Below are 54,892 nucleotides of genomic sequence, written 5' to 3' on the forward strand. Positions count from 1 at the left end.
CGGATCGGCTGGACAGGCCGATGCACAATGGCGGCCCCTTGTCGTCTGTCGACCATGAGCTTTGGGCCCGATTGCTCACCGGCGAACTCAATCCGAATATCAAGACGCTTGCCACGCGCCTGATCATCACACGCCTCCGCATCGACGTCGCGAACAACCCGGCCGTTCTGCCAAGGGCCGTCCAAGAGCTTCGGCGCTTTTTCGCCGACAACAAGTTCGCACACCGCGACCTCACTGCGATCACGGGATTCTGAACGATGAAGAACGCCTTTCTTTCGGTAGAGGACACGGTCGCGCTCATCGCGTCTCGTGCCATCCTGTTCGTATCGGGACCCGAGCGCCTGCTGCGATCGCTCCCGCGCGGCAACTGGGTCGGCGGGACAACATCCTATTTCATGACACCCGAAGGGGGCGCATCGCGGGAAGATCGGCTGTTTTGCACCATCTTCGACGATGCCGTGAATGCGCGAATGGCCATCCTGCCGCCGGACGGTTTGTCCGGGTTGACGGAGCACCGCTTCGCGCACGGTTTTACCTGCATCGTCACGCCGGCATTCAGTACGACACTGCAGCGCTACGCCATGGATGGGCCGTCCTTGCCGGGATTGTACAATCAGCCCGTATTCGGTTGGGTCGCGGGTGTTCATCTCGACCGCATCGGTCAGGATGTGCCGATGGTGTTCGACGGCGCGACCGGCGCGGCGTCGGTCGATGGACTGGCCGCTTTGTGGCTAGCGTTGCCGGAAAGCGCTGAGGTCGATCTCGACATCGTCAATTTGTTCGCTCCCGGTGAAGGCGAAAGCATCACGTTCCCGCAAGGCGGTTTCGATGTGACCGATTGCCTGATCGGCGGCGTTCCGACCAACCTTGCGCGCTACATCGTCGAACGCGGCATAGACACCACCTTGCCGCTCGTCGCCGATTATGCCGGCGCGATGATCAATGTTTCCTTCCAGACGGTCGATGCGAAAAGCGGCAGCGTCCGTTTCTATGCACCGGTCATTCCGGGCACGATCTATCGCCTGGCACGCACCGTGGAAGATTATGATGCGGCCTATGCCGAAGCCACGAGAGAAGGCAGCGCCGCGGACATGCTATCGTGCAATTGCATCCTGAATTACCGCCATGCCGGGCTGGAAGGGCGTCCGACCGGCGGTTTCGTCGGTCCGGTCACGTTCGGCGAATTCGCCTATATCCTGCTCAACCAGACGCTCTCGCGCTTGTCGGTCCGCCACGCCTAACCGCCTGATCGGGATGCGGCGTCAGGCGATGTGCTCGAAATGCCCCGACGCAGCATCGCTTGCGATCAGTTCGACGATCTTGTCCGCCACCATTTCGGGCGGTTTGACGCTGGCCGGATCCTCACCGGGATAGGCCCGCTCGCGCATCGCGGTGCGGGTAGCGCCGGGGTCGAGCAGGGCGACGCGGATGGCGCTGATTCCCTCGACTTCCTCGCCATAAGCCTGAACCAACGTCTCGAACGCCGCCTTGGACGCCCCGTACGCGCCCCAGAAGGCACGCGGCTTGCGTCCGACCTTAGACGTGATTCCGACCACGCGCGCGCGCGCCGATTTGCGCAGCGCCGCATCGAACGCGGCGATCAGCGCTTGTTGCGCGCTGACATTGAGCGTCATCACCTTGGCGAATTCCTTGGCATCGATCGCCTGAACCGCCGATAGTGAGCCCAATGTCGCGGCGTTGAGGACGAGGATGTCGAGCGTTCCCCAGCGTTCCGCCACAGCGCTCGCCAGCCGGGCGATGCTGTCGGTCTCGATCAGATCGAGCGGCGCGATCGTCGCGGTCCCGCCGGCGGCGTGGATAGCTTCCTCGACTTGCTCGAGCGCGCCGGCAGTGCGCGCGGTCAGGATCACGTGCGCGCCTTCCGCGGCGAGCGCCGTGGCGGTGGCGGCGCCGATCCCACGGCTCGCGCCGGTCACCAGCGCGAGCTGGCCCTCAAATCTCTTGGTCATGACGCTTATTCCGCGGCTTCGGGGTGAAGAGCGAGTTGCTCGTCCATATGGGCGTCGCTGTAATCGGTCAGCACGGTCGGATAATCGCCGGTGAAACAGGCGTCGCAATATTTGGGGGCGGGGCCGTTACGTCCGGCTTCGCCCAGCGCCTTGTACAGGCCGTCGATCGACACGAACGCCAGGCTGTCGGCATGGATGAAGTCGGTCATGCCGGGGACCGAATAGCGTGACGCGAGCAATTTCTCACGCTCGGGCGTGTCGACGCCGTAGAAACAGGAATGCGTGGTCGGCGGCGAGGCGATGCGCATATGCACTTCGCGCGCGCCGGCCTCACGCATCATCTCGACGATCTTCAGGCTGGTGGTGCCGCGGACGATCGAATCGTCGACCAGGATGACTGACTTGTCCTTGATCAGCGCGCGATTGGCGTTGTGCTTGAGCTTCACGCCGAGGCGGCGGACTTCGGCGCCCGGCTGGATGAAGGTGCGACCGACATAATGCGAGCGGATGATGCCGAGCTCGAACGGGATGCCCGATTGTTGGGCATAGCCGATCGCCGCGGGTACGCCCGAATCGGGGACGGGGATGACCAGATCGGCCTCTACCGGCGATTCGATCGCGAGCTGCGCACCGATCGCTTTCCTGACCGAATAGACCGACTGGTCGCCGGCGATCGAATCGGGGCGAGAGAAATAGACCCATTCGAAGATGCACGGCCGTGGCGCGGTCTGGCCGAACGGGCGCAGCGAGCGCAGTTTGCCGTCCTCGATGATGATCAGCTCGCCCGGATCGACCGAGCGGACGAATTCCGCCCCGACCACGTCGAGTGCGACGGTTTCGGACGCGAAGATGATCGACTCGCCCAATTTGCCCATCACGAGCGGACGGATGCCAAGCGGATCGCGGCACGCCATCATCCCGGTCGGGGTCAGCACGATCAGCGAATAGGCGCCCTCGACCCGGCGCAACGCGTCGACGAACTTGTCGAGCGGATCGCGATACGAGCTGGTCGCGACCAGGTGGATGATGACTTCGGTATCGCTGGTCGACTGGAAGATCGCGCCGCGCTGGACGAGATCGTTGCGCAGCCGGAAAGCGTTGGAAATGTTGCCATTATGCGCAACCGCGAACCCGCCGGTGGCAAGCTCGGCATAAAGCGGCTGGACGTTCCTGAGCGAGGTTTCGCCGGTGGTCGAATAGCGGACATGGCCGCAGGCGGTCTGCCCGCGCAGCCCGCCCATGATCTCGTCCTTGTCGAAATTGCCCGCAACATGGCCCATCGCACGGTGGCTATGGAAATGCTTGCCGTCCCAGCTAGTGATGCCGGCAGCTTCCTGCCCGCGATGCTGGAGCGCGTGGAGGCCGAGCGCGACGAGCGCGGCCGCGCCGTCCGCATCGGACACGCCGAAAATGCCGCACTCCTCGCGGAGCTTGTCGTCGTCGAAAGGATTCGTGGTCAGCATGGTGTCCGTACTCAGTGCGGACCCTAGGATCCGTGCTGCTGTGGCGCTCGGGCATATAGTGACGCCTGCCGGGTTTGTCGCGTATTTGTCATACGCCTTGTGCCGATTTTGTCGGATCGCGGCGCCGCGCTAGGGGAGGGCATGACCGACTCGCGCGAAACCGGGCTGACGCTCGATCCGAAATGGGGTGCCGATGGGCTGATCACCGCCGTGGTCACCAATGGCGATTCGGGCGAGGTGCTGATGCTGGCGCATATGAACGCGGAGGCGCTGGCGGCAACGATCGAGAGTGGCGAAGCGGTGTTCTGGTCGCGCAGCCGCGGCGAATTGTGGCGCAAGGGCGCGACGTCGGGGAACGTGATGCGGGTGCGCGACGTCCGGATCGACTGCGATCAGGATGCGGTGTGGCTGATCGTCGATCCTGCGGGGCCCGCTTGTCATACCGGCGAGCGGTCGTGCTTTTATCGGCGGGTTACGAAGACTGGGCTGGAACGGGTTGACTGAGGTGAGGCCGGAACGAGCTTCTTTTCGCTCATGCCTCCCCGGCGTGATAACTCGCCACCGCGGAATGATCTTGGCCCTGCTAGCCCTCGCAGCCTGCCACGGCAGCCAGCCTGCTCCACAGGCAACCGCAACCCCGACCAGCCTCGAAGCCGCCGCGATCGAGGCCGGGATCATCGCCGATCCTGCCAATGCCGATCCCACCGGCCTCTACACGCGCGATCGTGACCGCATCTGCGTGGTACCGAGCGCGACCGCGTTCCGCATCGGCATCTATGTCGATTATGGCGACACTTATTATTGCAGCGGGCAGGGCGAGGCGACCCGGGCCGGCGAGACGTTGCACGTCGACCTCGCCAATGCTCCCGGCTGCAATTTCGACGCGAGGTTCGAGGGCGATCGCATCCTCTTCCCCGGCCGCTTGCCCGATGCCTGCCAGAAAGCGTGCTCCTCCCGCGCCTCGCTGACGGGCCTCACCGTCGTACGGATGAGCGATTCGCCATCCGAGGCGGGCGCCCTACGCGATGGCAGGGGCAGAATGCTCTGCGCGCCCGGCAAATGACCGCACGACCCCTTTGACGTTAACGTCAAGCGAGCGTAAAAAGGGTCATGCCCTGGGTCCCTTCTTATGCCCCGATCGAGCCGCTCCACGACCGGCACAGCTTTACCATTTCCGATCTGTCCGCCGAATTCGGCGTCACCGCTCGCGCGCTGCGTTTCTATGAGGATGAAGGGCTGATCTCGCCCGAACGGCGCGGCACCCAGCGCATCTATTCGCATCGCGACCGCGCCCGGCTGGCCTGGATCCTGCGCGGCAAGCGGGTCGGCTTTTCGCTGACCGAGATCCGCGAACTGATCGATCTGTACGATGTCGGCGACGGCCGCCGCACTCAGCGCGAGCGCACGATCGACCGCTGCAGGGACCGTGTTGGCCTGCTCCACCAGCAAAAGCGCGACATCGACGCCGCCATCGCCGAACTCAACGATTTCATCGCATTGCTCGAGCAAGGCTCGCGCGCCGATCACCAGAAGGACTGACCATGCCGCAATACACGCCCCCGGTGCGCGATACGCGCTTCGTGCTCGATCACGTGCTCGGGATCGAGCGTTATGCCAACCTGCCCGGGTTTGAGAATGCGACGCCGGAAACGGTCGACGCGGTGCTCGAAGAAGGCGGTCGGTTCGTCGCCGAAGTGCTGTTCCCGCTCAACCAATCGGGTGACCTGGAGGGTTGCACGCGCCACGACGACGGCAGCGTGACGACGCCCAAGGGGTTCAAGGAAGCCTATCAACAGTTCGTCGAATCGGGCTGGGGCACGCTCAGCGCGCCGGCGGCGTTTGGCGGGCAGGAAATGCCGCATGTCGTGTCGACCGCTTTCCAGGAATTCATGATCTCGTCGAACATGGCGTTCGCCATGTATCCCGGCCTGACCCACGGCGCGATCGCTGCCCTCCTGACGAAGGGAAGCCCCGAACAGCAGCAGAAATATCTGCCCAAGATGGTGTCGGGAGAGTGGGGCGCCACGATGAACCTGACCGAGCCGCAATGCGGTACCGACCTCGGGCTGATCCGGACCAAGGCGGAACCGCAGGCCGACGGATCCTATGCGATCACCGGGACAAAGATCTTCATTTCGGGTGGCGAGCACGACCTGACCAGCAACATCATCCATCTGGTGCTGGCCAAGACGCCGGGCGCGCCCGACAGTTCGAAGGGCATTTCGCTGTTCGTCGTGCCGAAGATCTTCGTCAACGAGGATGGCTCGCTCGGCGAGCGCAACGCGGTGAGCTGCGGATCGATCGAACACAAGATGGGCATTCACGGCAATTCGACCTGCGTGATGAATTATGACGGCGCTAAGGGCTGGCTGGTCGGCGACGAGATGAAGGGCCTAGCGGCGATGTTCATCATGATGAACGCCGCCCGGCTCGGCGTTGGGTTGCAGGGCCTTGCCGTCGCAGAGACAGCCTATCAGAACGCCGTCCAATACGCGCACGACCGTCGCCAGGGCCGCGCTCTGACCGGTCCGGCCGAGCCCGGCGAAAAGGCCGATCCGTTGTTCGTCCATCCCGACGTTCGCCGCATGCTGATGGACGCCAAGGCGCTGACCGAGGGATTGCGCGCGCTCTGTTTGTGGGGCGCGCTCCAGGTCGACCTCGAACATGCCGCGTCGAGCGAGGAGGAACGGCTGCTCGCCGCCGATCTGGTCGGGCTGCTGACCCCGGTGATCAAAGGCTATGGCACCGACAAGGGCTATGACATCGCGACCAATGCCCAGCAGGTCTATGGCGGCCACGGCTATATACGCGAATGGGGCATGGAGCAGTACGTCCGCGATGCCCGCATTTCGATGATCTACGAAGGCACCAACGGCGTGCAGGCGATGGATCTGGTCGGCCGCAAGCTCGCTGCCAATGGCGGTCGCGCGGTGCAGACGCTGTTCAAGGTGGTCGGCGAGGAAGTCGCGGCGGCGAAGGGCGATCCGGCGACCGCCGATTTCGCCGCGCGGCTGGAAAAGGCCAATGGCGAACTCCAGGCTGCGACGATGTGGTTCCTGCAGAACGGCATGACCAATCCCAACAATGTCGGCGCCGGCGCGCACAGCTATATGCACTTGATGGGCATCGTCGCGGTCGGGCTGATGTGGCTGCGGATGGCCGCCGCCGCGGCGAAGCTCAAGGCGGCGGGCGAAGGCGATGCCGCGTTCCTCGACGCGAAGCTGACCACTGCACGCTATTACGCCGAGCGCATCATGCCCGATGCCGGCGCGCTGCGCCGCAAGATCGAAAGCGGGGCCGAAGCACTGATGGCTTTGCCGCCGGAGATGTTCGCCGCGGCTTGACTGGCCGCTCTGCGACGCGTCAGGCGGTTCGGTCCCATCGCAGCGTCAGCGCCGAATAGGGTGGGACCGTCGGCAGGAACGCACTGTTCGGCACGATCGGCTCGATCCGAATATGCACCTTGTCGTCGAGTGCAGGCGCCGACAGCAGGTGTCCGGAGCTCGGCGGGGTCGAGAGACCGAGCCTGTCCGCGAGCCGGATCGTCAGCGGTGTGCCGGACTTGTTGATGATCGCCAGCAGCCGCGTCCGGCCGTTGTCGGCTAGATAGGAAGTCGCATTTAGCGTTTCGGCGATCGGGCACACTCTGAGGCGAGTGCCGAGGAACAGCGCGAACGACGCCATGCCGTAATGTAATGGGCGCAGCACTTGGCCGGCGGGGCTCGACGCGATCGGTGTATAGAAACCTTCGCCGCCACCATGCAGATTGATGCCGAGATAGCCCGCGCTCGCGGTCTGTAGCGCGTAATCGAATCCCCACAATGCCGAGGCGAAGGCGTCGCTGACGCCTGCTTTGCCGCCGCCGAAACACGAATTGCCCTCGGTCATGCGGAACCGCATTCCTGTCCGCGTCGCGATCTCCTCCACCGCGGCCATCTCCTGCGCCAGCTTCTCATTGCCGTTCGCGAGCAGCTTTCGAGCGTCCATCCGCGGATCCGATGCCGGACCCATGCCGTAATAATGGCCGCTGCAGAACAGCGCATCGCCACGCGCACGCTCGGCGAACCGCGCCAGCCAATCGAGATTGATCGCCACGTCGGGGCCGGCGAATGGTGCCTTCGGAACCCGTGCACGGACCGCCCGGACAAAGGATCGATACTCGTCCCAATAAAGGTCGAAGGAATAATCCTTGCCGCGCAGGAGCGGGTTGCCGGCCCAGAAATCAGCCTCGTTGCCGAGCTGGAAACATAACAAGCGCGGGCCGAGAATGCGATGGACATAGTCGGCTTCGTCGACGGCGCGCGCGATCGTGCCGGAGCCGAAATTTAGGCCGTAGATGCACCGCCAACCGGTCGCATCGAGAAAGCCGCGCAGCGACCGCAACGCCTCGGGCGTGATCGCGCCGGCGATGGGGTGTGTCAGCGGCGGATCGAGCAGCTTCCACTCCCAATTGCGTTGCGTGGCGATCGCGCTTTCCTCTTTCACGCTCCCGAAATCCGCGCCTGGCCGCCGCCATCGGCTATAGGCGCTGAGCGATCCGCCGAAGCGCAGCACGCCATGCGGCGCGATCCCGCGAAACGCCTCGATCAGCTGCTGATTGTGAGGTGAGAAGAACGCGTGGTTGTAGAGTTGCGGCGTCTCGTAGCTCAGGCCCAGGAAATCTTCCGGAACCGTTACGCCGCCGGTTCCGGGCGCGCCGATGGTGATCGTCGATAGCGGCTCGGCCCACGCCCGGGCAGGGAGCGCTAACATTCCTGTCATTGCGATAAAGGATCGCCGATCGAATTTCGTCTGCACGAAGGTGTCCATGTTAGGTGGCGGGCGGGAGACGCGCCCAATGGCAGCATGATCGACGCGACTTGTCCAGCGATGGCTGCATTGCTTCCAAGCTCCTCTCCCGCTTGCGGGAGAGGTTGGGTGAGGGTCTTCTTTCTTCTTCCGCACGGCTAAAAACCAAGAAGAAGTAAGAAGACCCTCACCCCCCACCGCTTCGCGGCGGGCCCCTCCCACTCCCGCAAGCGGGAGAGGGTAATTCTCTCTAACGTATCCGCTGCTCGACCAGGATACCGGTGCGGAAATGCGGGCGCACCAGCAACAGCAGCCCTGGCGAGGGGCGGTCGAGATAGGTGATCTCTCGATAATCGGGATCGTGCGGGAATGGTGCCGAGCCGTTGAACATCGCGCTGCTGATCAGGCGGAAACGATAGTCTCCCACCGCCGGCTCGGCCGTGGTCAATTTGCCTGCCATGCCCAGCCGTGCGAGCGGATAGGATGCCCGCCCGACGACGTGATCCTCCGCGCTATATTGCCCGGGATGCGCCGCCATATAGGGCACGACCAGCTTCGCTTGCCAGCCTTGGTCGGGCGCGACGGCAATGGTGATGCTACCACCCAGCAGCACTAGGCCGAGTAATATCGATACGCGCCGCTTCAGCCTGGGGATCGCCAGCGCCGCGTCGAGATAGAGTGCGAAGCCGATCGTCGCGGCGGCGACGACGAACAGATAATAACGTGGCTGTGGTCTGAGCGTGAACACCCAGGTGACGGTCATATAGCTGGCGACCGCGAACAGCAGCAGCAACAGCGTCGATATTCTCGGCCGGGGAATCGTGCGATCGCGGAAGAATGGCAGCGCGCTCAGCGCCCATCCCAGGATGACGAAGCCGAACGCCGGATCGATCAGGAAATCGCCCAGCGGATTGATCGCCCAATGCAGGCGCGTCGGCCCCGCCGGGATCCACCGGCTGGCCAGATCGGGATTGAGGAAGGGGCTGCCGGCATAGGTTTTGCCGATCATATGATCGCTGGCGATGAGGACGTGATGCTTGTCGACGTGCAGGCGATAGAGCGGGTCGCCAGTCATCGCCCATAACCAGCCATTGTCCACCAACAGCGGCAAAGCGAAGCCGAGGCCGAGCAAGAGATAGGCCCTGCGCGGCATTGCCGGATCCCGCAGGAATGCCCAGCCGTAGAAAAGCAGCACAAAGGCCGCCGTCTCTCGCGTCAGCACTGCGCAGCCGAGCATCAGGCCTGAGAACAGCGACCAACCTATGCCGGCGCCACCGCTCGAGCGCCGGGCATTGAGGAACGCCCAGATCGACGTTGCGCCGAACGCGAGTTCGAGCATTTCGGGAAAGCAGCTGGTAGCCATTGCGTGGATCACGGGCGACAGGATGACCAGCACCAGCCAGAGCGCTGCTGCGCGACGCCCGCCCAGCCGCAGAATCGTCGCCACCGTCACGCCGACGAACAAGGCGTAGAACAGGCGCGGCACCAGCAGCAGCGAGTCGATCGACGGGCCGAACAGGTGGAAGATGGCGGTGATCGACAGGATCAACGGGTGGCGCAAAGCCCAATGCGACGTGCCGATCTGTGGGCCGTGCGCATACCAGCCCAGCGCTATGTCGAGATATTGCTGATCGTCGCTCGGACCGCCGGCGAACCCCGCCGGATGATAGAATAACGACAATTGGGCGAGGACGACGGAGAAAGCGATGAACAGGGCCGTGTGGCTTCGATCGGCTCGTACGTGCCGCACGCGCAACGACCCTATGTTCGACGTTAGATCATGCATTCCCAATGGGCCCTGACATAAGCAACTCGCGCCCACGGCGATGCCTGCTCCATCGCCGCGTCGTTCATGACGCCCCAAAAGGAATGACGTTGCAGATCGCGTCCAACATCATTCTCGCGATGAAATGACTGGAAAACGCCCGAGGTTCCAGGTGCGGAGCCGTCAGGGCCCGCGCAAATCGAACGGTTCGGACGGTTTCAGCCGTGCTCACCCATTGCTGCGCGAGGAGATCCCGACGCGCGGCGCAATGGCCGGCGCTGTTCGCGAGTGGATGACGGTTAGGGCCGCTCGGGAAGCGATGCGGTTGGGCGCGGTGCCGGCGTGGCGGCGGCCTTGGGCGCGGGAGCGGCATCGGCCGGTTTGCGGCGCACCCCATTGAGCCCGTCAGGCACGGTCGCCGCGGTCGGTTTCACCGAGAAGGTCATGGTCGACGGCGCCGCCCCAGGCTTGCCCGGTGTTGTGCCGGTCACCGGAGGCGGGGTGAGGGGGCGCGTGCCCGGCGCTGGCGTCGTCGTCTGGGGCAGGCCGAGCACCTGGAGCTTCATGCATTCGCCCTTGGACGCGCGCTTGAATTGCGCGCAGTTCCACAGCGCTTTTTCATAGCCATGCGCCTTGTCGCGCAGATAGCTGAACGACATCGTCGCGATCTGCGCCTGGCCAAGCGGCAAATTGGCCGGGGTGTGCGCCTTGTCGGTCCAGGCCATCAACTTGCAATAATCGCGCGCGCCGCACGCCTTGGTCGCCACCGTTGGGAACGAATCCGCACCGGTGCGGGCATCGAGCGTGACGAGGAAGCTGTTGGGATCGATCGACAAGGGCGAGCCGGCAGCTTCGCCTACGGTCGGGGCGCCGTTGATCTCGGCGGGACTAACGTTGGCGACGTCGACCTCGCCGATATGCGCGCTCGACAAACCGCCAAGAGCGGCGATGTTCGGCTCGGATCCCGAAACCCTCTTGAGGAAGGCGGCGGGCGTTCCCCACCAACCGGTCCAGCGGAAGAACAGATGCGTCTTTACTGCCGCGATCTTGTCGAGGCTCGCGCTCCAATAGGGCACCACCCAGTCAGTGTGGTAATGCGTCGCGTAGCCGACCTTGGCGTCGACCGAGCCGTTCAAGGCCGCGATCGCCACGTCACGCGCGCGCTTCCAGGCTGTAGGGCTGGGCCGCCAGCGCGTCAGCGCACCGTCGCACGAAAAACTGAACTGACACCCGGTGCTGCGGTCCGACCCCTGGAACACCACGCCGCACACCGATTTGGGGAAGGCCGGATGGCGGACGCGGTTGAGCACGACCTGTGCCACCGCTCGCTCACCGTCGGTATCGTCGCCCGCTTCGTAGAGTTGGGCAACGGCCAGACAGTCGATCGCGCGCAGCCGCGCATCGGTCGAGCCCGAAAAGATGAACGGACGGGCGGCGGGATTGGGCAGGGTCGAGAAGGGGACGTTGGCGTTGAAAGCCTTGGCGTCATTGGGATCGACCGACTGGAACTGGACGGGTTCGACCGGTGGCAATTCGGTCGGGGGGACGACGCGTTGCGGCAGGACAGTCACGCCTTTCGGAACCGGGCGCACGTGGGGCATCAACGTGATGATCGCGACAGGAACCGCGACCAGCAGGATCGCCACCACGCTCAGGATCAGGCGCAGCGCGAGCGAGGGGGAGCGGGTCGGCGAGTCGATCAAATTTCTACCTGTGGAGGAGGCGCGCACGCACCTGCGCGATATCGCGCGCGCGCAAGCCCTTAGCGCAAAGCGTCCGCTGCCAAAACCCCGAAGGCCGGATTTGTTCCCTCGAAACGGGTCTTTCCTATGCCGGACTGCTCAGCTTTCGGGCAGGAAGTCGGGCACTGACAGATAGCGTTCGCCGGTATCGTAATTGAATCCAAGCACGCGCGTGCCGGCAGGAAGGTCGGGGAGTTTTTGCAGAATCGCTGCGAGCGTCGCGCCCGAGCTGATCCCGATCAGCATGCCTTCCTCCCGCGCCGCGCGACGCGCCATGTCCTTGGCGACCCCGGCGTCGACCTTGATCACGCCGTCGAGTGCCTGAGTGTGGAGATTGGCCGGAATGAAGCCCGCGCCGATGCCCTGGATCGGGTGCGGACCTGGCTGGCCGCCCGAAATGACCGGCGAGGCGTCGGGCTCGACCGCATAGACTTTGAGGTTCGGCCAGCTCTTCTTGAGTGTCTCCGCGACGCCAGTGATATGTCCGCCCGTGCCGACGCCGGTGATCAGCACGTCGATTGGAGAATCGGCGAAATCAGCGAGGATTTCCTGTGCGGTCGTCTGCACATGCACGTCGATGTTCGCAGGATTTTCGAACTGTTGCGGCATCCAGGAATTGGGCGTCTGCTCAATCAGTTCGAGCGCGCGCTCGATCGCGCCCTTCATGCCTTTCTCGCGCGGCGTGAGGTCGAAGGTCGCGCCATAAGCGAGCATCAGGCGGCGGCGCTCGATCGACATCGATTCGGGCATTACCAGGACGATCTTGTAGCCTTTGACCGCGGCGACCATCGCCAGGCCGACACCGGTATTGCCGCTGGTCGGCTCGATGATCGTGCCGCCGGGCTTGAGCTTGCCGTCGCGCTCGGCCGCCTCGACCATGCTCAGCGCGATACGATCCTTGATCGAGCCGCCGGGGTTGGAGCGCTCGGACTTGATCCACACCTCGCTGTCTGGAAACAGCCGCTGGACGCGGATGTGCGGGGTGTTGCCGATCGTTTCCAGGATGGTGTTGGCCTTCATGGCTGGATCACTCCGTGTTCGGGGGCAGTTTCTAGGATGTCGGGCGGGTCGAAAGACTTTGCAAGCCGAAGTTCGGGGTATAGCCGTGCCCAGAGCAACGTGATGACAATCGCGCCGACACCGCCGAACACGACTGCGCCGACCGGCCCCAAAATCGAGCCGAGCAGGCCGCTTTCGGCCTCGCCTAGCTCGTTCGATGCCGAAATCGTCAGCTGCGACACCGCGGAGACGCGGCCACGCATGGCGTCGGGCGTGTGCAGCTGGATCAACGACGAGCGGACATAGACTGACACCATGTCGGCGCAACCCGCGACGATCAGCGCGATCAGGCTCAGCCAAAAGGCCGGCGCTACGTCCACGCGGCTGGAGGCGAGATGCAGAGTCTTCGCAACTGCCTTGGGCAGTGTGACGGTAAGGTCGGTGATTCCCAACACGTCGGTGATCGTGTGCGCGAGACCGAAGGTCAGAATACCGGCGCCGAACACGATGACTGCGATCAACATTTTGATGCCGACATTCGACTTCATCGGGCGGAACGAGAAGAACAAGGCGGTGGTCGTGGCACCTATTCCCATGCCCGCTGCCAGCAGGCCCAAGCCTTGTGCCCCAACATGCAGAATATCGCGCGCGAACACAGGCAGCAACGCAGTCGAACCTGCGAGCAGGACGGCGAACAGGTCAAGAGTGATCGCTGCCAGCACCAGGCGGTTGTTGCGGACATAGCGGAACCCCTCGACAATGCGATGGAGCGGGCGATGATCGGCCTGCGCCTGCGGCTGAGGCACCTTGCCGATCAGGAAAATCATCCCCAGCGCGATGAGGAAGAGCGCGGTCGACGTGCCGTAGGCCGCATCGGGATGGATCGCGTAAAGGAAGCCGCCCAGGCTGGGGCCGATGATCACGCCGACCTGCCAGGCGATCGAACTGACCGCGATCGCCGTCGGCAGCACCTCGCGCGGGACCAGGTTCGGGGCGAGCGCGGAATAGGCCGGACCCGAAAAGGCGCGCGCCAAGCCGATCATCACGGCGGCGAGGAACAGCATCGGCAGGCTCAGCGCGTGAAGCCAGGTGAGGGTGCCGAGCATCACCGTCGTCGCCACCAGCAGCGCGGTAGTGAACCGCACGATCCAGCGGCGGTCGAACGTATCCGCGACCAACCCGACGATCGGCGTCAGCAGGAACAGCGGCACGAACTGCGCCACCCCGATCATGCCGAGCAGGAAAGTTGCTTCCTTGATGCTGAGGTGATGAACGTCCCGCGCGAGACTATAGACTTGCCAGCCGATGATGATCGACATGGCGGAAAGCGCGACGGTGCCAGCAAAACGCGACAGCCAATAGGCGCGAAAATTGGCGATACGGAACGGATGGTCGGCGGGGAACATCTGGCTCGCCTTAGGCGGTGCCGCCCGCATTCCGCAACCATCGCGTTGCTTGTCCGTTGCGAAGTTGATCTCCGTTTCGGCCCTGTCGCAGCGCACGATTGAAAACCGCAACAGGTCCGGCCTATAGGCCGCCCTTTCTCCCCCAAGGAAACGAGGTTTCCCCATCGTGGCAAAAGCCCCAGCGCGCGCCAAAAGCGAGCCCCCAGTTACCAACCGTCCGCGGCCCGATGAGCCGCAGCCCTATCAGGCGTCGAAGGAGGAACTGCTCGAACTCTACAAGCAGATGCTGCTGATTCGCCGCTTCGAGGAAAAAGCGGGCCAGCTTTACGGCCTGGGTTTCATCGGTGGCTTCTGCCACCTCTATATTGGCCAGGAAGCGGTCGCGGTCGGGCTCCAGTCGGCGCTCGATGGCGAAAAGGACAGCGTGATCACGGGGTATCGCGATCACGGTCACATGCTCGCCTACGGCATCGACCCCAAGCTGATCATGGCCGAGCTGACCGGCCGTGCCGCCGGCATCTCGAAGGGCAAAGGCGGGTCGATGCATATGTTCTCGACCGAGAAGAAGTTCTACGGCGGGCACGGCATCGTCGGCGCGCAGGTGTCGTTGGGCACCGGGCTTGCCTTCAAACACAAATATTCGAACGACGGCGGCGTCTGCCTCGCCTATTTCGGCGATGGCGCGGCCAATCAGGGCCAGGTCTACGAATCGTTCAACATGGCCGAGCTGTGGAAGCTCCCGATCATCTACGTGATCGAGAACAACCAATATGCCATGGGCACCAGCGTCAACCGAGCTTCGTCCGAGGACCAGCTCTATCGCCGCGGTGAGAGCTTCCGCATTCCCGGCATCCAGGTCGACGGCATGGACGTGCTGGCGTGCCGCGGGGCAGCCGAGGAAGCGCTCGCTTGGGTCCGTGCGGGCAAGGGTCCGCTCATCCTCGAGATGAAGACCTATCGCTATCGCGGCCACTCGATGTCGGACCCGGCCAAATATCGCAGCCGCGAGGAAGTCCAGGCGGTCCGCGACAAGTCCGACCCGATCGAGCACGCCAAGCAATTGCTCGAGAAACTGGGCGTGAAGGAAGACGAGCTGAAAGCCGCCGAGGCAGCGATCAGGAAGCAGGTGAACGAGGCGGCGGACTTCGCCGAGCAGACGCCGGAGCCCGAGGTGGGCGAGCTTTATACCGACGTGCTGGTGGAGTCGTACTGAGATGGCGATCGAGATCAAGATGCCGGCGCTGTCGCCGACGATGGAAGAAGGCACGCTCGCCAAGTGGCTCGTCAAGGAAGGCGACACGGTCAAGTCGGGCGACATCATGGCCGAGATCGAGACTGACAAGGCGACGATGGAATTCGAGGCGGTCGACGAAGGCACGATCGCACAGATCCTGGTTGCCGAGGGTACCGACAATGTGAAGGTCGGCACGGTCATCGCGATCCTTGCGGCAGAGGGGGAGGAAGTGTCGAAGGCGACGCCTGCACCCGCGCCCGCAGCAAAGGTTGTAGACCCCGAGGTCGCCCAGGAAGCGGCCGAGAGCGGCACGCCCGAACCTCACCTCGTCGAGACCGGCGCGCGTCAAATGTTCGAAGCGGCCAAACACGACGCCGAAGTCGCCGACCCCGAAGTTCCCGCCGGTACCGAGATGGTCAAGCTGACGCTGCGCGAGGCGCTGCGCGACGCGATGGCCGAGGAAATGCGCAAGGACGAGCGCGTCTTCGTGATGGGCGAGGAAGTCGCGCAATATCAGGGCGCGTACAAGGTCACCCAGGGCCTGCTCGACGAGTTCGGCGAGAAGCGGGTGATCGATACGCCGATCACCGAATATGGCTTTGCCGGTGTCGGCACCGGCGCGGCGATGGGCGGCCTGCGCCCGATCGTCGAGTTCATGACGTTCAACTTCGCGATGCAGGCGATCGACCACATCATCAATTCGGCGGCCAAGACCAATTACATGTCGGGCGGCCAGATGCGTTGCCCGATCGTGTTCCGCGGCCCCAACGGTGCGGCCAGCCGTGTCGGCGCACAGCATTCGCAGAATTATGGTCCCTGGTACGCCAGCGTTCCTGGCCTGATCGTGATCGCTCCCTACGATGCGGCGGACGCCAAAGGCCTGCTCAAGGCGGCGATCCGCAGCGAGGATCCGGTTGTCTTCCTTGAGAACGAATTGCTCTACGGCCGCTCGTTCGAGGTGCCGCAGGTCGAGGATTGGGTCCTCCCGATCGGCAAGGCGCGGATCATGCGCGAGGGCAAGGATGTGACGATCGTCAGCTATTCGATCGGCGTCGGGATCAGCCTGGAAGCCGCCGACGAGCTCGCCAAGGAAGGCATCGAGGCCGAAGTGGTCGATCTGCGCACCCTGCGCCCGCTCGACCGCAAGACGGTGCTCAAGAGCCTGGCCAAGACCAACCGTATCGTCGTGGTCGAGGAAGGCTGGCCGACTTGTTCGATCGCGTCCGAAGTCGCCGCGTTCGTGATGGAGGAAGGGTTTGACGACCTCGACGCCCCGGTGTTGCGCGTGGCCAATGAGGACGTGCCGCTCCCTTATGCCGCGAACCTGGAAAAGCTCGCGTTGATTTCGGCCGCCAAGGTCGTCGAGACGGTCAAGAAGGTCTGTTATCGCTGATATTGCTGTGATCGGCCCGATCCCGTTCGGGTCCCGCTTGTCGAATGCCTGCACTTCTCTCTACGAAGATGCAGGCGCTCGATGGGTGAAGCGCGAACGGGATTAGTTGACTGGTGATGATCGGGGGCCGTTTCTGATGGTGTCGACGACGACCCTCGGCCTTGTCGGGGCGGCTCTCGCTCTGGCGATCGTCGCGACGTGCTGGATCCTGTACACCGGATTGCGCGCCCGCGCCGCCGCCGCGGCGACGATGGCGGGCAATGACAAGCTGAACGCGCTATTGGCGTCTGCCCCGGCATTGGCGATGGTGGTGCGCGCCGATGGCCGGCTGGAAATGCCCGATCGGCTAGCCGACTGGCTCGGTCTGGCGCCCCCGCCCAAATATCTGGCGGAATTGGTGGCGCCAGGCACCGGTCTGACCAGCGAGGACGCGGTGCTGCTGGGCGATGCGGTCACCGCGGCGCAGAAGGCTGGCGAGCCATTCACGCTGACCATCCGCCCGCAAGGATCGACCCGCATGCTCGCGGTGCGCGGCCAGCGCGCGCCGCGCGAAGTGGGGTCGCCCGGCGGCGTGGTTGTCTGGTTCTTCGATTCGACCGAAAGCCAGGCGCAGATCGGCCAGTTGCGCGGCGAGGCCGCCGACCTGGGCCAGGCCTTCGCCGCGTTGCGCGGGCTGATCGAGGCTGCGCCACTGCCGATGTGGTACCGCGGACCCGACATGCGGCTGGCGATGGTCAATTCGGCCTATGTCCGCGCGGTCGAGGCGAGCGACGCCAAGGATGTCGTGGCGCGCCAGGTGGAGTTGATCGAGGGATCGGGAATCGGCGGTCCGCTGGCGAGCGCGCTCGTCGCCCGCGATACGGATCGCCCCAACGTCCAATCGATGCCCGCGACGATCGGTGGCGCACGGCGCATGCTCCGCATCCACGACGTGCCGCTGCCGACGCCGCCGGGTGGGGTGGCCGGTTTTGCCATCGATATCGAGGATCTCGAGCAAGCGCGCGGCGGGATGAAGCGATTCTCCGACGCCCAGCGCGCGATGCTCGATCGCCTTTCCGCCGGCGTCGCGCAATTCGCGGCGGACCGCAGCCTCGCTTTCTGCAACCAGTCGTTCCAGCGCATGTTCGCGATGCGCAGCGAATGGCTCGCCGACCGTCCCGAATTCGATCGCGTGCTCGAACGGATGCGCGAGGCGAACCGGCTTCCCGAGGTGCGCGATTTCCCCGGCTGGAAGGCGGAGCGCCGCGACTGGTTCCTGGCGGCGACCGGCGCGATCGAAGAGACCTGGACGCTGCCTGGCGGGGTGCACCTGCGGCTGGTCGGCAATCCGTTGCCCGACGGCGGGCTATTGCTGATTTTCGAGGATCGCACCGAGCAGGTCCAGCTTGCCAGCGCGCGCGATACCTTGCTCCGCGTCCGCACCGCGACGTTCGATAATCTGTTCGAGGCGCTGGGCGTGTTCGCGGGCGACGGCCGGTTGCAGATCTGGAACAACAAATTCCGCCAGCTGTGGGAATTCGACGAGGAGTTCCTGACCAGCCATCCCCGGATCGACGCGCTGGTCGAAAAGGGCGCCGCGCGGCTCGCGCAGCCAGGCCGGGCAAGCGTGATTGCCGAGATCGTGCGTTCGGCGGCGGTTGGCCGGCAACAGCGCGGCGGCCGCGTGGCGTTCGCCGACGGGCGCCATTTCGAATTCGCCGGCGTGCCACTCCCCGACGGCAACGCGCTATTCACGATGCTCGACATTTCCGACAGCCGGCACATCGAACAGGCGCTGCGCGATCGCAACGAGGCGCTGGAGGCGGCCGATCAGGTCAAGACCGCGTTCGTCGCGAACATGAGCTATGAATTGCGCACCCCGCTGACCTCGATCCAGGGCTTCGCCGAAATGCTCGGCGAGGGCTATGCCGGCAAGCTTACCAAACAAGCCGACGGCTATGTCGACGCGATCCTCGAATCGGTCGCGCGGCTGGCGGCGTTGGTCGACGACGTGCTCGATCTGACCGAGGCCGATCAGAACAAGATCGAACGCCTCAGCGTCGATCTGGAAACCACCGCCTACAACGCCGCGGAGACAATCGCGCCGATCGCCAAGCGCAAGAAAGTCGATTTCGCCATCGAGGTCGCGCCGTCGACCGGCATGGTGAAGGGCGATGCCAAGAAGTTGCGCCAGATGATCGAGCATCTACTGCGCCACGCGGTGGGCGGGATTGGCGAGGGCGGACGCGTGCTGCTCCACACCGATGGTGACGTGCGGACGGCGCGGATCGTTGTGTCGGACGATGGTCCGGGAATGACGCCGGACGCGATCGAGCATGCGTTCGATCGCTTTGGCGGACACCAGGCGCGCGATGACGACCGCGCGCTTGGGCTCGGCCTGCCGATCGCGCGGCAATTCGCCGAGGCGCATGGCGGCACGATCCAGTTATTGTCCGAACCCGGCGCGGGGGCAGTGCTGATCGTCGAGCTGCCGCGATAGCTTGCGTCGCGATTTCGATGCGCATAATCTATGCGCATAGGAGATTGTGATGGCGAGAGTGCGTGAAGATCGGGCGCCGTTCCGCCGGCCAACCAACGTGTCGCTCGACGCGCGCCTGGTTGAAGAGGCCAAGCAACTCGGCATCAACGTTTCCCGCGCGAGTGAGGAAGGTTTGGCGCGCGAAGTGAAGGCTGAGCGGGAACGCCGGTTCAAGGAAGAGAATGCCGAGGCTTTCGAGGAATATAACCGATTTATCGAGGAGAACGGCTTGCCGCTCGAACGGTATCGCACGTTCTGATGGCACGATTTGATGTGCATCGCGGTGAGGGCGGGCCGCTTCTGCTCGATTGCCAAACCGATTTGCTCGACGGGATCAACTCGCGGCTGATGGTCCCTTTGTATCGCGCAGACCGAGTCGAGCGAAAGATCCCGCGCCTCAATCCCGTCTTCAGCGTTGCCGGAAACGATATGGTCATGTTGACCCAATCGATGGGCGCGGTGCCAATCAAGCGGATTGGGGTGCGCGTCGATTCACTTACGGCTGAACAGGACGCAATCATGAACGCCATCGACATGCTGTTGAGCGGCTATTGATGCTGCTCGCCGATGCTGCCGCCAGCGAGGAATTCGGCGCCCTTCTCGCCGCTGCGGTCCGTCCCGGCGATGTCGTCACGCTATCCGGCTCTCTCGGCGCCGGTAAGACCAGTATCGCTCGTGGCCTGCTCGCGGCTTTGGGACTCGAAGAGGAAGCGCCGTCGCCGACCTTTGCGATCGTGCAGCCATATGCGCCACCCGAGACGCGGCTGCCGGTGATGCATGTCGACCTCTACCGGATCGAGCATGTCGACGAACTCGACGAACTCGGGCTGGACGAAGCGCGAGAGGACTCGGTCCTGCTGATCGAATGGCCCGAGCGTGCGCCCGGCCGATGGCCGGACGCCTTGGCATTGACCTTGGACTTCGCACCCGATGGCGGACGCCGCTTGACAGCAACCGTGCCCGCGGCATGGGAGGGGCGATGGCCCTTGACATGAATCCACCGGCGGGGACCGCCGATTTCCTTGCCAAACTGGGCTGGGGAGAGGGCGACGTGCTGCCGCTCGCCGGCGACGCCTCGTTCCGGCGCTATTTCCGCGTCGCCGACCACGGCCGCAGCGCGATCCTGATGGATGCGCCGCCACCGCATGAGGACCCGCGCCCGTTCATCCAAGTCGCGCAATGGCTGGTCGCGCGCGGTTTCCCCGCGCCGGTGATCTTCGGCACGGACCTTGAGCAGGGACTGGTGCTGATCGAGGATTTCGGTGACGCCCGGATGCGCGAGACGGTCGATGCCGCGCCGGAAAGCCTGTTGCGGATGTACGAGGCGGCGGTCGATATCCTGATCCGCTTGCGCGGGGAACCCGCCGGCCCGTGGCGTCCCTATGACCGCAAGGAATTGCAGCGCGAAGCCGATTTGCTGACCGAATGGTATTGCCCGGCAATCGGCGTGACGGTCGATACCGACGGCTACGCCAAAGCCTGGGGCGAGGTGTTCGACCATGCGCTGGCGGCCGAGCCGGTGACGGTGCTGCGCGATTATCATGCCGAGAATCTGATGCTGATCGGCGGCACCGAAGCGCTCGGCCTGCTCGATTTCCAGGACGCTTTGGCGGGCCATCCGGCCTATGATTTGGTGTCGCTGCTGCAGGACGCTCGCCGCGATGTCGAGCCCGAGATCGAGGCGGCGATGCTCGACCGCTATCGCCGCGTGACCGGTGCGGGCGACGATTTCGATGCGGCCTATCACATCCTCGGCGCGCAGCGGAACGCCAAGATCGTCGGCATCTTCACCCGGCTATGGCGGCGCGACGGCAAGCCGCGCTATCCGGCGATGTGCCCGCGCGTCTGGCGTTATCTGAACCGCGATCTTGATCACCCGGCACTGGCGCCGGTCAAGGCCTGGTTCGACGCCAATATCCCGGCCGACCTGCGCGGCGACCCGATGGAGATCGCCCGCGCATGACCGCGAAACGCACCTTGTCGCTGCGGCCCGATCCGGGCGGCACGGTTCCGGAAACCGCGATGGTGATGGCGGCGGGAATCGGCAAACGCATGCGTCCGCTCACCGCGACGCGACCCAAGCCGCTGATCCAGGTCGCCGGTCAGCCCTTGCTCGATCACGTATTCGACCGCCTCCGCGCGGCGGGGATCAAGCGTGCGGTGGTCAACGTCCATTATCTCGCCGATGCGCTCGAAGCGCACCTCAAGAACCGGGTGAAGGGCGTCGACATCATCGTCTCCGACGAGCGCGATCAGTTGATGGAAACCGGGGGCGGCATCGTCAAAGCGCGCGACCTGATCGGCGACAAGCCGTTCGTCGTCGCCAATGCCGACAATCTGTGGGTCGACGGACCGGCGGACACGATCAAGCTGCTCGCGTCGCGCTGGGACGACGAGGCGATGGACGCGCTGTTGCTGATGGTGCCGTTGGCGCGCGCGCATAATCATGGCGGCTTGGGCGATTTTCACCTCGACGCCAACGGCCGCATCACCGGGCGCCGCAAGCCTGGGAGGGTGGCGCCGTTCGTCTATACCGGCGTCCAGATCCTCTCGCCGCGCGTGATCCACGATTGGCCGGAAGGGCCGTTCTCGACCAACCTGTTCTGGAACCGCGCGATCGAGGCCGGGCGTGCTTACGGCTTCGTCCATCAGGGGTTGTGGTTCGACGTCGGCACGCCGCCGGCCATTGCCAAGACGGAAGCGCTTCTGATCGATGCTTAGGGTGCGGCCTTGCCGCTCAAGCTCGTGTCGTCATGCGGGCTTGTCCCGGCATCCAACGTGCACCAACGGCTGACTTCCCAGGAGGCGCGTTGGACCCCGGCACAAGGCCGGGGTAACGTTTGAATTATCAGGCGCAGGCGCGGCTATTTTACGGTCGGGGTATTCCCGGTTGTGATAGTTGATTGGCGATCATGAATTCGACCTCTCAACGCGGCCTCGCGCTTTATACGATTCCGGCACAGCGAGCCTTTGCCGATGCGCTCGTCGCTGGGCTGATGAAGCGCTTCGGCGACGATCCGATGCGGCTCGCGCGTGGCCTCGTCCTTCTTCCCAATAATCGCGGGCGGCGCGCGGTCCAGGACGCGTTCGTGCGTGCGAGCGGCGGTGGGCTGTTGTTGCCGCGACTAGTGACGATCGGCGATCCGGCGCTCGATGAAGCGGCGGGGGCGATGCTCGATCCGGCTGACGATCTCGAGCCTTTGCCGCCACCGGTCGATCCGCTGGCGCGACGGATGATCCTGGCGAGGTTGGTCAGCGAGGAGCGCGCCCGCCAAGGGGAGCCGGTCGCCGCCGACGAAGCCGTACGCCTGGCCGGAGCATTGGCGCGGACGCTTGACCAACTGCTGGTCGAGGAAGTCGCGGCGACGAAACTCGCCGAGCTCGACGTCGGGCGCGAATTGACCAGCCATTGGGAGCGCGCGCTCGAGCTGTTCCGTATCGTGATCGATCGGTGGCCGGCGGAGCTGGCGCGGCTGGGCGCGATGGACGCAGCAACGCGCCGTGCGATCATGCTGCGTCGGTTGGCGGCGCGCTGGAAGGAGATGCCGCCCGCGGGTTTCGTCTGTGCAGCGGGGATCACCGATCCGGCGCCGGCAGTGGCGGCCTTGTTGCGCCGTGTCGCGGAGCTCGACCAAGGCTTGGTCGTGTTCCAGGACCTCGCCACTGCGATGCCGGCCGAGGAATGGGACGCGCTTGGGCCGCACGAGGCAGATGCCAGCTGCTTCAAGGCGCGCTCGATCGAGACCCACCCGCAATTTCAGCTGAAGCTGTTGCTCGAACGGATGAGCGCGGGACGCGGCGAGGTGCGCGCTTGGCGCGAGGGAAGCGATCACGATGCCTCGGCGGCGCGCGGCAAGGCGATCGCCAACGCCTTCGCGCCTGCTGATTTCACCGGCAAGTGGACCGATTTGGAAGCGCCCGACCGGCGATTGACCGGGATTCGCGCGGTCGAGCTGGCAACCCCAGCCGATGAGGCGCAGGCGATTGCGCTGGCATTGCGCGGCGCGCTGGAAGTCGAGGGGCGTACCGCTGCCCTGGTCACGCCCGACCGCACGCTGGCCGAGCGCGTCGCGGCCCATTGCGCGCGTTGGGGGATCGATGTCGACGATACTGCCGGCCGTCCGCTCGCGACGCGCGCGCCAGGCACACTGCTGACGATGCTGGCCGAGGCTGCGGCACAGGACTTCGCGCCGCTCGCATTGCTGGCGCTGCTCAAGCACCCGCTCGTCCAGAGCGGGGAGCCGCGGACCTTGTGGCTCGACGGCGTCCGCGCGCTCGACCGTGCGTTGCGCGGGCCCCGCCCGGCTCCGGGGCTCGCGGGCATCGATTCGCATCTGCTCGACGGCGACGAGCGCGAGGCGTCGATCCGCGCGGCGGCGCGCCAGGTCTGGCCGGAAATGCGCGGATTGCTCGAACCGCTGGCGCACTGCTTCGGCAATGGCGAGCAACCGCTGGCGGCGATGATTGCGACGTTGCGCGAGACGGCCGAAGCCCTGTGCGGTTTCGCGGTATGGGCTGGACCGGCGGGTCGCGCGGCGGCTGAACTGCTCGCCGATCTCGAACTGCGCGCGGCGGACGGGCCGGCCTTGGTCGACCCGGCCAGCGTCGCGCCACTGCTGCGCACCTTGATGGAGGAAGTCGCGGTTCGTCCTCCCCAGGGCGGCCATCCGCGCCTGGCGATCTATGGCCTGATCGAGGCGCGGTTGCAGACCGCCGACTTGACCATCCTGGGAAGCCTTAATGAAGGTACCTGGCCGGCGATCGCTGCACCCGATCCGTGGCTGGCGCCGCGCATCCGGGCTGAACTGGGGCTGCCCGGGCTCGATCGCGGCGTCGGCGTCGCGGCGCACGATTTCGCCAATGCCCTGGGCGCACCGGAAGTGCTGATCACGCGTGCGCGCCGCGACGGGCGGTCGCCGACGCTGGCTTCGCGCTTCTGGCTGCGGCTGGAAGCCCTGGCGGGGGATCGCTTCATTCGCGATCCCGATCTTGCGGCATGGGCCGCGTCGATCGACAATCCGGGCGTGCACGAGCCGGCGTCGCGGCCCGAGCCGTCGCCCGCAATCGAGGACCGGCCGCGCCAGATCTCGGTGACCGAAGTCGACCGGCTCAAGGCCGACCCGTACGCCTTTTACGCGCGCCGGATGCTGCGGCTGGGCGCGATCGACCCGGTCGATGCGGAGCCGAGCGCGGCTTGGCGTGGCAATCAGGTCCATGCGATCCTGGAAACCTGGTTTCGCGAGGACGGCGCCAATCCCGAAACCTTGCGCCCGCGCGCCGAGGCCTTGCTGGGCGATGTGCGCACGCATCCGATGATCCGCGCGTTATGGGGGCCGCGGTTGATCGAGGCGGTCGACTGGATCGCGCACGAAGTGTCCGATCGCGCGGGTGAACGGAGCATCCTGGCGGTTGAAGGCAAAGGAACGTTGCAACTCGCCGGCGTCGAATTGTCGGGCCGGTTCGACCGAATCGATCGTCTCAATGACGGCGGGCTGGTAGTGGTCGACTATAAGACTGGGCAGCCGCCTTCGACCGCGGCAGTGCGGGCGGGGTTCAGCCTGCAACTCGGCTTGCTCGGGATGATCGCCGAGGCGGGCAAGTTCGCCGGGGTTGCGGGAAAGGCGGAAGGGTTCGAATATTGGTCGCTCGCGCGCAACCGCGTCGGCGGGTTCGGCTATGTCGATTCGCCGTGTGACCCCAAGAAAAAAGACCCGATCCCGGCCGATGAATTCGTCGATGAGGCGCGACGCAATTTCACCGAGGCGGCGGAGACGTGGCTGACCGGAGCGGCGCCGTTTACCGCCAAGTTGAAGCCGGAATATGCGCCGTTCGGCGATTACGACCAGTTGATGCGCCGCGACGAATGGTATGGCCGTGAGCGGCGCTGACTCCATCCTGCCACGGCTCGTCGACGAGCAGGCGCGCGCGAGCGATCCGTCGTCGCACGTCTGGCTGGCTGCCTCGGCGGGCACCGGCAAGACTCAGGTGCTGGCGGCGCGTGTCTATCGGTTGCTACTCGGGGGTACCGATCCCGGCGCGATCCTGTGTCTGACCTTCACCAAAGCGGGCGCCGCGGAAATGGCGGGGCGGATCAACCAACGCCTCGCGCGCTGGGTGCGCGCGTCCGAGGCCGATATCCGCGCCGACCTTGCCTCGCTGGGCGAGCGCGCCAACCCGGCGCTGATCGCGCGGGCGCGAACGCTATTCGCCAAGGTGCTTGATGCACCGGGCGGGGGGCTGCGGATCCAGACGATCCATGGCTTCTGTCAGTCGCTGCTCGCCGCTTTTCCAGTCGAAGCGGGTCTCACCCCGGGTTTCCGTCCACTCGAAGCCCGCGAGGAATCGGCACTGGCGCGCGAGACGCTGGCGCAATTGCTGGTCGATGCCGAGCGCGAGGGGCGCGACGGCGCGGTGCGCGCTGTCGGCGCGCTGAGCCTGCGGCTTGGCGAGGAAGGGGCAGAAGCTTTCCTGCGCGCTTGTGCCCGCGCGCCGGCGGCAATGGCGGCGTTGCCGATGGGGGAGGGGGTCGGCCCCTATGTCCGCCGCGCCTTGATCGGCGTCGACGATGTCGAGGCGGCGATCACTGATGGCTGCGCTCAACTGGATGACGACCTGCTCGAAGGCGTGCGCGACTTCAATCTGGCGTGGGGCACCAAGAATGGACTGGCCCGTGCCGACATCATCACCGCATGGCTGGCGAGAAGCCCCGAGCAGCGGGCGGCGACGCTCGACCAATTGCACAGCGTCTGGGCGCGGCAGGACGGTGAATTGCGGTCGTTTGCCAAAGGGCAGGCGCCGCAGGACGAGGATTATGCCCCGATCGCTTCCGACTTCCATGAGCAGGTCTCACGCCTGATCCAGATGCGCCATCTGGCGGACTATGCCGATCTGCTCGCTGCCGGCCTCGCCGTCGGGCGCGATTATGCCTTCGCCTATCGCGCCGCCAAGCGCCGGATCGGCGCGGTCGATTTCGACGATCTGATCGACGCCGCGGTCGCATTGCTGCGGCAAGAGGGGATGGGCGATTGGGTCCGCTTCAAACTCGACCAGGCGACCGATCACGTCTTGATCGATGAGGCCCAGGACACCAATTTGCGCCAATGGGAGATCGTCGACGCGATCGCGAGTGACTTCTTCTCCGGTCTGGGAAGCCGCGGCGACCGGCGGCGGACATTGTTCACCGTCGGCGACTATAAACAGGCGATCTTCGGCTTTCAGGGCACCGACCCGCTCAATTTCCGCTGGGCCGAACGGCATTTCCGCGACCTTGCCGAGGTGACGAGCGATATCCGCGAGATCGAGCCGACGCCGTTCGAGCAATTGGCGTTGACCTCGTCCTTCCGCTCGACCCAGCCGATCCTCGATTTCGTCGACGCGGCGATCGGCGTGCTGCCCGGCGGCGGCCTCGGGGTCGACGACAACCAGCGGCATGCCAGCAAGGTCGAGGGGCCGGGTCAGGTCAATCTCTGGGCACCGACCCTGGCCGGCGAAGAGGATGAAGGCGAGGAGGGCTGGATCACCGATGCGGTGCGCGCGCATGCGACGCGGATCGCCGCGCAGGTCAGGGCATGGCTCGATCCCAAGAATCCGATGATCCTCGAGAGCAAGGGGCGGCCGCTGCGCCCCGAGGATGTGATGATCCTGGTCAAACGGCGCGGCGAACTCGCCTCGCTGATCGTCGCGCGGCTCTATGCCGAGGGCGTACCGGTGGCGGGCGTCGACCGCTTGCGGCTGACCGCGCCGCTGGCGGTGCAGGATCTGCTCGCGGCGATCCGCTTCGTACTCCAGCCTCAGGACGATCTTGCCCTCGCCAGCCTGCTGGTGTCGCCGTTAATCGGCTGGAGCCAGGACGAGTTGATGCGCGCGGCAATGAAGCGCCGCGGCGGCTTATGGGCGCACCTCCAGGCTACGCAACCAACCGAGCGGATCGCGCCGCTCAGCGCAATGCTGCGACGCGCGGATTTCACCACGCCCTATGTCTTCCTCGAGGAGATGCTGACCGGGCCGCTCGACGGGCGGCGCAAGCTGATCCGGCGATTGGGGCAGGAAGCACGCGACCCGATCGACGAATTGCTCAATGCCGCGCTCGAGTTCGAACGCGTCGCGATCCCCTCGTTGCAACGCTTCCTCGACTGGTTCGACCGCGGCGATGTCGAGATCGTGCGCGATCCGTCGCAGCCGCTCGACGCGGTTCGGGTGATGACCGCGCATGGCGCCAAGGGATTGCAGGCACCGCTGGTGATCCTGGCCGACGCCACCGCCGATCCGGAGGCGCGGCCGCGTTCGACGCTTGATTGGCAGGCAGATCAGGATACCAAACTGCCCGTCTTCCGCCCACGCAAGGAGCAACGGTCGGGAGTATTGGCCGAGGCGATCACGACCGCCGACGCGCGCGAACTCGCTGAGCATTGGCGATTATTCTATGTCGCCGCGACGCGCGCCGAGGAAAGATTGGAGATAGCGGGATCTTTGGGGCCGCGGGCGAAAGGCGTGCCGTCCGAGAATAGTTGGTATGCGGCGGCGGAAGCGGCGCTCACGGCGTTGGGCACGGCGCAGCGCGAGGAGGGGCCACGCCGCTCGTTCGCCGGCCACGATCCGCAGCCGCCGGTGCGGCCGCGACCGGCACGGAACGCCGAGGCGCAGACCGTCGCTTTGCCCGATTGGGCATTCCAGCCCGCCCCGAAGGAGGCGCGGCCGCCACGGCCGCTCGCGCCTTCGTCGGTCGGCGAGGACGATGTGTCCGATCCTCCACCCTCCGCGGCGATGCGGACGGCGGCCGAGCGCGGCCGGTTGATCCACGCTCTGTTCGAGCGATTGCCGGCCCTGGCGCCGGATCGCCGCGCGGCAGCGGCCGATCGCTGGCTGTCGGCCGTGGGCCTGGTCGCCGATGCCGGGCTTAGGAGCGAGCTGATCGCGACGGTATCGGCAGTGCTCGACGATCCCGCGCACGGTGATCTGTTCGGGCCGAATTCGCTAGGGGAGGCACCGATCTCGGCGGTCGTGCCCGGCGGCTATGTCATCGCGGGAACCGTCGACCGCTTGCTGGTCGAGCCCGACCGCGTCCGCGTGATCGATTTCAAGACCGGGCGACGCGTGCCGCTGGGGCTCGACGAAGTGCCGCTATTCCACCTGCGCCAGATGGCGGCCTATGCCGAAGCCTTGCGCGTGATCTTCCCGGGGCGGCGGATCGAGGCGGCGTTACTCTACACTGCAGCGCCGCGCCTGTTCGATCTGCCCGAAGACGTGCTCGCTCCTCACAAGCCGGGCTTTGCCGCGATGGAGCAAAGCTAGGGCCAGAGCCGTTGAGCAAGTGCCTCGCCGCGCCTACATTCGGGGTCAAAGGAGATTCTCTCATGGCAACCAAACATATCAGCGACGACAGTTTCCAGGCGGATGTGCTCGATTCCGACAAGCCGGTGCTGGTCGATTTCTGGGCGGAATGGTGCGGGCCGTGCAAGATGATCGGGCCGAGCCTCGAGGAAATCTCGGAAGAGCTGGGCGAGCAGGTGACGATCGCCAAGCTCAATATCGACGATCATCCCGATGCGCCCGCGCGTTATGGCGTGCGCGGCATCCCGACGATGATCCTGTTCAAGGGCGGCAGCCCGGCAGCGACCAAGATCGGCGCCGAACCCAAGGGCCGGATCAAGGCGTGGCTCGAGGGCGAACTGGGAACGGCGGCCAGTTCGGCCGCCTGAGTTCGAAATCGAGATGAGCAAAAGGCCGCATCCTGTTGGGTGCGGCCTTTTTTTTAGCCCTCACCCGCTTGCGGATGCACCGGGTCGGTCATGCCCCCGGCATGACCTGAACAGCGCGGGGCGCTGTTCACCCGGTGCAGGTTGGGTGAGGGTCTTCTTTCTTCTTCCATGCAGATAAAACGACAAAAGAAGTAAGAAGACCCTCACCCTCCCACCGCCTTTGGCGGCGGGCCCCGCCCTCTCCCGCAAGCGGAAGAGGGATCGCGTTCTACGTCAGCGGGATCATGACCTGGCTGGCATAACCGGGGCGGGCTTGCAGGCGGCGGTACCAATCGGCGACGTTGGGCAGATCGGGCCGTTCGATATCTAGCGTGAACCAGGTATAGGCATAGACGCCCATCGGCACGTCACCGACGCCGAACTCCTCGCCGGATAGCCAGGGGGTCTCGGCGAGATAGCGGTCGAGGATCGCCATCCGCTCGCCGCAACGCTGCGCCGAGCGCGCAACGGCCGCCATATCGCGTTTGTCGGGCGCGACGCGGATGAGGTTGACGAACGAATCGAGTTGCACCAGCGCGTAGCCGTTCTGCCACTCCATCCAGCGGTCGCCGATCGCGCGCAATTGCGGTTCGTCGGGCCACCAGCGCACGCCGCCATGGCGAGCCGCCAGATAGCGCAGGATCGCGTTCGATTCCCACAGGATGAAGCCGTCATCGTCGATCGTCGGGATCAGCGCATTGGGGTTCATCGCCAGATAGGCGTCGCTCATCCCGAACTGTCCGCCGATATCGTGACGGACATAGGACAGCCCAAGCTCCTCGGCGAACCAGGCGACTTTCTTGACGTTATGCGAGTTGAGCCGGCCCCAGATCGTCAGCATCGTGTTTCAGCTCCGGTAATCGGCGTTGATCGAGATGTAGCCGTGCGTGAGATCACAGGTCCACACCGTCGCGCGGCCGTCGCCCAGGCCGAGATCGACTCCGATATCGATCTCACGGCCCTTGAGATGCGCGGTGACCGGTGCCTCGTCATAGCCGTCGACCGCGAGGCCGTTGAGTGCCACCTGGGTCTCACCGAAGCGGATCGCCACGCGGTCACGCTCGGCGGGCTCGCCGGCCTTGCCCACCGCCATGACGACGCGGCCCCAATTGGCGTCCTCCCCGGCGATCGCGGTCTTGACCAAAGGCGAGTTGGCGATGCTCATGCCGATACGATGCGCGCTGGCGTCGCTTTCGGCGCCGGTCACCTCGACCGCGATGAACTTGGTCGCGCCTTCGCCGTCGCGCACGACAAGGTGAGCCAGTTGCAGGCAGAGATCGTTGAGCGCCGCGGCGAAGGCGTCGGCGCCGGGATCGTCGTCATGTGCGATCGCGACATTGCCCGCGGCACCCGTCGCGAAGGCGAGCACGGTGTCGCTGGTGGAGGTATCGCTATCGACCGTGATGCACGAGAAGCTACGCGCATTGGCGCGGGCGAGTGCCGCCTGCAGCCAGGCGGGATCGACCGCGGCGTCGGTGAAGATGAACCCCAGCATCGTCGCCATGTCGGGCGCGATCATGCCCGATCCCTTGATGATCCCGACCAGGCTGACCGGCTTGCTGTCGACCACTGCGCGCGTCACCACCGCCTTGGGGAAGGTGTCGGTGGTCATGATGGTTGCGGCGGCCTCTTCCCAACCGCACGGCTCGGCAGCGAAGGCGGCGGCGAGTCCGGCTTCTGCCTTGTCGAGTGGCAACGGCACCCCAATCACGCCGGTCGAGGCGACGAATACGTCCGACGGCTGGCAATCGAGATGCCGCGCAACAGCGGCGACGAGCCCTTCGACCGCGTGGCGTCCGCGATCGCCGGTAAAGGCGTTCGAATTGCCGGCATTGACGACGAGCGCTCGAGCGCGACCCAGGACGAGCGCGGCGCGGCACCAATCGACCTCGGGTGACGCGCAGCGGCTTTTTGTCAGCACGCCCGCGACCGCCGTGCCGGGGGCCAGTTCGACATAGGTCAGGTCGCAACGATCCCAGGTCTTGTACTGCGCCTTGGCGACGCGGCGCGTGATGCCGGCAATGTCCGGCAGATCGGGAAAGGCGGCGGGGGCGAGGGGGGAGCGGTCGGTCATGGCGGCTCTCATAGAGCGGTGTGCCGGACAGGCAAAGGCGGCGGTGACAAGTCGGGTCGGGTTGGGCTAGCGTGACGCCAATTGGGGAGAAAAACATGCGTATTGCCGTCGTTCTGGCATTGGCCGCTTTTGCGTTTCCGGGCGTCGCTCAGGCGCAGGATGACGACGAGCCGATCCCGACTGCGAAGCCGATCGGCAGTCCGGGCAGCTGGATTCCCCAGGATGGCTACCCGCCGGCGGCGCGCGCGAGTGGAGAGCAGGGGCGCGTCAGCTTCACCCTCTCGATCGACGACACCGGACGCGTGACCGATTGCAAGGTGACCAAGAGTTCCGAATCGCCATTGCTCGATGAGACGACGTGCAATTTCATGACCGCCAATGGCCGGTTCGAAGTGCCGCGCAACAAGAAGAACAAGCCGACGCCGAGCAAGTGGAGCTCGTCGATGATGTGGAAACTGGAGACGCCGCCGCCCGAACCGGTACCCCCCTCCAGCGCCGCGCCCGCTTCCGGATCGACACTCCCGCCGCCAGCACTGAAGGCACCGATCGTGTCACCGAAAAGACGGTGAACCCGCATATCGAGAGGAAAAGGCCGTGATAACGCATCCCTGGTTGCTGATCGTCGCTGGAAGCGCGCTGTTGCCGTTGCCGGCAGCGGCTGCTCCCGATGACAAGTCCAGCCCTGTAACGCCGTTGGAAAACCCCGGAACTTGGCTCCACGCCGACGAGATTCCCTTGAGCGCACGAAAAGAAAGTGGCTCGGTCGCGGTCAGGCTCGATGTCGACCCGTCAGGCAGAGTTTCCGGCTGCACGATCGTCGAGAGCAACGCACCGGCTGTTCTCAACGACGCTGCATGTGCGATGTTCGCGCGCCATGGCCGGTTCAAGCCCGCCCGAGATGAAACGGGTAAGGCGATTGGATCAAACTACACGATACCGGGTATCCACTTCACCCCGGACTGAGGAGGGATTAACGGTAGAGATCTGCCCCCAACGTCCCGTTGGCGTCCTGCCTTCTTACGCCGGGAATGAAGCGGTCGACCGACAAAGTAACGAGTATTTGATAGACCTTTGCCGGGCGCGACCCTATGTCACCGTCCGTCACAATCGATGAAGTAGCGCTCGCTTGAACCTGATCCTGCTCCTGTCTGCCTTGTTGTCCGCCTTGAGCGGCACAGGCGGGGCGCGTGCGGCACAGGTGCCGACCACGCTCAGCAGCGCGGTAGTAGCGACTGCCGTCAAGGCCACGGCCGAGGTGCAGCGCCAGGTTGCCGCCCGACCGATCCAAACCGTCGCCGGGCCAGTCCATGCGGTGATTTCGGCGCTGCCGGTTTTCGCCCTTTCGGACGCAATCCCCGTCTTTGCGAGCCGCCGGCGCGAATAGCGCCCGCGCGATCACGTCCTTTTTCTACCCGATCAGCGCGGCCCCATGGGGCCCGCGCGCACTCCATATAACAGGAAATCATCATGCTCGGCGGACTCGCCAAATCCATTTTCGGGTCGTCCAACGACCGGTATGTCAAATCGCTCGGCGGCATCGTCAACACGATCGCGAGTTTCGAGCCCGCGCTTCAGGCGATGGACGACGCGACGCTTGCCAACCAGACCGTGCTCTTCCGTGAACGCCTGGCCAATGGCGAGAAGCTCGACGACCTCTTGCCCGAGGCGTTCGCGACCGTTCGCGAGGCCGCCAGCCGGGTGCTCGGCCAGCGCCATTACGACGTTCAGATGGTCGGCGGTATCGTCCTCCATCGCGGCGAGATCGCCGAGATGCGGACGGGTGAGGGCAAGACGCTGGTGGCGACGCTGGCGGTGTATCTCAACGCGCTGCCGGGCACCGGCGTCCATGTCATCACGGTCAACGACTATCTCGCCAAGCGCGACGCCGAGTGGATGGGGCAGGTGTACACGTTCCTGGGCCTGACGGTCGGGGTCATCATCCCCAATTTGACCGACCATCAGCGCAAGGAAGCCTACGCCGCCGACATCACCTACGGCACCAACAACGAATTCGGCTTCGACTATCTGCGCGACAACATGAAATATGAGCGCGATCAGATGGTTCAGCGCCCGTTCGCGATGGCGATCGTCGACGAGGTCGATTCGGTGCTGATCGACGAGGCGCGCACGCCGCTGATCATCTCCGGCCCGACCGACGACAAGTCCGAGCTCTACAAGAGCGTCGATGCGGTGGTGAAGCAGCTCGCGCCCGACCTGTACGAAAAGGACGAGAAGCAGAAGTCGATCATCCTGACCGAGGAGGGTACCGAGACGGTCGAGCGGATGCTCGAGACGGCCGGGTTGCTCGAAGGCACCAACCTCTACGATTTCGAGAATACCCAGGTGGTCCACCACCTGAACCAGTCGCTGCGCGCCAACATGATGTTCAAGCGTGACATCGATTACATCGTCAAGGACGGCAAGGTCATCATCATCGATGAGTTCACCGGTCGCATGATGGACGGCCGGCGCTGGTCGGACGGCCTGCACCAGGCGGTCGAGGCCAAGGAAGGGGTCGAGATCGAGCCCGAGAACCAGACGATGGCGTCGATCACCTTCCAGAACTATTTCCGCATGTATCCCAAGCTGTCGGGCATGACCGGCACCGCGGCGACCGAGGCGGCGGAATTCTACGACATCTACAAGATGAACGTCGTGTCGATCCCGACCAATGTGCCGGTGCGGCGCATCGATGAGGAAGACACGTTCTACAAGGATATCCAGGACAAGTTCCGCGGTATCGCCAAGGCGATCAAGGTCCAGGCTGAGTTGGGCCAGCCCGTGCTGGTCGGCACGGTGTCGATCGAAAAATCCGAAATGCTGTCCGAATTCCTCCATGAGGAAAAGGTCGAGCACAAGGTGCTGAACGCGCGCTATCACGAAATGGAAGCGCATATCGTCGCGCAGGCGGGCCGCAAGGGCGCGGTCACGATCGCGACCAACATGGCCGGCCGCGGCACCGACATCCAGCTCGGCGGCAACCTCGATTTCCGCATCGCGGACGAACTGAGCGACATGCCCGAAGGGCCCGAGCGCGATGCCGCGATCGAGCGCATTCGTCAGGAGATCGCGGTCGAGAAGCAGGAAGTGCTGGCGGCGGGTGGACTGTTCGTGCTCGGCACCGAGCGGCACGAGAGCCGGCGCATCGACAACCAGCTGCGCGGCCGGTCGGGTCGCCAGGGCGACCCCGGTTTGTCGCGCTTCTATCTCAGCCTCGACGACGATCTGTTGCGCATCTTCGGGCCGAACACGTTGTTCGCCAAGATGATGCGCTCGAGCCTGGAAGACGGCGAGGCATTGCCGCCGTCGCGCTGGATGTCGAAGGCGATCGAGACCGCGCAGAAGAAGGTCGAGGCACGCAACTACGACGTCCGCAAGCAAGTCGTCGAATATGACGACGTCATGAACGACCAGCGCAAGGTCATTTACGAGCAGCGCAACGACATCATGGACGCCGAAACCGTCGGTGACGTGGTGGTCGACATGCGGACCGAGACGATCAACACGATCGTCAGCGACCATTGCCCGCCCAATTCCTATCCCGAGCAATGGGATGTCGAAGGGATGAAGGCCAAAGTCTCCGAGATGCTGGGGATCGAGCCGCCGATCGACGACTGGCTCAAGGAAGAAGCAGTCGATGTCGAGATGGTCGAGGAGCGGCTGAACGAGGCGGCGTCGGCTTTGGTCGACGCCAAGGCGGCCGAGATCGAGCCGGAGACCTGGACGACAATCGAAAAGTCGATCCTGATCCAGAATCTCGATCACCACTGGAAAGAGCATCTCGCGACGCTCGACGCGCTGCGCCAGGTCATCCATTTACGCGCCTACGCGCAAAAGACGCCGATCAACGAGTATAAGCAGGAAGCATTCGCGCTGTTCGAGCGCATGCTGGGATCGATCCGCGAGGATGTGACCAAGGTGCTGGCGACCGCGGAATTCCGCTTCCAGCCGCCGCCCGAGCTTCCCGAGCTGCCCGACTTCATCACCCAGCATTTCGACCCGTTCTCGGGCGATGACGACAGCGCCGATATCGATGGCGGGTCGCGCGCGCCGGGCGATCTCGGCCTGCCGCCGCTGTCGATCGTTCGGCCCGAACAGCCCGATTTGGGCGAGGATCCGAAGGATTGGGAAGGCAAGGTCAGCCGCAATGCGCCTTGCCCGTGCGGCTCGGGGCTCAAGTACAAGCACTGCCACGGCCAGATCGCGTAGTGGTCAGCTAGCCCTCTCCCGCTCGCGGGAGAGGGTTGGGTGAGGGTCTTCTTTCTTCTTCCAGGCGTCTACCGAGACAGAAGAAGACAGAAGACCCTCACCCTCCCACCGCTTCGCGGCGGGCCCCTCCCTCTCCCGCAAGCGGGAGAGGGTATGAATAAAGAAAAAGGCCGGGGATTGCGCCCCGGCCTTTTCGTTTCAGTCCGATCGCCCAGCCTATTTCGGCATGACGATCGTCGGTCCGATATTGGCGATCACCGACTTGGCATCGAATGCGCGGACATTGCCCGCGGGCTTGGGACCCTTGCCCATCACGATCTCGGCAATGGCCTCGTACTTCTCGACCGTGTTGACGTCGATATTGCGGTCGAAGAAGGGATCGCCCCAGAACGGGTCCCAGCTCCGCCAGCCGAAGCCGCGGCCATAATAGCGCCAGCGCGGGCCCCATAGGCCACCGCCATAGGGGCCGCCGAAGTCGTTGACGTAGGTCCGCGTCTTCTTGTCGGTATCGCGATCGGCCATGACGAAATAGTCATAGCCCTGCTGCTCGGTCAGCTCCGCCGCGCGGAACAGCAGATAGCGCTCGACCGTGTCGCGCGAGGTCATGGTATTGCCGGAAAAGGTAACCTGGAAACGGTTCGCCTCGATCTGGCGATCGCTATAGCCTTCGCGCGAGAAGCCGGCGCCGGTCGCCGGGCGGTAGGTAGTTTCGGTCATGCAGCCCGCGAGCATCAACGATGTCGCGGCGACTGCGCCCATCAGGGCAACGCGACCTAAGGAAGACGTCATTTTCAAATCTCCGTTCACCGGGAGGAAGCAACGCTCCATCCTACCCCGCCCTCTTGGAACGCAGAATGAACGGATTTTGCTCCATATGCCAGCGGCGTAACGATCGGTTGGTCGCATCCCGTTCGATCGGCCTTGGCGATCGCAGCTGCGACGCGCGATCGGCGGCAGGATAGGGTGTATTATAACATTCGATAATGCATTGATCTCCGCAACGCTTCCCGATACCCGCGGCGGGTCGGAGGGACCGGCGGCAACGATCGGTGCAATCTCGTGCAAGGGTTCTTACGTCTGGCCTGTGGCGTGATCGCCCTTGTCGCACCGGCGGCGGCGAGAGCCGACGACACGCCGTCGGCCGATTTGCGCTACACGACCGACATCATCGGCGTGGCCGCTGGCGGCGAACGCCGCGGCGTGCGCTGGATGGGGCGGCTGGACCTAGATCTCGATAGCGGAACCGATCTGTTCGGGGTGCCAGGCGCGCATGCCCATGCCGATATCTTCCTTCTCCATGGCGGCGGCTTTTCGACACGCGATGCGGGCGATGCCCAGGTCGTCAGCAATATCGATGCGCCTTATGCCATCCGTCCGTTCGAAGCCTGGGTCGAAGCGCCGTTGGGCGCCGGCGTCAGAGCCAAAGCCGGGCTGATCGACCTCAACAGCGAATTCGATGTGCAGTCGGTCGGGGCGCTGTTCCTCAACAGTTCGTTCGGCATCGCGCCCGATTATTCGCAATCCGGACTGAACGGCCCGTCGATCTTTCCGGTGACGTCGCCAGGGCTGGTCGTCGCGATCGAACGGCCGCGCTGGACGGTGCGCGCCGCCATGTTCGACGCGGTGCCGGGGAACCCGGACCACCCGCATCGCACGCTCCCAGGCCCGTTCGGTCGCGGTGGAGCGTTGCTGTCGGCCGAAGGCGAGGTGAAGATCGGTGGCGGTGGCGAACTGCAGCTGGGCGCCTGGTATTATACCGATCGCTTCGCGCGGCTCGACGGCAATGGCCGCGGGCGTAGCGCGGGCGGCTATGTGCAGTATGAGCAAACTCTCGCCGGAGATGAGAAGACCGGAGCGCTCAAGGGATGGCTTCGAGCCGGACGTGCGGCGGCCGAGGTCAATGAGATCGGAGTCTATGTCGGGGGAGGATTTTCCTGGGGAACCGATGATCGGTCGTACGGCATTGCGGTCGCCCATGCGCGGTTGGGCGATCCGGCCCTGCGGGCATTCGCCGCCGAGTCCATGTCGCGGCGGCGCGCCGAGACCACGATCGAAGTCACCGCGACGCGTCGGTTGAGCAAGTGGCTGCAAGTGCAGCCCGACGTGCAATATGTCCTCCATCCGAGCTGGGGCGCTGCCGCCGACGCGCTGGTTTTGGGATTGCGCCTGCATTTTTCGGTCAAATGAGCCGCTTCGTGGCGTATAACGAGGCTTACCTGCCGCCAGCTCGGGCGGCGATCTGGCGCGCCTCGGCGAATTGCCAGCACAATAAGGTTGGCAGACCGATCGCCACGTCCCGCGCGCGCTTGGCAAGTGACAGCGCGAGCGCGCTTTCGGGCGGCAGGCCGAATAACGGTGCGGCCAGCGCATAGGCCACTTCCTGCACGCCCAGCGCACCGGGAATGAAGAAGGCGATGCTGCGTAGGGTGAAAATCAGGCTCTCCAGCGACAGCACGTCCCATAGCGAGATCCGCGCGCCCATCAGGTGAAGCGCCAGCCACCCGCCCAGGCCGCTCGCGACCCAGGCCGCGAGGTTGAAGCCGAAGGCAATCGCCACCCGGTCGCGCCGGAGATAGATCCGCGCGAGTTCGGCCCGGATGTCGCTCAATGCGACCTGCGATCCGGGGATGAAGCGCTCCCCGATGCGCCCGGTAATGTCGAGCGCCGAGCGTTGCGCGACGAAGAAGAACAGGATGATCACGACCATGATCGCGGTCCCGCCGAGAATGGCGGGGCGCAGCGATACGGCCGTGCCATCGCCGATCAGCAGCGACGCCATCAGCGCCAGCCCGAACAAGGTGTAGACCAATTGCGCCGCCATTTCGGTCGTCAGGTCGACGACCAGCGAGCCGTAGACGCGCGACGTCGGAATGCCGGCGACAGAAAGCGAGCGAGCGGCGACCACGATGCCACCGAGTTGCGAGAAGGGCAGCAGGTCCGACACCGCCTCACGCAGCATTCGCGCCCAGGCGAAGCGACCGATTCGCGCGGTCCGCTCGCCGGGCGCCGCGGCGAGCCATGCGGCACCAAGCAGCAGGAATGTCCCGAGCGACCAGCCACAGAACAGCAGGAAGCCGCCCAGCCCGAGCCGGCGCGCCACGGCGACGATATCGGCGAAACCCGTAACGCCGAACGTCCAGATCGTGACAATCAGTCCCGCGATGGTGGCCAGCAGCAAGCCGGCACTGGCGGAAATCTTCAGGCGGTGTCTCCCGCCGGGCGGGGCGCGCGCATGAATTTCAGCGCGAGCCGTATCATCGCCGGCACGAAGCGCGGCCGGATCAGCCGCGAATCATAGCCCGCCAGCCGCCGGTCGTTCTCGGACAGGCAGATCCGCGCCAGTTCGGCAAAGCTGACTTCGACGCCCAGCTCCTTCGAGCCATTGAGCGTGAAGTTGTTCTCCTGCGCCTTGCTATTATCCCCCATGCCCTTGGCCATATCGATCCGTTCCCAGATCAGGAAGAGCCAAACGACAATGACCTTGGCCTCGAAATAGGGCCGCCGCCACCACGGCATGTTACGCCGCCACCAGGCGACCCAGTTGACGAAGAACAGGATGTGCCGCCCTTCCTCGCGCATCACCGGCTCGAACGTGTCGATCAGTTCGGGCGGGAAGAAGCCGGTATCCTTGGCGAGCTTGAACAGGCCGAAGCCGAAGAAACTGTCGATACATTCCGAATAGCCCGAGCGCATGAATGCCCATTCCGCGTCCTTGGGCTTGCGGTAATCCGGCTCGGGCTGCAGCTCGATGCCGTAGGATTGGACCATGTCGGCGAGCACGACCTTGTGCCGGCGCTCCTCGAACGCGTCCATCTGGACTGCCGCTTTCAACAGCGGATCCTCGACCGTCTCGCTGAACGTCTTGACGAACAGGCCGGTGCGACCCTCGGTCTGCACCGCCATGTCCCAGATCGGCAGCGAGACGATCTTCTCGCGCGTCTCCGGCTCGAGCTCGGGCCAGTCGATCAGCGCGGGCCGATAGGGATCGTGCGTATCCAGGATCATGCGGCTGAACAGCATCAGATGGTCGGGAGAGCCGAGCCGCACCGGACCGGTGGGCAGTGGCGCGTCGGTGTCGAACTCCCCCCAATCGGGCACGAGGTTCATCGGTCGGTCCTTCAGGCAAAATCGGCGAAATGGCCGAGGGCGACGCGCTCGCGCGTCAGGATGGTCTTGGCAAGCGGGTCGACTAATGCAGCCAACTCGCCGCGATAATCATAGCTGGGCGCCGATCCGGGATAGGCGCCGGTCGCCGGATGGGTGTAGATCTCAGTCAGGCCGTCGGGCAGCAGTTCCAGGATGCCGCGCACCCTGTCGCCGGTCATCGCGCCCGACCAGGCCAGCCCGAACACCTGATCGGGAACGAGTATCCCTGCACGCCGCAAGCGTGCGCGAACCAGGCGTGCCCAGATCGTCTCGATGCGAGGACCGGAAGCGGTTCCATCGACCTGCGCCAGTAGCCGGCGAGGCTCGATCGGCGCCCTGGCCGCGCGCATGCCGTAACGCTTCCCGATCTTCAGGATGGCGCCGGCGATCGTCGGATGGAGGTGGAAATGCTTGTGCGCGTTGACATGGTCGAGCGTCAGCCCGGTCGCGGCGAAGGCAGCGAATTGCGCCTCCACCTCGGCAGCCAGTTGCCGCCGCGCGGCGGGAGAGGCGAAGATGGTGACGCCGGCTCGCGCCATGTCGGTGCGGAAATTGCCCGTGCCATCGACCAGCGCTGGAAGGCGATCGGCCGGCAGTACCGGCCGTCCCTCGACCAGCACGATATGCAGTCCGACGCCCAGGGTCGGAAGCGCGCGCGCACGCGCCACGGCATCGGCCGCCGCCTTGCCCGCCACCATCAGCGAGGCCGCGGTCAGGATGCCGTCGCGATGCGCCTGTTCGACCGCGTCATTGACTTCGGGCGAGGCGCCGAAATCGTCGGCGGTGACGATCAGCCGTTTCACGTCGCTTATGCGGCTTCCTTGCGGCGGCGCAGGAAGTCGAAGAACTCGACGCCTTCACGCAGGCGGCGCTTCATCATGTCGAAATCGCGCACCATTTCCCACACGATCGACCCGATCTTGGACGGGCGGAAGTAGAAGCGTTTGTAGAATTCCTCGACCTTGTCGAAGATCACGGTCGACGGCAGATGCGGATAGCTCAGCTGCGCGATCTGGTTGCCGCCATCGGTCAGCAGATGGTCGGTGCCGTCGAACCAGCCATTCTCGGTCGCTTGCTTGAACAGAAACGTCCCCGGATAGGGCGCGGCGAGCGACACCTGGATGGTGTGCGGGTTGATTTCCTTGGCATAATTGATCGTCTCTTCGATCGTTTCTTCGGTTTCGCCGGGGAGGCCGAGGATGAAGGTGCCGTGGATCACGATGCCGAGCTCGTGACAGTCCTTGGTGAATTGCCGCGCGACATCGGTGCGCAGGCCCTTCTTGATATTGTGCAGAATCTGCTGGTTGCCGCTCTCATAGCCGACCAGCAGCAGCCGGCAGCCGCCGGCCTTCATCGCTTCGAGCGTCTTCCTCGGCACATTGGCCTTGGCGTTGCAGCTCCACGAGACGCGGAAGCCCGGCTTGCCGAAACCGAGTTCGCCGAGCGCCCGCGACAGCTCCTCGATCCGCGGGGCGTTGTCGGTCAGCGTGTCGTCGTCGAAGAAGATCTCCTTGACCTCGGGCATCGCCTCCAGGACGTATTTCACTTCCTCGATGACATGGCCGATCGATCGGGTGCGGTAATTGTGGCCGCCGACGGTCTGCGGCCACAGGCAGAAAGTGCAGCGGCTCTTGCACCCACGGCCGGTGTAGAACGACACATACGGGTGCTTCAGATAGCCGCCGAAATATTTCTCGATCTGGAGATCGCGCTTGTAGATCGGTGAGACGAACGGCAGCGAGTCCATGTCCTCGATTACCGCGCGATCCTTGTTGTGGACGATCGTGCCGTCGGCATCGCGATACGAAATGCCGTGGACCTCGCTGAGCGGTATTCCCTTGGCGATATCGAGGATCGTGAAATCGAATTCGTTGCGGCAAACGAAATCGACCGCGGTCGATGCCTCCAGCGACTTCTGAGTCTCGACCGCGACCTTGGCACCGATCAGGCCGATCAGCGCTTTCGGGTTGCGCGCCCGGATCAGCTCGACGGTGTGGACGTCCTGACGGAAAGACGGCGTCGAGGTGTGCAGGATGACGAGATCCTTGTCGTCGACCTCATGCTTGATGTCGTCCCAGCCGAGATCGTGCGCCGGCGCGTCGATCAGCTTCGACCCTTCGATCAGCGCGGCGGGCTGGGCGAGCCAGGTCGGATACCAGAAGGAGCGCACCTCGCGCTTCATCTGATACCGGGCGCCGGCACCTCCGTCATAACCGTCGAACGAAGGGGCCTGAAGAAACAGCGAGCGCATCATCGGAAAGGTAACTCCGGTTCGGCCGAGATCCGGCCACGTTGTGCCATTCTAAGTGTTGCGCCGCGCCAATCAACCGATCGCGCCGTCAGGCTGGCGATAAATACCGTAAAAGTGAGGCAATCGCGCAGCGGCAGCAGCCATAATGACGCGGTTCTTGCGCCTCCGCGCCCGTCCGCGACGATGGCGGTGGAAAGGCGCGCAAGCAGAGCAAGGCCGGCGAGGGCAAGGCCTGGCAGCGGATGGAAGGGGCTCGCCAGAAGCGCGAGCGGCAGCGGCATGGCGATCACGCTCGTGAGATAAGCGGCCGGCACGACGTCCCGCACCGTCGCGCCCCAGCGCAGTTCGTGCCGCCACAGCTCCCCGAAACTGCGCTCCGTCGAACCATGGGTAACCAGCATCGCCGGCATCGCGACCTTGAGTCCCAATGCCGCCACCGCCTCGCCGATCGCGTAATCGTCGGCCAGCACGTCGGCGAACGCCGCGAATCCGCCGATCGCCGCCAAGGTTTCACGCCGCATCGCGATGGTCGAACCCATGCACGGCCGCGCCAGGCTGCGCGCGGCGCCGAACACCACGCCGGGCAGGAATTGCCAGCTGAGGCCGGCGGCTGCGATTCGCGACCAGAAACCCGCGTCGCCGCGTCCGTTATAGGCGATCGTCACTGCGCCCGTCCCCGGGGCGTCGAGCGCCGCGAGTAAGCGGGACAGGTAATTGGGCCCGACGACCATGTCGCTGTCACTCAGCACCGCGATGTCGTGCGCGATATGCGGTTCGAGATTGATGAGGTTGGCAATCTTGCCGTTGGCGCCGTGCGCCGTCGGATCGACGATCAAGTCGATCCGCGCGTGAGGAAAGCGCGCGCGAAGCGTCTCGACCGCGGCGATTGCGGGATCGTCGGCGCGCTGGACGCCGCACAGCAATTGGATCGGGCCGTCATGATCCTGTGCCAGAAAGGTCGCGAGATTGTCGGCGAGTCGCGGCTCTGCGCCATGCAGCGGTTTCAGGATCGTCACGGCATCTTTGCGGCGTCCCGACACAGCCAGGGATGATAGAAAGCTACGCAGCGTGATCGCGGCCGCGACCATATAGGCCGAGCCGATCAGGCTCAGCCCCAGCATTCCCCATGCCAGTCCAGTGATGATTGTGATCGGGACCCCCGCCATGCCTGTTCCTCTATCCGGCGCCGCAGCTCCTGTGTAGAGCGCGCACGTGGGTCCGTCCGACGCATCTTCTCCACTCGTTCTCGTCACCGGCGTTTCCGGCTTTGTCGGCTCGGCCGTGGCGCGTGCGCTGGCCGCGCGCGGCACGCGCGTGCGCGGCCTGGTCCGCGAATCGAGCCCGCGCGCGAACCTGACCGACTTTCCCGGCGAACTTGTCGAGGGCGACCTGCGCGATGCCGACGCGGTCGCGCGCGCGATGACCGGGGTGCGCCATCTCTTCCACGTCGCTGCCGATTATCGCCTCTGGGCGCCCGATCCGGAGGAGATCGTCCGCAACAACGCGACGACAACGCAGATCGTGATGGAGGCAGCGCTCGCCGCCGGGGTCGAACGCATTGTCTATACGTCGAGCGTCGCCACGTTGAAGCCGAGCGATGGCGAGCCCGCCGACGAAAGCCGCGCGGCGACGCCGGACCAGGTGGTCGGCGCCTATAAGCGCAGCAAGGTCGTGGCCGAGCGGTTGGTCGAGGAAATGGTCGCCGACCGCGGTCTGCCCGCCGTCATCGTCCAGCCCTCGACGCCGATAGGCCCGCGCGACGTCAGGCCCACGCCGACCGGGCGCATCATCGTCGAGGCGGCGAATGGCAGGATGCCGGCTTTTGTCGATTCCGGCCTCAATCTCGTCCATGTCGACGACGTCGCCACCGGGCATTTGCTCGCGTTCGACAGGGGGAGGGTCGGCGCCCGCTATATCCTCGGCGGGCAGGACGTGATGCTGGGCGACATGCTTGCCGAAATCGCCGCGATCGTCGGCCGCAAACCTCCCACGATCCGCATTCCGCGCGCGCCGCTTTTCCCGCTTGCCTGGGTGAACGAGCAGGTCGCGCGGCTCACTGGCAGCGATCCGTTCCTCAATATGGATTCGCTCAGGATGGCGAAGCACCGCATGTTCTTCACCTCGGCCAAAGCGGAGGCCGAACTGGGCTATCGCGCGCGGCCGCATCGCGAGGCGCTGGCCGATGCGATCGCCTGGTTCCGCTGCGCGGGGATGGTGCGGTGATCTGGACGGTCGTCGCCGGACTGTCGCTGATTATCTGGCTGGTGCTGATCTTTGCCCGGCACGGTTTCTGGCTGGCGCGCGAACGCGACACGCGCGACGTGCCGGCCGATCCCTTGCATTGGCCCGAGGTGGTGGCCGTAGTGCCGGCGCGCGACGAGGCCGATGTAATCGCGCGTTCCATCGGCAGCCTTGCCGGGCAGGACTATCCTGGAAATTTCCGCGTCATCCTGATGGACGATTCGTCGAGCGACGGCACCGCCGATATCGCCCGCGCGCTGGGATCCGATCGGGTCGAGGTGGTGCGCGGCCTGCCGCTCGCGCTGGGCTGGACCGGCAAATTATGGGCAGTCTCGCAAGGTGTGGAGCGCGCCGGGAGCACACCAACCTGGCTGTGGCTCACCGACGCCGATATCGAACATGCCCCCGACACGTTGCGCACGCTTGTCGCGCGCGGGGAGGCGGGTGCACTGACCCTGGTCAGCCTGATGGCTCGGCTGCGCTGCGACAGCATCGCCGAACGGATGCTGATCCCGGCGTTCGTGTTCTTCTTTCAGCTGCTCTACCCGTTCGAGCTGGTCAATCGCGCTGGCGGGATCGGCGGCGGCGCCGGCGGGTGTATGCTGGTGCGGCGCGAGGCGTTGGAGGCGGCCGGTGGCATCGCGGCGATTCGCGACGCGCTGATCGACGATTGCACGCTGGGGGCGTTGCTAAAGCGACAGGGGCGCATTTGGCTCGGTCTTACCGACCGCTCGCGGAGCATCCGGCCGTATGATGGGTTCGACGCGGTGGCGGCGATGATCTCGCGTTCGGCTTATGCCCAGTTGCGCTATTCGCCGTTGCTGCTCGCGGGCACCATGTTGGGCTTGGCGCTGGTCTATGCCGCGCCGCCATTGCTCGCGATCTTCGGCCAGGGCTTCGCGCGGTTCGCCGGGGTCGCTGCCTGGGCGCTGATGGCGATCGCGTTTCAGCCGATGCTCGCTTTCTATCGCCGCTCGCCGCTCTGGGGCGTGGCGCTGCCGTTGATCGCGGCTTTCTACGCCGGCTGCACCTTGCTATCGGCCTGGCAGCACATGCGCGGTCGTGGCGGCATGTGGAAAGGTCGGGCGCAGGCAGCGGCGGGGCGATGACAGACGTAACCGACCTTGCTTCGGGCAAGAATCACACTGACGAGAATTTTCCGGTGGCGAGCTTCCTGCTCCGCCCCGAACATCGCGCGCCGGTCATGGCCTATTACCGCTTCGCCCGTGCGGCGGACGACATTTCCGACAATGCGGACGCCTCGCCGGAGACCAAACTCGAATTGCTCGCGCATATGCGCGCGGGGTTGGACGGAAAAGGCGCGCCAGAAGCGATGGCGCTGGCCGAGGTGATGGCCGCGCGGCGGATCGACCCGGTCCATGCCCATGACCTGCTCGATGCGTTCGTCCGCGACGTGACGGTCACCCGCTACCGCGACTGGAACGAGCTGATCGGCTATTGCCGGCTCTCGGCGATGCCGGTCGGGCGCTATGTCCTCGACGTGCACGGCGAAAGCCGCGAGACTTGGCCCGCCAACGACGCTTTGTGTGCCGCGCTGCAGGTGATCAACCATCTCCAGGATTGCGCCGAGGATTATCGCGAGCTCGACCGGGTCTATATCCCGCTCGATACCGGGCTGCGCGTCGAGGATCTCGGTGGCGCACGCGCCACGCCGGCGCTGCGGGCGATCCTGACCGATCTCGTCGGGCGGACGCGGCAGCTGCTCGATTCGTCCGCCGGTTTCGCCGCGCTGATTCGCGACCGGCGGCTGGCGGCGGAAGTGGCGGCGATCCACCGGCTGGCACTCAGCCTGTGCGATCGGCTCGAGCAGCGCGATCCGCTGAGCGAGCGCGTCCATCATGGCAAGGTCGAAGCGGGCTGGATCGCGCTCGGCGCGGCGCTTCCCGTGCTGTTCAGGCGCGCGGCATGAGCGATGCCGCCGCCACCGCGCCGGCGACACAGGCTGCCGGCAGCTCCTTCTATGCCGGTATGCGCATGCTGCCCAAGGCCGAGCGCGAAGCGATGTACGCGATTTACGGCTTCTGCCGTGCGGTCGACGATATCGCCGACGATCAGCAGTGTGATCGCGAAGGGCGCGCAGTGGCGCTCGACCGCTGGCGCCGCGACCTCGACTCGCTTTATGCCGGCGGCGATCCCGGGCAGGCGACGCTGGTTGCTGAGGCGGTACGCCGCTTCGATCTAGACCGCGTCGATTTCGAGGCGGTGATCGACGGCATGGCGATGGACGTCGCTCGCGATATTCGCTGGCCGGCTATGGCGGAGCTCGACCTTTATTGCGACCGGGTGGCGTCGGCGGTCGGCCGGCTGTCGGTGCGCGTGTTCGGCATGCCGCGCGAGCCCGGCCTCGAGCTCGCGCACCATCTCGGCCGCGCGCTCCAGCTCACCAATATCCTGCGCGACATCGATGAGGATGCCGAGATCGGCCGTGTCTACCTTCCGGCTGAAGCGCTGAGCGATGCCGGGATCGCGTTGACCACTCCCGACCAGGTCGCCGCCGATCCGCGCATCGACCAAGCGGTCCGCCCGCTGGTCGCGCGTGCGCACGATCATTATCGCGCCGCCAATGCCATTCTCGCCGCGCGGCCCGCCGGGCATCTGATCGCGCCGCGGCTGATGGAAGCGGTCTATTCGAAGCTGCTCAAACGCATGGAAGTCACCGGCTGGGCGCCGCCGCGCCGGCGAGTGAAAGTCAGCAAGCCGGCCTTGCTATGGACGGTAGCGCGGCTGCTGGTGACTCGGTGACCTTCGCGCGAGCGACGATAGCGGGTGCCGGTCTCGCCGGCCTGTCGGCGGCGGTGCGGCTGGTCGAGGCGGGATTGACCGTCCGCATCGCCGATTCCGCTGCCCAGGCGGGCGGACGATGCCGCTCCTATCACGACCAGCAACTTGGCCTCACGATCGACAATGGCAACCATCTGGTGTTGGCGGGGAACAGGTCGGTCGCGGCGTTCCGCGCGACCATCGGGGCGGCTACGCCGCTTGCCGGGCCCGACCATGCCGATTTCGCCTTCGCCGATCTCGCCAGCGGCGAGTGCTGGACGATCCGGATGAACGACGGCGCGTTGCCCTGGTGGGTGCTGTCGAAGCGGCGGCGCGTCCCGGGCACGGGTGCGCTGGACTATTTCAGGCTCGCCGGGCTGCTGACCGGAGCCCCTGCGGATGCCGTTGGCGACCGGATCGATGCGACTGGACCGGTCTGGGACAAGCTGATCGCGCCGGTGCTGCTAGCGGTACTCAATACCCCACCCGAAACCGGCTCGGCCAGGCTGACCGCGGCGGTACTCCGCGAATCGCTGCTGTGTGGCGGCAAGGCGACCTTGCCGCGCATCGCCGAACCGAGCCTCGGGGCGGCGTTCATCGATCCAGCCTTAGCCTGGCTCGCTGCTCGCGACATCCCGTTCACGCCGGGCAGGCGGCTCCGCGCGATCGAAACGCTCGGCGATCGCGTGACCGCGCTCGATTGGGGTGCAGGCCCCGAACCAGTGGCGGATGACGAAGTCGTGATTCTCGCCGTGCCGCCATGGGTGGCGACCGCGCTGCTGTCGGAGGTCTCCGCGCCTGACGCGTTCCATGCGATCGTCAATGGCCACTTCGCGATGAGGCCGCCAGAGGGCGCGCCGGCGATGCTCGGTGTGCTCGGCGGCACCGCGGAATGGTTGTTCGCTTTCCCCGAGCGGATCTCGGTGACGGTCAGCGCGGCTGACGCCATCGTCGATCTCGACCGCGAGGACCTGGCGCAGCGTTTCTGGGCGGATATCCAGAGCGCCTATCGCTTCACCGCTCCGATGCCTGCGTGGCAGATCGTCAAGGAAAAGCGGGCCACTTTCGCCGCGACGCCCGCCCAGGACGCCAAACGCCCGGCCGCCGCGACGCGTTGGCGCAACCTGTTCCTGGCCGGCGACTGGACCCGCACGGGTCTCCCCGCGACGATCGAAGGCGCGCTGCGGTCGGGCGAGACTGCCGCGCGCTTGGCGATTGGCGCCCGGACGCGCTAACGGATCGGCATGGCCACCAAGCTTCAGTCAGCCGATCCGCTTGCGGCGATCGATAGAGCAGTCGATCGCGCCGCCGCGGCGTTGACCGCGGCGCAGCGCCCCGATGGCCATTGGGTGTTCGAGCTCGAGGCGGACTGCACCATCCCGGCCGAATATGTCCTGCTGCGCCACTATCTCGGCGAACCGGTCGACCAAGTGCTGGAAGCGAAGATCGGCCGCTATCTGCGCCGCATCCAGTCGCCGGCGCATGACGGCTGGGGCCTGTTTCATGCCGGCGGATTCGACGTCAGCGCCAGCGTGAAGGCCTATTACGCGCTCAAGATGATCGGCGACGATCCACAGGCGCCGCACATGGTGCGCGCGCGGACGGCGATCCTGGCGGCGGGCGGCGCTGCAGCGGTGAACGTTTTCACGCGCATCCAGCTCGCCTTGTTCGACGCCGGCCCGTGGTCGACCGTTCCGACCATGCCGCCAGAGCTGATCCTGCTGCCCCGTTGGTTCCCGATCCATCTGTCCAAGATGAGCTATTGGGCGCGCACCGTGGTGGTGCCGCTGCTCGTATTGTGTGCGCTCAAGCCCGTCGCGCGCAACGCAAAGGGGATCAAGGTCGACGAGCTCTATACCGGCGAGACCGTACGCCCCGGGACCAAGGCGGCCGATCCCAAATGGCTGTGGACCAAGGGTTTCAACGCGCTCGACCGGTTGCTCAAGGCCGGGGACGGACTATGGCCGACCAAGCTCCGCCAACGCGCGATCCAGACCTGTGAGGCGTGGGTGGTCGAGCGGCTCAACGGCGAGGACGGGCTCGGCGCGATCTATCCGGCGATGGCGAACAGCGTGATGATGTTCGACCTGCTCGGCTATGCGCCGGACCATCCGGCTCGCGTCATCGCCCGCCAATCGGTCGAGAACCTGCTCGTGATCAAGGAGGACGAGGCTTATTGCCAGCCTTGCGTGTCGCCGGTGTGGGACACCGCGCTCGCGGCGCATGCGATGCTGGAGGCGGGGGGCGAGGCCAATATCGCCAGCGCCGACGCCGCGCTCGATTGGCTGAAGCCGCGCCAGGTGCTCGATATCAAGGGGGATTGGGCGGAGGAGCGGCCCGACGTACGTCCCGGCGGCTGGGCCTTTCAGTATAACAACGCGCATTATCCCGACCTCGACGATACCGCGGTGGTGGTGATGGCAATGGATCGCGCCGGGACGGCCGACCGTATGCCGATCGACCGCGGCGTGGAATGGACGGTCGGGTTGCAGTCGAAGAATGGCGGCTGGGGCGCGTTCGACGCCGACAACGCCTATGACTATCTCAACAACCTGCCATTTGCCGACCATGGCGCGCTGCTCGATCCGCCGACCGCGGACGTCTCCGCGCGCTGCGTGTCGATGCTCGCGCAGCTGGGCGAGCGGCCGGACAGCCCGCGTATGGCGGCGGCGATCGACTATCTTCGCCGCGAACAGGAACCCGAGGGCAGCTGGTTCGGTCGCTGGGGGGTCAATTACATCTATGGCACCTGGTCCGTGCTGTGCGCGCTGAACGCGGCAGGGTTCGATCAGGGAGATCCGATGGTCGCGGGCGCTGCCGCGTGGCTTGAGGCAATCCAGAATCCCGATGGCGGCTGGGGCGAGGATTGCGACAGCTACGATCTTGACCGCACCGGCCATGTTCCGGCCCCCTCGACCGCGTCGCAAACCGCCTGGGCGCTGTTGGGGTTGATGGCGGCGGGCGCAGTAGAGAGCCAGGCGGTCGCGCGCGGGATGGACTGGCTGGCCGCCAATCAGGATTCCGACGGGCTGTGGGGTCAGGAATATTATACCGGCGGCGGGTTTCCGCGGGTCTTCTATCTCCGCTACCACGGCTATCCGAAATACTTCCCGCTCTGGGCAATGGCGCGCTACCGCAATCTCAGACGCTCGAACACCAAGCGCGTCACGGTCGGCATGTGACCTTGATCATCGCCTGCGGGCTCAAGCGCGAGGCGCGGATTTTCAACCGCCCCGGACGCGATCTCGTCGTCGTCACCGGCGGCGGCGTTGCGGCGACGCTCGAGCGCGATCTCGACGATAAAGCCGCGCTTTTTCCCGGCATCATCCTGTCATGCGGCATCGCCGGCGCGCTCGCCCCGTCGCTGCGACCCGGCGATGTCGTGATCGACGGCAATGTGGTTGTGGTTGAACGGCTGGGGCAGGCGCTGCCGTATGCTCATCGCGGCGGGATTGTGGGGAACGACGCGATCACCGCAACCGCGGCGGAAAAACGCCTCCTGCACGAGCGGACCGGCGCGATTGCGGTCGACATGGAGAGCCACGTCGCCGCGCGCGTGGCGGTGCGCAAGGGCCTGCCGTTCGCCGCGTTGCGGGTGATTTCGGATCGTGCCGAAGACGATCTCCCGCCCGCTGCGTTGGTCGGGATGCGGCCGGACGGCGGGATGGCACTGGGCGCGGTTCTCGTCTCGCTCGCGCGCGATCCGCGGCAGCTGTCGGCGTTGATCCGTACCGGGCGCCAGGCCGATCAGGCGTTTCGCAGCCTGGCGCAGGCATTCGATGCGATTATCGGGGCCGGGATAGACCGACTCGGGCTGCCGGCCCGTTAAGGCCAGCAAACGGGATCACGCCGCGCGTTGGACCCGTTTGAAGCCTTCGGGGTCGGCCGCCTTGATCTTCGCTAGTTCCAGTTCGACATGCGAGGAATAGACATCCTCGGCAGGCCGCGCGGTCGTCAGGTCGACGTCGGGCGCCATCGCGCCGTCGGTCTTCACGCCGTTGCGGCCGACTTTGAACATCTTGAGCGGATGGCGGATCGCGTCGGTCGCGGCGGTGCCTTCGAACCCGCAATGCGTCATGCAGTTCGAGCATTTCTCGTATTTGCCGACGCCATATTTCTCCCAGTCTGTCCCTTCCATCAATTCCTTGAAGGTCGCGACATACCCTTCGCCGAGCAGGTAGCAGGGCTTCTGCCAGCCGAAGATCGTCCGCAGCGGCATCGACCAGGGCGTGCACTCATAGGTTTGGTTGCCGGCGAGGAAATCGAGGAACAGCGGCGAGTTGGTGAAGGTCCAGTCCTTGCCGCCATTGCCGCGGGCGAAGACGTCGCGGAAGAACTTCTTGGTCCGCTCGCGATTGAGGAAATGCTCCTGGTCGGCTGCACGCTCATAGGCATAACCGGGCGAGATCGTGATCTCGACGCCGAGCGATTCCATCTCATCGAAGAAGGTTGCCAGGCGCTCGGAATCGGCGCCGTCGAACACCGTGCAATTGACCTGCACGCGAAAGCCCTTGCTCTTGGCGAGCTTGATCGCCTCGATCGCGATTTCGTACGTGCCGTCGAGATCGACCGCATGGTCGTGCATCTGCTTGTCGCCATCGAGATGGATCGACCAGGTGAAGAAGGGCGATGGCTCGTATTCGTCGATCTTCTTCTTGAGCAACAACGCGTTGGTGCACAGAATCACCAGCTTCTTCTTGGCGATATAGCCCTTGACGATCCGCGCCATGTCCTTGTGCAGCAGCGGCTCGCCGCCGGCGATCGAGACGGCCGGCGCGCCGCATTCGTCGATCGCTTCCATGCACTGTTCGTAGGACATGCGCTGGTTGAGGATCGGATCGGGATAATCGATCTTGCCGCAGCCGGGGCAGGCCAGGTTGCAGCGGAACAGCGGCTCGAGCATCAGCACCAGCGGATATTTCCCGCCCTTGATATGCTGCTTCAGCGTATAGGCGCCGATCCGCGCGATCTGGGAAAGCGGTAAGGTCATCGGAAAATCCTATTCGGCGGCCGCGCGGGTGAGGTTGCGCAATTGGGGAGGAAGCGTGAATTCCACATCTTCGGTGACGCCATCCAGCTGTTTCACCGAAACCGGGCGGACCGCAGCGATGGCGGCGATCACGCTTTCGATCAACTCGTCGGGCGCCGACGCGCCGGCGGTGATGCCGACCGTCGCCACGTTGTCGAACCATGCGGGGTCGACGCCGCCGCCATCGTCGACCAGATAGCTCGGCACGCCCATTTCGTCGCCTATTTCGCGCAACCGGCTCGAATTCGAACTGTTGCGCGCGCCGACCACGATCAGCAGGTCGCTTTGCCGGGCGAGATCGCGAACTGCGGTCTGCCGGTTCTGGGTGGCGTAGCAGATGTCGGCGACGTCAGGACCCTGGACGTCGTCGAAACGCTGGTTGAGCGCCGCGATCACGCCACGCGTATCGTCGACGCTGAGGGTGGTCTGCGTGATATAGGCGATCGGCGTATCCGTCGCGAGCGGCAGGGAGGCGACGTCGTCGGTGGTCGAGACGAGATGAATCGGCGCGTCGACCTGGCCCATCGTACCGATCACCTCGGCATGGCCGGCATGGCCGATCAGCACGAGCGTTCGCCCCGCTTTGGCATAACGACGACCCTGGACATGGACCTTGGTGACGAGCGGGCAGGTCGCATCGAGCACCGGCAAGCCGCGCGCGACGGCAGCCTCCTGGACCGATCGCGGGACGCCATGCGCGCTGAAGACGGTCGGCGCCTCAGGCGGAATTTCATCGAGTTCGTCCACGAAAATCGCGCCCTTGCCGCGTAATCGATCGACGACATGGCGATTGTGAACGATCTCATGCCGGACATAGACCGGGGCACCATAGAGATCGAGTGCGCGCTCGACGATCTCGATCGCGCGGACTACGCCCGCGCAGAAACCGCGTGGATTTGCCAGCAGAACGTTGATCGAAGGCGAAGAAGGATCGGTCATCTGGTCCTGCATGCAATTCCGTCTTTCGAAATGCCGCGACCCAGCACTGGGCCCTGGGGGCACAGATAGTCGTTCACCCCCGGTTGCAAAAGACGCAATATTGCAACGCGGCAAAGAGTTTGCGTTCGACAAGGGTGGACGCCCTCACGCTGGGCGGGGTATTGCCCGGCGGCCGATCAGGAGTGTTTTGATGCGTATCACTGTCTCCTCCGCCGTGTTGCTGGCGCTTGCGATTCCCGTTCCTGCGTTCGCCCAGACCGATCCCGCGCGCACCATTGTGCAGGCGCTCGACGATGGCTTGATCGCGATCATGAAGGCCAAGGGAACGGCAAAAAGTCGTTCGGCCGCGATCGGCCCGGTGATCGATCGCGCATTCGACTTACCGCTGATGACGCGACTCGCGGTGGGCTCGAGCTGGACGACGACGCCGCCGGCCGATCAACAGGCGTTGGTCGCCGCCTTTCGACGGATGACCATCGCCCAATATGCCAATAATTTCGACAGCTGGTCGGGCGAGCGGTTCGCGATCGCTCCGCAGATCGAGGCACGGGGCGGCGATAAACTGGTCCGCACGACGCTGACCACGCCGGGCAAGGCAGATATCCCGATTAGCTATCGCCTACGGGCGAGCGGGGGCAGCTGGAAGATTATCGACGTCTTCTATCGCAATTCGATCAGCCAGATTGCGACGCGACGGTCCGATTTCGCGACCGTTCTGGCCAAGGGAGGCGCCAAGGCGCTGGTAACCCATCTCGATGCCCTGGCGGCGAAGGGCGATTTTTGACGATCCCGCTTGTCCTCCCGGCAGTGGCGCTGATCGCCGCCCCGGCCCAAGAGCAAACGGCACCGCCGCCGGCAGCTCCGGTCGTCGCGCCGGCGCCCGTTGCTGGGTCGGCCCCTATCGTTGCCCCGGCGCCGCCCGTCGCCGACTCGCCGGCGGCAAGCCCTTCCGCGCCGATTCCCGAGTTTGCGGACCCGCTGTTCGATCCCGAAACCGCCGCTCCGGCCGCCATGGGCGAGACGCCGTTTCGGGCAACCGCGGTCGACCCCAATCGCGGTGATCCGCTGGAAGGATTCAACCGCGCGATGTTCGGGCTCCATCAGGCGCTCGACAAGTCGATCTACCGGCCGGTCGCAATGGGCTATCAGCATATCGTACCCAAACCGGTGCGATCGGGATTGCGCAACTTCTTCGGTAACCTGACCGAGCCGGTCGTGTTCCTGAATTACCTGCTCCAGTTCAAGTTCGGCAAGGCGGCGGAGACGCTGGCGCGGTTCACGATCAATTCGACCCTGGGTGTCGGTGGCCTCTTCGACATCGCGAAGACGAAGGATTTCAACCTTCCACATCGCAACAACAGCTTTGGCGATACGCTGGCTTATTACGGCGTCGGGCCCGGACCCTATCTGTTTCTGCCGCTGATGGGCCCGACCACGTTGCGCGATGTGCTGGGTGGGCCGTTGGACGGTGCCGTTCTGCCGCTCGCGATAGGCAAGCCCTTCACCGACTGGCGTTACCAGGTTTCCAGCGGGGTGATCACCGGACTCGACCTGCGCGCCGAATCCGACCCCGAATTGCGCGCCTTGTTCGGCGGCGCGGTCGATCCGTACGCCACCTTGCGCTCGGTCTGGCTGCAGAATCGCGCCGCCGAGGTCGCCGATCTGCGGCACCACCGAGTCGACGTGCGGAATCCGTCGGAACTCGATGACCCTTTACGTGATCCCGGTGGGCCAACCGCGTCTCCGCCCGAATCGGACGCGCGGGAATTGCAGGACCCGATGGCCGATCCGGCCGCGCCGGCACCCGCAGAAATGCCACATTGATTTCTTCTAATGCTCATCAACATCCGCGGTTTTCCGAGGAGATGGTCGTTGGCCGCACGATTGTTTCGCGGCGCTGTTGGGTTAAGTTGGGCGCAGGAGCCGATACCAGATGACCATTTCCTTCGAGACGCCCTTGCTCGACACCGTTTCGACGCCGGCGGATCTTCGCAACCTGAAGCCCGAGCAGCTGCGCCAGCTGGCGGACGAACTGCGCGCGGAGACGATCTCGGCGGTGGGGACGACCGGCGGCCATCTCGGTTCGGGGCTCGGCGTGGTCGAGCTGACGACCGCGATCCATTATGTGTTCAACACCCCTGACGACCGGCTGATCTGGGACGTCGGGCATCAATGCTATCCGCACAAGATCCTGACCGGGCGACGCG

At 65.1% G+C, this 54,892-nt stretch carries 49 protein-coding genes (1 of these 49 running past the window's edge); 32 read left to right on the plus strand and 17 right to left on the minus strand.

Translation table 11 applies throughout. The features are described from left to right. On the plus strand, positions 1–254 hold the 3' portion of the coding sequence (locus tag AC1DQQ_RS07965; protein WP_478029072.1) for a hypothetical protein. 49 nt of this gene lie to the left of the window's left edge; only the last 254 of its 303 coding nucleotides appear in the window; the start codon falls outside the window, past its left edge; its stop codon occupies positions 252–254. A gap of 3 nt (positions 255–257) precedes the next feature. Then, complete coding sequence (locus AC1DQQ_RS07970) at positions 258–1,241, plus strand: DUF6976 family protein (protein WP_478044783.1); 984 nt, start codon at positions 258–260, stop codon at positions 1,239–1,241. Positions 1,242–1,262: 21 nt separating this feature from the next. On the opposite strand, the gene AC1DQQ_RS07975 is transcribed toward AC1DQQ_RS07970, so the two are convergent. Next, positions 1,263–1,970, minus strand: coding sequence for an SDR family NAD(P)-dependent oxidoreductase (locus AC1DQQ_RS07975; RefSeq protein ID WP_478044784.1), 708 nt, complete (start codon positions 1,968–1,970; stop codon positions 1,263–1,265). A gap of 5 nt (positions 1,971–1,975) precedes the next feature. After that, positions 1,976–3,433: an amidophosphoribosyltransferase gene (gene purF / locus AC1DQQ_RS07980; protein WP_478029069.1), complete on the minus strand. Its 1,458-nt coding sequence runs from the start codon at positions 3,431–3,433 to the stop codon at positions 1,976–1,978. Positions 3,434–3,574: 141 nt separating this feature from the next. Between purF and hisI the strand changes: the two genes are divergently transcribed. The 4 genes from hisI (at position 3,575) to AC1DQQ_RS08000 (ending at position 6,777) form a co-directional block, all read left to right on the plus strand. After that, positions 3,575–3,937 (plus strand): phosphoribosyl-AMP cyclohydrolase, encoded by a 363-nt coding sequence (gene hisI, locus AC1DQQ_RS07985; protein WP_478029068.1) that lies wholly within the window; start codon positions 3,575–3,577, stop codon positions 3,935–3,937. A 64-nt stretch (positions 3,938–4,001) separates the two neighbouring features. Continuing rightward, positions 4,002–4,496, plus strand: a complete 495-nt coding sequence (locus AC1DQQ_RS07990; protein ID WP_478044785.1) for a hypothetical protein — start codon at positions 4,002–4,004, stop codon at positions 4,494–4,496. A gap of 47 nt (positions 4,497–4,543) precedes the next feature. Next, positions 4,544–4,972 carry a MerR family transcriptional regulator gene (locus AC1DQQ_RS07995; protein WP_478029066.1) on the plus strand — a complete coding sequence of 143 codons (429 nt, stop codon included), beginning with the start codon at positions 4,544–4,546 and terminating at the stop codon, positions 4,970–4,972. A 2-nt stretch (positions 4,973–4,974) separates the two neighbouring features. Continuing rightward, the gene (locus tag AC1DQQ_RS08000) at positions 4,975–6,777 is read left to right on the plus strand and encodes an acyl-CoA dehydrogenase C-terminal domain-containing protein (RefSeq protein ID WP_478029065.1); all 1,803 of its coding nucleotides are present in this window, start codon (positions 4,975–4,977) and stop codon (positions 6,775–6,777) included. Between the two features lie 19 nt (positions 6,778–6,796). Here the strand turns inward: AC1DQQ_RS08000 and AC1DQQ_RS08005 are convergent, their stop codons facing one another. From AC1DQQ_RS08005 to AC1DQQ_RS08025, 5 genes are all read right to left on the minus strand, one after another. Next, entirely contained in the window at positions 6,797–8,194 is a 1,398-nt protein-coding gene (locus tag AC1DQQ_RS08005) for a hypothetical protein (protein ID WP_478029064.1), read from the minus strand. Between the two features lie 277 nt (positions 8,195–8,471). Then, positions 8,472–9,971, minus strand: a complete 1,500-nt coding sequence (locus AC1DQQ_RS08010; RefSeq protein WP_478044786.1) for an ArnT family glycosyltransferase — start codon at positions 9,969–9,971, stop codon at positions 8,472–8,474. 314 nt (positions 9,972–10,285) lie between these two features. Next, positions 10,286–11,689: a cell wall hydrolase gene (locus tag AC1DQQ_RS08015; protein ID WP_478044787.1), complete on the minus strand. Its 1,404-nt coding sequence runs from the start codon at positions 11,687–11,689 to the stop codon at positions 10,286–10,288. Between the two features lie 138 nt (positions 11,690–11,827). Beyond that, a complete protein-coding gene (gene cysK / locus AC1DQQ_RS08020) occupies positions 11,828–12,748 on the minus strand; it encodes a cysteine synthase A (RefSeq protein ID WP_478029061.1) in 921 nt (306 codons plus the stop codon). Beyond that, positions 12,745–14,133: an MFS transporter gene (locus tag AC1DQQ_RS08025; RefSeq protein ID WP_478029060.1), complete on the minus strand. Its 1,389-nt coding sequence runs from the start codon at positions 14,131–14,133 to the stop codon at positions 12,745–12,747. The genes cysK and AC1DQQ_RS08025 overlap by 4 nt, the downstream gene beginning before the upstream one ends. Positions 14,134–14,299: 166 nt before the next feature. Between AC1DQQ_RS08025 and pdhA the strand changes: the two genes are divergently transcribed. The 11 genes from pdhA (at position 14,300) to trxA (ending at position 28,976) form a co-directional block, all read left to right on the plus strand. Further along, positions 14,300–15,346 (plus strand): pyruvate dehydrogenase (acetyl-transferring) E1 component subunit alpha, encoded by a 1,047-nt coding sequence (gene pdhA, locus AC1DQQ_RS08030; RefSeq protein ID WP_478041583.1) that lies wholly within the window; start codon positions 14,300–14,302, stop codon positions 15,344–15,346. A 1-nt stretch (position 15,347) separates the two neighbouring features. Next, a complete protein-coding gene (locus AC1DQQ_RS08035) occupies positions 15,348–16,760 on the plus strand; it encodes a pyruvate dehydrogenase complex E1 component subunit beta (protein WP_478041582.1) in 1,413 nt (470 codons plus the stop codon). 136 nt (positions 16,761–16,896) lie between these two features. Continuing rightward, positions 16,897–19,239: a PAS domain-containing sensor histidine kinase gene (locus tag AC1DQQ_RS08040; protein ID WP_478041581.1), complete on the plus strand. Its 2,343-nt coding sequence runs from the start codon at positions 16,897–16,899 to the stop codon at positions 19,237–19,239. Positions 19,240–19,288: 49 nt separating this feature from the next. Beyond that, positions 19,289–19,537: a type II toxin-antitoxin system CcdA family antitoxin gene (locus AC1DQQ_RS08045; RefSeq protein WP_478029056.1), complete on the plus strand. Its 249-nt coding sequence runs from the start codon at positions 19,289–19,291 to the stop codon at positions 19,535–19,537. Further along, a complete protein-coding gene (locus AC1DQQ_RS08050) occupies positions 19,537–19,833 on the plus strand; it encodes a CcdB family protein (RefSeq protein ID WP_478029055.1) in 297 nt (98 codons plus the stop codon). The genes AC1DQQ_RS08045 and AC1DQQ_RS08050 overlap by 1 nt, the downstream gene beginning before the upstream one ends. Next, on the plus strand, positions 19,833–20,273 hold the full coding sequence (gene tsaE / locus AC1DQQ_RS08055) for a tRNA (adenosine(37)-N6)-threonylcarbamoyltransferase complex ATPase subunit type 1 TsaE (RefSeq protein ID WP_478029054.1): 441 nt from the start codon (positions 19,833–19,835) through the stop codon (positions 20,271–20,273). Before AC1DQQ_RS08050 ends, tsaE begins: the two co-directional genes overlap by 1 nt. Continuing rightward, positions 20,270–21,241 carry an aminoglycoside phosphotransferase family protein gene (locus tag AC1DQQ_RS08060; protein ID WP_478029521.1) on the plus strand — a complete coding sequence of 324 codons (972 nt, stop codon included), beginning with the start codon at positions 20,270–20,272 and terminating at the stop codon, positions 21,239–21,241. Before tsaE ends, AC1DQQ_RS08060 begins: the two co-directional genes overlap by 4 nt. Further along, positions 21,238–21,999 carry a nucleotidyltransferase family protein gene (locus tag AC1DQQ_RS08065; RefSeq protein ID WP_478029053.1) on the plus strand — a complete coding sequence of 254 codons (762 nt, stop codon included), beginning with the start codon at positions 21,238–21,240 and terminating at the stop codon, positions 21,997–21,999. Before AC1DQQ_RS08060 ends, AC1DQQ_RS08065 begins: the two co-directional genes overlap by 4 nt. Positions 22,000–22,190: 191 nt before the next feature. Further along, positions 22,191–25,166 carry a double-strand break repair protein AddB gene (gene addB, locus AC1DQQ_RS08070; protein WP_478041580.1) on the plus strand — a complete coding sequence of 992 codons (2,976 nt, stop codon included), beginning with the start codon at positions 22,191–22,193 and terminating at the stop codon, positions 25,164–25,166. Then, positions 25,147–28,569 (plus strand): double-strand break repair helicase AddA, encoded by a 3,423-nt coding sequence (gene addA / locus AC1DQQ_RS08075; protein ID WP_478044788.1) that lies wholly within the window; start codon positions 25,147–25,149, stop codon positions 28,567–28,569. The genes addB and addA overlap by 20 nt, the downstream gene beginning before the upstream one ends. Positions 28,570–28,631: 62 nt before the next feature. Continuing rightward, positions 28,632–28,976, plus strand: coding sequence for a thioredoxin (gene trxA / locus AC1DQQ_RS08080; protein ID WP_478044789.1), 345 nt, complete (start codon positions 28,632–28,634; stop codon positions 28,974–28,976). Positions 28,977–29,244: 268 nt separating this feature from the next. Here the strand turns inward: trxA and AC1DQQ_RS08085 are convergent, their stop codons facing one another. Both AC1DQQ_RS08085 and argJ read right to left on the minus strand, forming a co-directional pair. Next, the gene (locus AC1DQQ_RS08085) at positions 29,245–29,856 is read right to left on the minus strand and encodes a glutathione S-transferase family protein (RefSeq protein ID WP_478044790.1); all 612 of its coding nucleotides are present in this window, start codon (positions 29,854–29,856) and stop codon (positions 29,245–29,247) included. A gap of 6 nt (positions 29,857–29,862) precedes the next feature. Further along, the gene (gene argJ, locus AC1DQQ_RS08090) at positions 29,863–31,089 is read right to left on the minus strand and encodes a bifunctional glutamate N-acetyltransferase/amino-acid acetyltransferase ArgJ (RefSeq protein ID WP_478044791.1); all 1,227 of its coding nucleotides are present in this window, start codon (positions 31,087–31,089) and stop codon (positions 29,863–29,865) included. Between the two features lie 95 nt (positions 31,090–31,184). On the opposite strand from argJ, the gene AC1DQQ_RS08095 reads away from it, so the two are divergent. The 4 genes from AC1DQQ_RS08095 to secA all read left to right on the plus strand — a co-directional run bounded on the left by AC1DQQ_RS08095 (position 31,185) and on the right by secA (position 35,298). Further along, positions 31,185–31,658 (plus strand): energy transducer TonB, encoded by a 474-nt coding sequence (locus AC1DQQ_RS08095; RefSeq protein ID WP_478044792.1) that lies wholly within the window; start codon positions 31,185–31,187, stop codon positions 31,656–31,658. A gap of 25 nt (positions 31,659–31,683) precedes the next feature. Then, positions 31,684–32,052 carry an energy transducer TonB gene (locus tag AC1DQQ_RS08100; RefSeq protein WP_478044793.1) on the plus strand — a complete coding sequence of 123 codons (369 nt, stop codon included), beginning with the start codon at positions 31,684–31,686 and terminating at the stop codon, positions 32,050–32,052. Between the two features lie 163 nt (positions 32,053–32,215). Beyond that, positions 32,216–32,473 (plus strand): hypothetical protein, encoded by a 258-nt coding sequence (locus AC1DQQ_RS08105; RefSeq protein ID WP_478044794.1) that lies wholly within the window; start codon positions 32,216–32,218, stop codon positions 32,471–32,473. Positions 32,474–32,556: 83 nt separating this feature from the next. Next, positions 32,557–35,298, plus strand: a complete 2,742-nt coding sequence (gene secA / locus AC1DQQ_RS08110) for a preprotein translocase subunit SecA (protein WP_478044795.1) — start codon at positions 32,557–32,559, stop codon at positions 35,296–35,298. A 216-nt stretch (positions 35,299–35,514) separates the two neighbouring features. On the opposite strand, the gene AC1DQQ_RS08115 is transcribed toward secA, so the two are convergent. Next, complete coding sequence (locus AC1DQQ_RS08115; RefSeq protein WP_478029044.1) at positions 35,515–36,087, minus strand: CC0125/CC1285 family lipoprotein; 573 nt, start codon at positions 36,085–36,087, stop codon at positions 35,515–35,517. A gap of 300 nt (positions 36,088–36,387) precedes the next feature. On the opposite strand from AC1DQQ_RS08115, the gene AC1DQQ_RS08120 reads away from it, so the two are divergent. After that, positions 36,388–37,485, plus strand: a complete 1,098-nt coding sequence (locus AC1DQQ_RS08120; protein WP_478044796.1) for a carbohydrate porin — start codon at positions 36,388–36,390, stop codon at positions 37,483–37,485. Positions 37,486–37,510: 25 nt separating this feature from the next. Here AC1DQQ_RS08120 and AC1DQQ_RS08125 read toward each other — a convergent pair whose 3' ends face one another. From AC1DQQ_RS08125 to hpnI, 5 genes are read right to left on the minus strand one after another with little or no spacing between them, the layout of a single operon-like run. After that, on the minus strand, positions 37,511–38,476 hold the full coding sequence (locus tag AC1DQQ_RS08125; RefSeq protein ID WP_478044797.1) for a lysylphosphatidylglycerol synthase domain-containing protein: 966 nt from the start codon (positions 38,474–38,476) through the stop codon (positions 37,511–37,513). A 20-nt stretch (positions 38,477–38,496) separates the two neighbouring features. After that, positions 38,497–39,405: a ferritin-like domain-containing protein gene (locus AC1DQQ_RS08130; protein WP_478044798.1), complete on the minus strand. Its 909-nt coding sequence runs from the start codon at positions 39,403–39,405 to the stop codon at positions 38,497–38,499. A gap of 11 nt (positions 39,406–39,416) precedes the next feature. Continuing rightward, a complete protein-coding gene (gene hpnK, locus AC1DQQ_RS08135; RefSeq protein ID WP_478029040.1) occupies positions 39,417–40,247 on the minus strand; it encodes a hopanoid biosynthesis-associated protein HpnK in 831 nt (276 codons plus the stop codon). A 5-nt stretch (positions 40,248–40,252) separates the two neighbouring features. Continuing rightward, complete coding sequence (hpnJ, locus tag AC1DQQ_RS08140; RefSeq protein WP_478041568.1) at positions 40,253–41,698, minus strand: hopanoid biosynthesis associated radical SAM protein HpnJ; 1,446 nt, start codon at positions 41,696–41,698, stop codon at positions 40,253–40,255. Then, positions 41,695–42,861 carry a bacteriohopanetetrol glucosamine biosynthesis glycosyltransferase HpnI gene (gene hpnI / locus AC1DQQ_RS08145; protein ID WP_478044799.1) on the minus strand — a complete coding sequence of 389 codons (1,167 nt, stop codon included), beginning with the start codon at positions 42,859–42,861 and terminating at the stop codon, positions 41,695–41,697. Before hpnI ends, hpnJ begins: the two co-directional genes overlap by 4 nt. Positions 42,862–42,907: 46 nt before the next feature. Here hpnI and hpnA point away from each other — a divergent pair, with 46 nt between their 5' ends. From hpnA to AC1DQQ_RS08180, 7 genes are read left to right on the plus strand one after another with little or no spacing between them, the layout of a single operon-like run. Then, a complete protein-coding gene (hpnA, locus tag AC1DQQ_RS08150; RefSeq protein ID WP_478044800.1) occupies positions 42,908–43,918 on the plus strand; it encodes a hopanoid-associated sugar epimerase in 1,011 nt (336 codons plus the stop codon). After that, a complete protein-coding gene (locus tag AC1DQQ_RS08155; protein ID WP_478044801.1) occupies positions 43,915–45,045 on the plus strand; it encodes a glycosyltransferase in 1,131 nt (376 codons plus the stop codon). Before hpnA ends, AC1DQQ_RS08155 begins: the two co-directional genes overlap by 4 nt. After that, positions 45,042–45,866: a squalene synthase HpnC gene (gene hpnC, locus AC1DQQ_RS08160; protein ID WP_478044802.1), complete on the plus strand. Its 825-nt coding sequence runs from the start codon at positions 45,042–45,044 to the stop codon at positions 45,864–45,866. The genes AC1DQQ_RS08155 and hpnC overlap by 4 nt, the downstream gene beginning before the upstream one ends. Then, the gene (hpnD, locus tag AC1DQQ_RS08165) at positions 45,863–46,699 is read left to right on the plus strand and encodes a presqualene diphosphate synthase HpnD (protein WP_478044803.1); all 837 of its coding nucleotides are present in this window, start codon (positions 45,863–45,865) and stop codon (positions 46,697–46,699) included. The genes hpnC and hpnD overlap by 4 nt, the downstream gene beginning before the upstream one ends. Continuing rightward, a complete protein-coding gene (hpnE, locus tag AC1DQQ_RS08170; RefSeq protein WP_478044804.1) occupies positions 46,696–47,952 on the plus strand; it encodes a hydroxysqualene dehydroxylase HpnE in 1,257 nt (418 codons plus the stop codon). The genes hpnD and hpnE overlap by 4 nt, the downstream gene beginning before the upstream one ends. Positions 47,953–47,961: 9 nt before the next feature. Further along, on the plus strand, positions 47,962–49,899 hold the full coding sequence (shc, locus tag AC1DQQ_RS08175; RefSeq protein WP_478044805.1) for a squalene--hopene cyclase: 1,938 nt from the start codon (positions 47,962–47,964) through the stop codon (positions 49,897–49,899). Continuing rightward, positions 49,896–50,546 carry a phosphorylase family protein gene (locus AC1DQQ_RS08180; protein WP_478029031.1) on the plus strand — a complete coding sequence of 217 codons (651 nt, stop codon included), beginning with the start codon at positions 49,896–49,898 and terminating at the stop codon, positions 50,544–50,546. Before shc ends, AC1DQQ_RS08180 begins: the two co-directional genes overlap by 4 nt. A gap of 15 nt (positions 50,547–50,561) precedes the next feature. Here AC1DQQ_RS08180 and hpnH read toward each other — a convergent pair whose 3' ends face one another. Both hpnH and ispH read right to left on the minus strand, forming a co-directional pair. After that, positions 50,562–51,707, minus strand: coding sequence for an adenosyl-hopene transferase HpnH (gene hpnH, locus AC1DQQ_RS08185; RefSeq protein WP_478044806.1), 1,146 nt, complete (start codon positions 51,705–51,707; stop codon positions 50,562–50,564). A 9-nt stretch (positions 51,708–51,716) separates the two neighbouring features. Beyond that, a complete protein-coding gene (gene ispH, locus AC1DQQ_RS08190) occupies positions 51,717–52,685 on the minus strand; it encodes a 4-hydroxy-3-methylbut-2-enyl diphosphate reductase (RefSeq protein ID WP_478044807.1) in 969 nt (322 codons plus the stop codon). A 190-nt stretch (positions 52,686–52,875) separates the two neighbouring features. On the opposite strand from ispH, the gene AC1DQQ_RS08195 reads away from it, so the two are divergent. From AC1DQQ_RS08195 to AC1DQQ_RS08205, 3 genes are all read left to right on the plus strand, one after another. Further along, positions 52,876–53,469 (plus strand): ABC transporter substrate-binding protein, encoded by a 594-nt coding sequence (locus AC1DQQ_RS08195; protein WP_478044808.1) that lies wholly within the window; start codon positions 52,876–52,878, stop codon positions 53,467–53,469. Further along, positions 53,466–54,509 carry an MlaA family lipoprotein gene (locus AC1DQQ_RS08200; RefSeq protein WP_478044809.1) on the plus strand — a complete coding sequence of 348 codons (1,044 nt, stop codon included), beginning with the start codon at positions 53,466–53,468 and terminating at the stop codon, positions 54,507–54,509. Before AC1DQQ_RS08195 ends, AC1DQQ_RS08200 begins: the two co-directional genes overlap by 4 nt. A gap of 109 nt (positions 54,510–54,618) precedes the next feature. Next, the coding region (locus AC1DQQ_RS08205; protein WP_478044810.1) for a 1-deoxy-D-xylulose-5-phosphate synthase N-terminal domain-containing protein at positions 54,619–54,892 on the plus strand (274 nt) is incomplete at its 3' end.

The sequence above is a fragment of the Sphingomonas sp. P4_G3 genome, assembly GCF_056401105.1.

Excerpts from the sequence above, each read along its gene's own strand:
- AC1DQQ_RS07970 (WP_478044783.1), top strand. The coding sequence starts at position 258 with ATGAAGAACGCCTTTCTTTCGGTAGAGGACACGGTCGCGCTCATCGCG.
- AC1DQQ_RS07975 (WP_478044784.1), bottom strand. The coding sequence starts at position 1,970 with ATGACCAAGAGATTTGAGGGCCAGCTCGCGCTGGTGACCGGCGCGAGC.
- purF (WP_478029069.1), bottom strand. The coding sequence starts at position 3,433 with ATGCTGACCACGAATCCTTTCGACGACGACAAGCTCCGCGAGGAGTGC.
- hisI (WP_478029068.1), top strand. The coding sequence starts at position 3,575 with ATGACCGACTCGCGCGAAACCGGGCTGACGCTCGATCCGAAATGGGGT.
- AC1DQQ_RS07990 (WP_478044785.1), top strand. The coding sequence starts at position 4,002 with ATGATCTTGGCCCTGCTAGCCCTCGCAGCCTGCCACGGCAGCCAGCCT.
- AC1DQQ_RS07995 (WP_478029066.1), top strand. The coding sequence starts at position 4,544 with ATGCCCTGGGTCCCTTCTTATGCCCCGATCGAGCCGCTCCACGACCGG.
- AC1DQQ_RS08000 (WP_478029065.1), top strand. The coding sequence starts at position 4,975 with ATGCCGCAATACACGCCCCCGGTGCGCGATACGCGCTTCGTGCTCGAT.
- AC1DQQ_RS08005 (WP_478029064.1), bottom strand. The coding sequence starts at position 8,194 with ATGACAGGAATGTTAGCGCTCCCTGCCCGGGCGTGGGCCGAGCCGCTA.
- cysK (WP_478029061.1), bottom strand. The coding sequence starts at position 12,748 with ATGAAGGCCAACACCATCCTGGAAACGATCGGCAACACCCCGCACATC.
- AC1DQQ_RS08025 (WP_478029060.1), bottom strand. The coding sequence starts at position 14,133 with ATGTTCCCCGCCGACCATCCGTTCCGTATCGCCAATTTTCGCGCCTAT.
- AC1DQQ_RS08035 (WP_478041582.1), top strand. The coding sequence starts at position 15,348 with ATGGCGATCGAGATCAAGATGCCGGCGCTGTCGCCGACGATGGAAGAA.
- AC1DQQ_RS08040 (WP_478041581.1), top strand. The coding sequence starts at position 16,897 with ATGGTGTCGACGACGACCCTCGGCCTTGTCGGGGCGGCTCTCGCTCTG.
- AC1DQQ_RS08045 (WP_478029056.1), top strand. The coding sequence starts at position 19,289 with ATGGCGAGAGTGCGTGAAGATCGGGCGCCGTTCCGCCGGCCAACCAAC.
- AC1DQQ_RS08050 (WP_478029055.1), top strand. The coding sequence starts at position 19,537 with ATGGCACGATTTGATGTGCATCGCGGTGAGGGCGGGCCGCTTCTGCTC.
- tsaE (WP_478029054.1), top strand. The coding sequence starts at position 19,833 with ATGCTGCTCGCCGATGCTGCCGCCAGCGAGGAATTCGGCGCCCTTCTC.
- AC1DQQ_RS08060 (WP_478029521.1), top strand. The coding sequence starts at position 20,270 with ATGAATCCACCGGCGGGGACCGCCGATTTCCTTGCCAAACTGGGCTGG.
- AC1DQQ_RS08065 (WP_478029053.1), top strand. The coding sequence starts at position 21,238 with ATGACCGCGAAACGCACCTTGTCGCTGCGGCCCGATCCGGGCGGCACG.
- addB (WP_478041580.1), top strand. The coding sequence starts at position 22,191 with ATGAATTCGACCTCTCAACGCGGCCTCGCGCTTTATACGATTCCGGCA.
- addA (WP_478044788.1), top strand. The coding sequence starts at position 25,147 with ATGGCCGTGAGCGGCGCTGACTCCATCCTGCCACGGCTCGTCGACGAG.
- trxA (WP_478044789.1), top strand. The coding sequence starts at position 28,632 with ATGGCAACCAAACATATCAGCGACGACAGTTTCCAGGCGGATGTGCTC.
- AC1DQQ_RS08085 (WP_478044790.1), bottom strand. The coding sequence starts at position 29,856 with ATGCTGACGATCTGGGGCCGGCTCAACTCGCATAACGTCAAGAAAGTC.
- argJ (WP_478044791.1), bottom strand. The coding sequence starts at position 31,089 with ATGACCGACCGCTCCCCCCTCGCCCCCGCCGCCTTTCCCGATCTGCCG.
- AC1DQQ_RS08095 (WP_478044792.1), top strand. The coding sequence starts at position 31,185 with ATGCGTATTGCCGTCGTTCTGGCATTGGCCGCTTTTGCGTTTCCGGGC.
- secA (WP_478044795.1), top strand. The coding sequence starts at position 32,557 with ATGCTCGGCGGACTCGCCAAATCCATTTTCGGGTCGTCCAACGACCGG.
- AC1DQQ_RS08115 (WP_478029044.1), bottom strand. The coding sequence starts at position 36,087 with ATGACGTCTTCCTTAGGTCGCGTTGCCCTGATGGGCGCAGTCGCCGCG.
- AC1DQQ_RS08130 (WP_478044798.1), bottom strand. The coding sequence starts at position 39,405 with ATGAACCTCGTGCCCGATTGGGGGGAGTTCGACACCGACGCGCCACTG.
- hpnJ (WP_478041568.1), bottom strand. The coding sequence starts at position 41,698 with ATGATGCGCTCGCTGTTTCTTCAGGCCCCTTCGTTCGACGGTTATGAC.
- hpnI (WP_478044799.1), bottom strand. The coding sequence starts at position 42,861 with ATGGCGGGGGTCCCGATCACAATCATCACTGGACTGGCATGGGGAATG.
- hpnC (WP_478044802.1), top strand. The coding sequence starts at position 45,042 with ATGACAGACGTAACCGACCTTGCTTCGGGCAAGAATCACACTGACGAG.
- hpnD (WP_478044803.1), top strand. The coding sequence starts at position 45,863 with ATGAGCGATGCCGCCGCCACCGCGCCGGCGACACAGGCTGCCGGCAGC.
- shc (WP_478044805.1), top strand. The coding sequence starts at position 47,962 with ATGGCCACCAAGCTTCAGTCAGCCGATCCGCTTGCGGCGATCGATAGA.
- hpnH (WP_478044806.1), bottom strand. The coding sequence starts at position 51,707 with ATGACCTTACCGCTTTCCCAGATCGCGCGGATCGGCGCCTATACGCTG.
- ispH (WP_478044807.1), bottom strand. The coding sequence starts at position 52,685 with ATGACCGATCCTTCTTCGCCTTCGATCAACGTTCTGCTGGCAAATCCA.
- AC1DQQ_RS08195 (WP_478044808.1), top strand. The coding sequence starts at position 52,876 with ATGCGTATCACTGTCTCCTCCGCCGTGTTGCTGGCGCTTGCGATTCCC.